The organism is Streptacidiphilus pinicola, from assembly GCF_003258295.1.
GTDB classification, from domain to species: Bacteria; Actinomycetota; Actinomycetes; order Streptomycetales; family Streptomycetaceae; genus Streptacidiphilus; species Streptacidiphilus pinicola.
The window spans coordinates 54,942-96,259 of record NZ_QKYN01000074.1 but is presented as its reverse complement, the minus strand read 5'-3'; the positions used below and the strand labels follow the sequence as shown (position 1 = coordinate 96,259).

General features: G+C 73.0%; 38 protein-coding genes and 3 pseudogenes (1 of these 41 only partly in view). 17 read left to right on the top strand and 24 right to left on the bottom strand.

Going from position 1 to position 41,318, the window contains the following annotated elements; all coding sequences use genetic code 11:
• Nucleotides 1-166, bottom strand: a pseudogene (locus DN069_RS41685) (aminoglycoside phosphotransferase family protein); the annotation flags it as partial.
• Here DN069_RS41685 and DN069_RS19765 point away from each other — a divergent pair.
• Nucleotides 159-512, top strand: a pseudogene (locus DN069_RS19765) (phosphotransferase); the annotation flags it as partial. The pseudogenes DN069_RS41685 and DN069_RS19765 sit on opposite strands and share 8 nt — an antisense overlap.
• A 92-nt stretch (nt 513-604) precedes the next feature.
• Nucleotides 605-1,408 carry a phytanoyl-CoA dioxygenase family protein gene (locus DN069_RS19760; protein WP_111502593.1) on the top strand — a complete coding sequence of 268 codons (804 nt, stop codon included), beginning with the start codon at nt 605-607 and terminating at the stop codon, nt 1,406-1,408.
• Nucleotides 1,409-1,414: 6 nt separating this feature from the next.
• On the opposite strand, the gene DN069_RS19755 is transcribed toward DN069_RS19760, so the two are convergent.
• The 7 genes and pseudogenes from DN069_RS19755 to DN069_RS19720 all read right to left on the bottom strand — a co-directional run bounded on the left by DN069_RS19755 (nt 1,415) and on the right by DN069_RS19720 (nt 8,053).
• Nucleotides 1,415-2,491: an acyl-CoA dehydrogenase family protein gene (locus DN069_RS19755; protein WP_111502591.1), complete on the bottom strand. Its 1,077-nt coding sequence runs from the start codon at nt 2,489-2,491 to the stop codon at nt 1,415-1,417.
• 20 nt (nt 2,492-2,511) lie between these two features.
• Nucleotides 2,512-3,006, bottom strand: a complete 495-nt coding sequence (locus tag DN069_RS19750) for a hypothetical protein (RefSeq protein ID WP_111502589.1) — start codon at nt 3,004-3,006, stop codon at nt 2,512-2,514.
• Between the two features lie 532 nt (nt 3,007-3,538).
• Nucleotides 3,539-3,781, bottom strand: a complete 243-nt coding sequence (locus DN069_RS19745; RefSeq protein ID WP_111502619.1) for a DUF397 domain-containing protein — start codon at nt 3,779-3,781, stop codon at nt 3,539-3,541.
• Between the two features lie 166 nt (nt 3,782-3,947).
• Nucleotides 3,948-5,114, bottom strand: coding sequence for a thiolase domain-containing protein (locus DN069_RS19740; protein WP_111502587.1), 1,167 nt, complete (start codon nt 5,112-5,114; stop codon nt 3,948-3,950).
• The gene (locus tag DN069_RS19735) at nt 5,111-6,190 is read right to left on the bottom strand and encodes a thiolase domain-containing protein (protein ID WP_111502617.1); all 1,080 of its coding nucleotides are present in this window, start codon (nt 6,188-6,190) and stop codon (nt 5,111-5,113) included. The genes DN069_RS19740 and DN069_RS19735 overlap by 4 nt, the downstream gene beginning before the upstream one ends.
• Nucleotides 6,191-6,222: 32 nt before the next feature.
• Nucleotides 6,223-7,235 (bottom strand): annotated as a pseudogene (locus DN069_RS41680) (Zn-ribbon domain-containing OB-fold protein).
• A 14-nt stretch (nt 7,236-7,249) separates the two neighbouring features.
• Nucleotides 7,250-8,053, bottom strand: a complete 804-nt coding sequence (locus DN069_RS19720) for a crotonase/enoyl-CoA hydratase family protein (RefSeq protein ID WP_111502581.1) — start codon at nt 8,051-8,053, stop codon at nt 7,250-7,252.
• Between the two features lie 150 nt (nt 8,054-8,203).
• Between DN069_RS19720 and DN069_RS19715 the strand changes: the two genes are divergently transcribed.
• From DN069_RS19715 to DN069_RS41675, 3 genes are all read left to right on the top strand, one after another.
• Nucleotides 8,204-9,823: an acyl-CoA synthetase gene (locus tag DN069_RS19715; RefSeq protein WP_111502579.1), complete on the top strand. Its 1,620-nt coding sequence runs from the start codon at nt 8,204-8,206 to the stop codon at nt 9,821-9,823.
• Between the two features lie 206 nt (nt 9,824-10,029).
• Entirely contained in the window at nt 10,030-10,656 is a 627-nt protein-coding gene (locus DN069_RS19710; RefSeq protein ID WP_133259978.1) for a hypothetical protein, read from the top strand.
• Nucleotides 10,657-10,700: 44 nt separating this feature from the next.
• On the top strand, nt 10,701-11,210 hold the full coding sequence (locus tag DN069_RS41675) for a DUF2087 domain-containing protein (RefSeq protein ID WP_243639458.1): 510 nt from the start codon (nt 10,701-10,703) through the stop codon (nt 11,208-11,210).
• A gap of 13 nt (nt 11,211-11,223) precedes the next feature.
• Here DN069_RS41675 and DN069_RS19700 read toward each other — a convergent pair whose 3' ends face one another.
• A complete protein-coding gene (locus tag DN069_RS19700) occupies nt 11,224-12,228 on the bottom strand; it encodes a ketopantoate reductase family protein (RefSeq protein WP_111502575.1) in 1,005 nt (334 codons plus the stop codon).
• 73 nt (nt 12,229-12,301) lie between these two features.
• The gene (locus DN069_RS19695) at nt 12,302-12,850 is read right to left on the bottom strand and encodes an NAD(P)H-dependent oxidoreductase (RefSeq protein ID WP_111502573.1); all 549 of its coding nucleotides are present in this window, start codon (nt 12,848-12,850) and stop codon (nt 12,302-12,304) included.
• A 142-nt stretch (nt 12,851-12,992) separates the two neighbouring features.
• Here DN069_RS19695 and DN069_RS19690 point away from each other — a divergent pair, with 142 nt between their 5' ends.
• Nucleotides 12,993-13,634, top strand: a complete 642-nt coding sequence (locus DN069_RS19690) for a TetR/AcrR family transcriptional regulator (RefSeq protein ID WP_111502571.1) — start codon at nt 12,993-12,995, stop codon at nt 13,632-13,634.
• A gap of 134 nt (nt 13,635-13,768) precedes the next feature.
• Complete coding sequence (locus DN069_RS19685) at nt 13,769-14,635, top strand: N-acetylmuramoyl-L-alanine amidase (protein WP_111502569.1); 867 nt, start codon at nt 13,769-13,771, stop codon at nt 14,633-14,635.
• A 3-nt stretch (nt 14,636-14,638) separates the two neighbouring features.
• On the opposite strand, the gene DN069_RS19680 is transcribed toward DN069_RS19685, so the two are convergent.
• Together DN069_RS19680 and DN069_RS19675 are read right to left on the bottom strand one after the other, a co-directional pair.
• A complete protein-coding gene (locus tag DN069_RS19680) occupies nt 14,639-15,253 on the bottom strand; it encodes a DUF2231 domain-containing protein (protein WP_111502567.1) in 615 nt (204 codons plus the stop codon).
• Nucleotides 15,254-15,262: 9 nt separating this feature from the next.
• Nucleotides 15,263-16,369, bottom strand: a complete 1,107-nt coding sequence (locus DN069_RS19675) for a YihY/virulence factor BrkB family protein (protein ID WP_165845554.1) — start codon at nt 16,367-16,369, stop codon at nt 15,263-15,265.
• Nucleotides 16,370-16,488: 119 nt separating this feature from the next.
• Between DN069_RS19675 and DN069_RS19670 the strand changes: the two genes are divergently transcribed.
• Nucleotides 16,489-16,749 carry a hypothetical protein gene (locus DN069_RS19670; protein ID WP_111502563.1) on the top strand — a complete coding sequence of 87 codons (261 nt, stop codon included), beginning with the start codon at nt 16,489-16,491 and terminating at the stop codon, nt 16,747-16,749.
• A 34-nt stretch (nt 16,750-16,783) separates the two neighbouring features.
• Here DN069_RS19670 and DN069_RS19665 read toward each other — a convergent pair whose 3' ends face one another.
• Nucleotides 16,784-18,283: a glycoside hydrolase family 47 protein gene (locus tag DN069_RS19665; protein WP_111502561.1), complete on the bottom strand. Its 1,500-nt coding sequence runs from the start codon at nt 18,281-18,283 to the stop codon at nt 16,784-16,786.
• A gap of 431 nt (nt 18,284-18,714) precedes the next feature.
• On the opposite strand from DN069_RS19665, the gene DN069_RS19660 reads away from it, so the two are divergent.
• Together DN069_RS19660 and DN069_RS40115 are read left to right on the top strand one after the other, a co-directional pair.
• Nucleotides 18,715-18,927, top strand: a complete 213-nt coding sequence (locus DN069_RS19660; RefSeq protein WP_111502559.1) for a hypothetical protein — start codon at nt 18,715-18,717, stop codon at nt 18,925-18,927.
• A 79-nt stretch (nt 18,928-19,006) separates the two neighbouring features.
• Entirely contained in the window at nt 19,007-19,153 is a 147-nt protein-coding gene (locus tag DN069_RS40115; protein WP_165845553.1) for a hypothetical protein, read from the top strand.
• A 30-nt stretch (nt 19,154-19,183) separates the two neighbouring features.
• Here the strand turns inward: DN069_RS40115 and DN069_RS19655 are convergent, their stop codons facing one another.
• The 6 genes from DN069_RS19655 to DN069_RS19630 all read right to left on the bottom strand — a co-directional run bounded on the left by DN069_RS19655 (nt 19,184) and on the right by DN069_RS19630 (nt 27,131).
• A complete protein-coding gene (locus DN069_RS19655) occupies nt 19,184-20,749 on the bottom strand; it encodes an acyl-CoA synthetase (protein WP_111502557.1) in 1,566 nt (521 codons plus the stop codon).
• Nucleotides 20,746-21,861: a nitronate monooxygenase gene (locus tag DN069_RS19650; protein ID WP_111502613.1), complete on the bottom strand. Its 1,116-nt coding sequence runs from the start codon at nt 21,859-21,861 to the stop codon at nt 20,746-20,748. Before DN069_RS19650 ends, DN069_RS19655 begins: the two co-directional genes overlap by 4 nt.
• Nucleotides 21,862-21,968: 107 nt before the next feature.
• Entirely contained in the window at nt 21,969-22,934 is a 966-nt protein-coding gene (locus DN069_RS19645) for a serine/threonine-protein kinase (protein WP_111502555.1), read from the bottom strand.
• 92 nt (nt 22,935-23,026) lie between these two features.
• Nucleotides 23,027-25,051, bottom strand: coding sequence for a glycosyl hydrolase family 8 (locus tag DN069_RS19640; protein ID WP_243639455.1), 2,025 nt, complete (start codon nt 25,049-25,051; stop codon nt 23,027-23,029).
• A gap of 133 nt (nt 25,052-25,184) precedes the next feature.
• The gene (locus DN069_RS19635) at nt 25,185-26,408 is read right to left on the bottom strand and encodes a Glu/Leu/Phe/Val dehydrogenase dimerization domain-containing protein (RefSeq protein ID WP_111502551.1); all 1,224 of its coding nucleotides are present in this window, start codon (nt 26,406-26,408) and stop codon (nt 25,185-25,187) included.
• Nucleotides 26,409-26,507: 99 nt separating this feature from the next.
• On the bottom strand, nt 26,508-27,131 hold the full coding sequence (locus DN069_RS19630) for a TetR/AcrR family transcriptional regulator (protein WP_111502549.1): 624 nt from the start codon (nt 27,129-27,131) through the stop codon (nt 26,508-26,510).
• A 145-nt stretch (nt 27,132-27,276) separates the two neighbouring features.
• On the opposite strand from DN069_RS19630, the gene DN069_RS19625 reads away from it, so the two are divergent.
• The 5 genes from DN069_RS19625 to DN069_RS19605 all read left to right on the top strand — a co-directional run bounded on the left by DN069_RS19625 (nt 27,277) and on the right by DN069_RS19605 (nt 34,733).
• Entirely contained in the window at nt 27,277-28,875 is a 1,599-nt protein-coding gene (locus tag DN069_RS19625) for an APC family permease (RefSeq protein WP_111502547.1), read from the top strand.
• Nucleotides 28,876-28,995: 120 nt separating this feature from the next.
• Nucleotides 28,996-31,107 carry an acetate--CoA ligase family protein gene (locus DN069_RS19620; protein ID WP_243639453.1) on the top strand — a complete coding sequence of 704 codons (2,112 nt, stop codon included), beginning with the start codon at nt 28,996-28,998 and terminating at the stop codon, nt 31,105-31,107.
• Nucleotides 31,104-31,925 carry an SDR family oxidoreductase gene (locus DN069_RS19615; protein WP_111502545.1) on the top strand — a complete coding sequence of 274 codons (822 nt, stop codon included), beginning with the start codon at nt 31,104-31,106 and terminating at the stop codon, nt 31,923-31,925. The genes DN069_RS19620 and DN069_RS19615 overlap by 4 nt, the downstream gene beginning before the upstream one ends.
• Nucleotides 31,922-33,532, top strand: a complete 1,611-nt coding sequence (locus DN069_RS19610) for a 5-guanidino-2-oxopentanoate decarboxylase (protein WP_243639451.1) — start codon at nt 31,922-31,924, stop codon at nt 33,530-33,532. Before DN069_RS19615 ends, DN069_RS19610 begins: the two co-directional genes overlap by 4 nt.
• Nucleotides 33,533-33,575: 43 nt before the next feature.
• A complete protein-coding gene (locus tag DN069_RS19605; RefSeq protein ID WP_111502543.1) occupies nt 33,576-34,733 on the top strand; it encodes an acyl-CoA dehydrogenase family protein in 1,158 nt (385 codons plus the stop codon).
• Nucleotides 34,734-34,790: 57 nt separating this feature from the next.
• Here the strand turns inward: DN069_RS19605 and DN069_RS19600 are convergent, their stop codons facing one another.
• From DN069_RS19600 to DN069_RS40110, 3 genes are all read right to left on the bottom strand, one after another.
• Nucleotides 34,791-36,470 (bottom strand): glycoside hydrolase family 99 protein, encoded by a 1,680-nt coding sequence (locus DN069_RS19600; protein WP_111502541.1) that lies wholly within the window; start codon nt 36,468-36,470, stop codon nt 34,791-34,793.
• A 191-nt stretch (nt 36,471-36,661) separates the two neighbouring features.
• A complete protein-coding gene (locus DN069_RS19595) occupies nt 36,662-37,075 on the bottom strand; it encodes a winged helix-turn-helix domain-containing protein (protein WP_111502539.1) in 414 nt (137 codons plus the stop codon).
• Between the two features lie 383 nt (nt 37,076-37,458).
• On the bottom strand, nt 37,459-37,620 hold the full coding sequence (locus tag DN069_RS40110; RefSeq protein ID WP_165845552.1) for a hypothetical protein: 162 nt from the start codon (nt 37,618-37,620) through the stop codon (nt 37,459-37,461).
• Between the two features lie 102 nt (nt 37,621-37,722).
• Between DN069_RS40110 and DN069_RS19590 the strand changes: the two genes are divergently transcribed.
• Nucleotides 37,723-38,595 (top strand): GNAT family N-acetyltransferase, encoded by an 873-nt coding sequence (locus DN069_RS19590; protein WP_111502537.1) that lies wholly within the window; start codon nt 37,723-37,725, stop codon nt 38,593-38,595.
• A gap of 22 nt (nt 38,596-38,617) precedes the next feature.
• Here the strand turns inward: DN069_RS19590 and DN069_RS19585 are convergent, their stop codons facing one another.
• The gene (locus DN069_RS19585; RefSeq protein ID WP_111502535.1) at nt 38,618-39,796 is read right to left on the bottom strand and encodes an acyl-CoA dehydrogenase family protein; all 1,179 of its coding nucleotides are present in this window, start codon (nt 39,794-39,796) and stop codon (nt 38,618-38,620) included.
• A gap of 146 nt (nt 39,797-39,942) precedes the next feature.
• On the opposite strand from DN069_RS19585, the gene DN069_RS19580 reads away from it, so the two are divergent.
• Nucleotides 39,943-40,962, top strand: coding sequence for a 2-dehydropantoate 2-reductase (locus DN069_RS19580; RefSeq protein WP_111502533.1), 1,020 nt, complete (start codon nt 39,943-39,945; stop codon nt 40,960-40,962).
• Between the two features lie 38 nt (nt 40,963-41,000).
• On the opposite strand, the gene DN069_RS19575 is transcribed toward DN069_RS19580, so the two are convergent.
• Nucleotides 41,001-41,318, bottom strand: the final stretch of a protein-coding gene (locus DN069_RS19575) for an MFS transporter (protein ID WP_111502531.1). The gene runs 972 nt beyond the window's last position; the window shows 318 of its 1,290 coding nt (coding positions 973-1,290); the start codon falls outside the window, past its right edge; the stop codon is at nt 41,001-41,003.

The following is a 41,318-nucleotide window of genomic DNA, read 5'->3' as shown; positions in this document are numbered from 1 at the left end:
AGTGGGACCGGCTGGCGGCGGGCGCCGGTGTCGCGGCCATGACGCTCCACAGCAGCGCGAGGTCGTAGCGCGGCAGGTGCCAGCCGGCCTGCTGCGAGTGGACCAGGACCGGACCGGAGGGCGCGAGCAGCACGTTGGTGAGCAGCGCGTCCCCGTGGCAGTTCTGCCACGGGGACGCGCTGCTCACCAACGTGCTGCTGGCGCCCTCCGGTCCGGTCCTGGTCGACTGGGAGCAGGCCGGCTGGTACCTGCCGGGCTACGACCTCGCGCTGCTGTGGAGCGTCATGGCCGGCGACACCGGCGCGCGCCGCCAGCTGAGCCAGATCGCGCAGGCCACCGGCACCCTCGGGCGCGACGCCTTCCTCGTCAACCTGATCCTGGTGCTGATGCGGGAGATCCGTCTCCACGACGTCCCGGGCGCGGGCGAGGAGCAGCGCATCCTGATCCGCCGCCTGCACGAGGACGCCGCCCTCGCCCGCCGCGCGGTCCGCGCCGCCGTCGGCACCCGCTGAGGCGGAGGCCGCTGGGACAGGGCGCGTTGGGACTGCCACGGGGCCGAGAAACTCGCTTGCCGCCGCTCTTCGGCGGTGCGGACAATCGGCCCATGGGTCAACCTCCACTCAGCGCCGACCAGGTCGAACAGTTCGTCACCGAGGGCTTCGTCCACCTCCCCGAAGCCTTCGACCGTGCCCTCGCCGACGAATGCCGCGCCTTCCTGTGGCGCGAGACCGGGCTCGACCCGGACGACCCGGCCACGTGGACCGAACCCGTGGTCCGGCTGGACGGCTACGGCTCCGAGCCGTTCCGCCGCGCGGCCACGACGGATCGCCTGCACGACGCCTTCGACCAGCTCGTCGGTCCCGGCCGCTGGGTACCGCGCGACGGCCTCGGCACCTTTCCCGTCCGGTTCCCGCATCCGGACGATCCGGGCGACGCCGGCTGGCACATGGACGGCAGCTTCACGCCCGAGGGTTCGTCGGGTTACTGGCTCAACCTCAGGTCCCGGGAGCGGGCCCTGCTGATGCTCTTCCTCTTCTCGGACGTGGACGCCGAGAACGCGCCGACCCGCATCAAGGTCGGCTCACACCTGGACGTCCCGGCGTTCCTGGAGCCCGCTGGGGACGCGGGCCTGAACCTCTTCGCTCTGTGCCGCACCATGGACGCGGCGGGCCGACTGGACGCGCCGGAGCGCCCGCTCGCGCTGGCCACCGGACAGGCGGGCGACGTGTACCTCTGCCACCCGTTCCTGATCCACGCCGCCCAGCCCCACCACGGCACAGTCCCGCGCTTCCTCGCCCAGCCCCCGCTGATGCCGACCGGCCCGCTCGAACTGCACCGCGCCGACGGCGCGTACTCCGCGGTCGAGCGCGCCGTACGCCTGGGTCTGGGGCTCGGCACGGACCGGTGAGCGGCGCTACTCCGCCTCCGCCGCCGCGCGCAGCAGTGGCGCGCCCGCCGGGAGCAGCGCGCGGGCGCTGAGGCCGTCGCGGAGATGGCGTTCCAGCGACACGGTGCGATGGAGACCGGCCGGTCCCGCGAGGGCGACGGAACGGTGCACCACGGCGAGCGCGAGATCGGCGACGCGGGGCGCGAGCAGACGGGCCCGCCGGTCCGCGCCGGGGCGCGCCGCGTCGACCGCGGCGGCCAGGCCGGTCAACAGCTCCTCGGCCGCCATGAGTTCGAGCTCCAGCGCGCCACGGTCCAGCTCGGACAGCTCCTTGACGTGCCGGGTCAGCCAGTCGCGGGCCGCGCGGCCGGTGCCGAGGCAGATGGCGGCCACGGCCAGCCGCCGGCCGGCCTCGTCCCGGGCGTCGGGCGGCGGCAGCCGGTGGGTGTCGTCGAGCAGCACCTGCTCGAAGTGCACGTCCTGGTGGGCGGCCGCGCGCAGGCCGAGCTGGTCCGAGCCGGGCTCGACGATCAGGCCGGGTGTGTCGCCGGGCAGCAGGAAGACGGCGGGGCCGGGCTCCTCCGCGGAGCCCTCCGCCGGATCGGTCCCGGCGGCGACCAGCAGCCAGGCCAACGCCTCCGCTCCCGGCACGCCGTGCTCGCGACCGTTCAACTGCCAGCCGTCGGGCGACTGCTGCGCGCGGACCTCGGCGCCTGCCTCGGCGCCGGGGCCGCCGGGCGGCAGCAGGCCGACGAGCGCCGGGCCGCGCCGGGAGTCGGTGAGCAGCGCCCGGTACGCGGCGGCGGGCCAGCGCCGGGTGCGGGCCTGGGCCTCGTGCGCGAGCAGGGTGTCCCCGGCCAGCAGCGCGACGGACGGGTCGCCGCTGCCGAGCGCGGCGAGCAGCCTGACGGTCTCGGTGAGCCCGGCGCCCGCGCCGCCGTGGTCGGCGGCGACGGTGAGGGTCAGCAGACCGGCCGCGTGGACCTCCTCGATCCCCTGGTAGGGGAACGCGCCCTCGCGGTCGTGCTCGTCGGCGCGGGCCGCGAGCAGGTCGACGACGCGCGGCAGTCGGTTCAGGGCCTCGTCGGCCTGGGGAAAGGACATCGTCGGCGTCGTCGCTCCGCTCAGGCCTGGAACATGTCCGCGGGCAGCGGCTTGAGGAGCTTGTAGAGGTCCTCGCTGACCGGGCGGTCCCAGGTGACCACGGTGACCAGCACGTCGTCGCTGCGACCGAACTGCACGCAGGCCAGCCGGCCCTCGCTGAGCTTGAACTTCTTCACGATCAGCAGCCCGTCGTCGAGCATGACGGGGAAGTCCTCGCTGTCGAGGACCTCGATGGGCTCCTCACTGCCGACCACGGCAAGCATCTGGTGGACCTCGAGCGGCACGCCGTCCTCGGGCTCGCGAGCGGCTGAGCCGGCCCGCAGATTGCCGATGATCATGGACGGGCCGCGGCCGCCCATGAGGTCGTAGCGCAGCAGCACGCCGTGGCAGCTGCCGTCCTCCGGATCACTGAGCAGCACGGCCCCGAAGTCGCCCGGCCAGTCACCGGGATCCATCGCGAGAATGTCGAAGTCCGGGCCTGCGGGGGTGCCGGAGCGGCGGCGAAGGAATGCCATGAGGCCATCGTACGTGCCCGCGCAGATGACGAACGCGTGACCGGCGGGTGGCGGGTCGTGGTCCGGACGGTCGGTAGACGCACCAGGTACCGAGATCAGGTTGACGAACGGATCACGTTCCGATTACGTTCGGCGACATGCAGAGACCGCCGCGACTGGTGAGCAGGGGTCATATCGACCTCATGCGCGTGGTGTCGGCTGCATGTCGCGTGTGCCGCCCGAGTCGCTGACGCCTCGGCGAGCCCGCAGTTCCCCGGCCGTTCGGTCGTCCTCTCCTTCCGCAAGCGGCATCGGCCCAGGTTCGGCCGTGCGCCTGCGGACGGTGTGCTCCTTCTGCCAGCCTGGAGCCCGGCGAGGAGGACCGGTGGGGACGGGACCGGCACTTCCACCAGAAATCTCGCCCACCTGGCCACTCGGCCACGGCGGGCGGGCCTGCTCGGCACCGCGTGGGGGCGTGTGCGAGCGGGCTGGGCGCCGCGTCGACCCCGTGGGGGTGGTCGACGCGGCGCTCTGTTCCTTCCAGCCTGCTGTCTCAGGTCAGATCGAACTCGCCGTCGCGCGCGCCGAGCACGAAGGCGTTCCACTCCGCCGGGGTGAAGATCAGCGACGGCCCCTCGGGGGCACGCCGATCGCGCATCGCGATGAATCCGTCGATGAAGGCGACCTGCACGTCGCCCACGCCTTGGCTGCTGGACAGCCACTCGGCTCCGTTGAGATCGAGCTGGGGTTTCCTCTCCTCAACGCCAACCCCGATCGGGCCCCGCTGAGAGAACATGCCGGTCTCCGCGGTCACGTCGAAGAATGCGTCGCTTGCCACGTCGAGCTCCTCCCGCCGTCAGTTGATCCCACTGTAATCTCCGCGACAGTTTGCGGTAGAGGGCTTCGACACGATCCGCCCGTGCGGGTGACAACGGGCGGATCGGCCTGGTAGGAGACCTGGTTCAGTGATCCGGCCGCTCGCTTCCCACCAGCCACATCGAGAAGAACTGCGCACCGCCGCCGTAGGCGTGGCCCAGCGCGCGGCGGGCGCCGTGGATCTGGTGCTCGCCCGCCAGGCCGCGGACCTGGAGGGCCGCCTCCGCGAAGCGGATCATGCCGGACGCGCCGATCGGGTTGGAGGAGAGCACGCCGCCCGAGGGGTTGACCGGCAGGTCGCCGTCCATCTCGGTCACACCCGCCTCGACCAGCTTCCATCCCTCGCCCTCGTCGGCGAAGCCGAGGTTCTCCAGCCACATCGGCTCGTACCAGGAGAACGGCACGTACATCTCCACCGCGTCGATCTGGCCGCGCGGATCGGTGACGCCCGCCTGGCGGTAGACGTCGGCGGCACAGTCCCGGCCCGCCTGCGGGCTGACGTAGTCCTTGCCCGCGAAGATCGTCGGTTCGCTGCGCATCGCCCCGCCGTGCACCCAGGCCGGCGGCCGGGGCGCACGGGCGGCGCCGCGCTCCCCCGTGAGCACCAACGCGCAGGCTCCGTCGGAGGACGGGCAGGTCTCCGAGTAGCGGATCGGGTCCCACAGCATGGGGGACGACTGCACCTTCTCCAGCGTCAGATCGTGCTCGTGCAGGTGGGCGTAGGGGTTCTTGAGCGCGTTGCGGCGGTCCTTGAAGGCCACCAGTGAGCCCACCGTGTCGGGCGCGCCGGTGCGGCGCATGTAGGCGCGCACGTGCGGAGCGAAGAAGCCGCCGGCCCCGGCGGTGAGCGGCTGCTGGAAGGGGATCGGCAGCGAGAGACCCCACATCGCGTTGGACTCGGACTGCTTCTCGAACGCGACGGTGAGCACCGTGCCGTGCACCCCGGCCGCCACCAGGTTCGAGGCGACGAGCGCCGTCGAGCCGCCGACGGAGCCCGCGGTGTGGACGCGCAGCATCGGTTTGCCCACCGCGCCGAGGGCCTCGGCGAGGTAGAGCTCGGGCATCATCACGCCCTCGAAGAAGTCCGGTGCCTTGCCGATGACCACGGCGTCGATGTCGGACCAGCCCAACTCGGCGTCCTCCAGCGCGCGGACGGCCGCCTCACGGACCAGCCCGGCGATGGAGACGTCCTGCCGGGCCGCCACGTGCCTGGTCTGGCCGACCCCGACGACGGCCACGGGCTGCTTGCTCATCGCGCACCTCCCTCGGTGCCGGCGGCGCCCTCGAGGACGGCCACCAGGTTCTGCTGCAGGCAGGGCCCGGAGGTGGCGTGGGCGAGCACCCGGCGCGCCTCGCCGCGGTGGATCAGCGCGGCGGCCTCGCCGATGCGGATCAGCCCGGCCGCCATGACCGGGTTGGCGGCCAGCGGGCCGCCGGAGGGGTTGACCGGGACACCGTCGCCCAGGTCCAGGGCGCGCCGCAGCACGATCTCCTGCGCGGTGAACGGGGCGTGCAGCTCGGCCGCGTCGAAGGGCGCGTCGAAGGCGCCGGCCGCGGTGGCGGCGAGACGCGTGGAGGGCGATTCGGTCAGGTCGCGGACGCCCGGCTGGTGGGCTTCGATCCGGTGGTCGATGCCGCGGATCCAGGCCGGGTTGACGTGCAGCGCGCGGGCGCTGTCGCCCGCGGCGAGGATCACCGCCGCCGCGCCGTCGCTGATCGGCGGGCAGTCGTGGCGGCGCAGCGGCTCGACCTCGTAGGGCTGTCGCAGCAGTTCCTCGACGTCGGCGCTGCCGCGCAGCTGGGCGTGCGGGTTGGCGGTGGCCGCGCGGCGGCTGCGCACCGCCGTCTCGGCGAGCCGCCGTTCGTCGGTGTGGCCCGCGTCGATCAGGGCCCGCGCCTGGAGCGCGGCCAGCGCGACGGAGTCGGGCCAGAGCGGCGCGAGCGTGTACGGGTCGAGCTGCCGGGTCAGCACGTCGCGGACGCTGCCGGGCGAGGACTTGCCGTAGGAGTAGACGAGCGCGGTGTCGGCCTCGCCGGTCTGCAGCTTGACCCACGCCTCGTACAGGGCCCAGGCCCCGTCCATCTCCACGTGCGACTCGGAGATCGGCGGCCAGGCGCCGACGCCGTCGAGGGCCATGGTGAAGGAGAAGGCACGGCCGGCGAGGTAGTCGCTGCTGCCGGAGCAGGTGAAGCCGATCCGGTTGGCCGTCAGTCCCGTCTGTTTGAGTACATCGTGGAGGACGGGCATGAGCAGCTCGACCTCGGAGAGCTGGTCGGTGCGCCGGGTGTGGCTGCTCTGGGCGAACGCGACGACGGCGACGTCGCGCAGGCCCGTGGGCGCGTCTAGGTGGTCGGTGCCGCTCACATCCACCTCCGGTAGCTCTCGGGGTCGGCGTCGGGCTCGCCGGTGGGGCGGAAGTGGCTGATGGAGGCGAGGCTCGGGCCGAGGCGCTGCTCGTTCCAGACGGCCTCGACGCGTTGGCCGATGCGGACGTCGGCGTAGGGGGTGTCACCGATGCGCGCGTGCAGCCCGACGTTGGCACCGTCGAGGAGCACGTAGGCGTAGCAGTACGGCACCTCGACGTCCAGGCCCTTGGCGGCGATGTTGACGATGCAGAAGGTGGTGACGGTGCCGGTGTGCGGCAGCTCCAGTTGCTCGGTGGCGGCGATGCCGCAGGTCGGGCAGGCGCCGCGGGGCGGCACGTAGACGCGGGTGCACCGCGGGCAGCGCTCGGCCAGCAGGCGCTTGTCGGGCAGCGCGGTGAGGAATCGGGTCTGCGCGCTGCCGGGCGAGTAGGTGTACTCCAGGCGGGCCGGGATGGTCACCCGGGTCACGGGCTCGACGCCCGCGAGTTCCGGGATGCCGGCGAGGAGTTCGGCGGCCGTGGTCATGCGGCGGAGCCCTCCGCTCGGTGGCTGTCGCCCGGGGCCCCGGCGTTCGGCGCGGGCTCGAAGCAGGCGATGTCGGTGATGGCGCCGCTGCGCTCGTCGGCCCAGCGGATGGCGACGCGCATGCCGGTGCGCACGGCGTGCCGCGGCGCGTCGAGTGCGTGCAGCAGCGCGGTGTCCGCGCCGTCGAGCCGGACCAGGACCCAGGCGAAAGGCGTGTCCAACGGCTGGTAGGGGCGCGGTCGTTCGTTCCACGCCCAGGTGGTGACGGTGCCGAGCTGCCCGAGCGGCACCAGCTCGGTCAGCTCCTCGGCGGTGACCGGGTCGTACTCGGCGGGCGGGCAGAGCACCCGTCCGTCGCTGCCGCGCGCCCCGAGCACCACGCGCTCACGCAGCCCGGTGAGGAAGGCGCCGAGCACAGGTCCGGTGGAACGGGTGAACGGGAACTCGACGATCAGCGGTGCGCTGAGCACCTCGGGGGGCATGGCGTTCGTTCCTCTCAGTGGCGGCGGAAGACGGGCGGGCGCTTCTCGGCGAAGGCGCGCGGGCCCTCCTTGGCGTCCTCGGTGGCGAAGACCGGCCAGCCGAGCTCGAGTTCGCGCTTGAGCCCGTCCGCCTCGGTCATGGCGGCCGTCTCGTAGACGGAGCGTTTGACAGCCTCGACGGCCAGCGGTGCGGCCTCGTTGACGGCCTCGGCGAGTTCCAGGGCGCGCTTGAGGGCGGTGCCGTCGGGGACCACGCTGCCGACGAGGCCGATGTCGCGCGCCTCGGCGGCGCTGTAGCGGCGCCCGGTGAGGAGCATCTCCAGCGCGTGGGTGTGCGGGATCTGCCGGGTGAGACGGACCGTGGAGCCGCCGATCGGGAAGAGCCCGCGGCGGACCTCGAACAGGCCGAAGCTCGCGGACTCGCCGGCGACGCGGATGTCCGTGCCCTGGAGCATCTCCGTTCCACCGGCCACACAGACGCCCTCGACGGCGGCGATGACGGGCTTGCGCGGGCGGTGGTGCCGCAGCATCGCCTTCCAGTGCAGCTCCGGATCGGCGGCGAGGCGCGCGCGGTAGGGGTCGTTCTCCGCGAATCCTCCGCCGGCCAACGCCTTGAGGTCCATTCCGGCGCAGAAAGCACCGCCCGCACCGGTCAGCACAATGGACCGGATGTCATCGTCCGCGTCGGCCTCGATCCACGCGTCGTGCAATCCCACGAGCATCGGTATCGAGAACGCGTTCTTGGCCTCGGCCCGGTTGAGCGTCAGGACGAGCGTGGCGCCCTCCCGCTCGACGATCAGATGTTCTGTGCCTGCCATGGGCCGCCTCCGCATGCCGCGCCGACCGAATCCCGCTCAGATCTAGAACAGGTTGCAGTCTTGCTGACGGCTTTTCAAGTGCCGCTCCAAGAACAAGTTCAAGACGTCGGAACCCTGGAGTTCTCCTGGAACCGCTCCTACGCTCCGGCCATGGAATTCAACCTGGCCGATCTGTTCGAGCAAGCGGTTGACCACTTCCCCGGGCGCGAGGCGATCAGCTGCGCCTCCGCCGACGGCACCACCGTCCAGCGGCGCACCTTCGCCGAGCTGGACGAGCGGGCCAACCGCCTGGCCCACCACCTGCAGGAGGCCGGTATCGGCCCCGGCGACCGCGTCGGCGTGTACGCGCTGAACAGCGCGGAGTGGGTCGAGTCCCTGCTCGCGATCTGCAAGATCCGCGCGGTCTGCGTGAACGTCAACTACCGTTACGTGACGGACGAGCTGACCTATCTGCTCGGCATGGCCGAGCCCGCCGCGCTGATCTACCAGGAGCGTTACGCCGACCGCGTGGCCCAGGTGCTGCCCCGCCTGCCCGGACTGCGGCACCTGATCGTGATGGACGACGGCGCGGCCGCCGCCGTGCCCGCCCTGCCGGCCGTCCCGTACGAGAAGGCGCTCGCCTCCGGCGGTCCGCAGCGCGACTTCGCGCCGCGCTCCCCCGACGATCACTACCTGCTCTTCACCGGCGGCACGACGGGCCTGCCCAAAGGCGTGGTCTGGCGGCAGGAGGACGTCTTCTTCGCGCTCGGCGGCGGCATCGACGTCACCAACGGGCACCGCATGGCCACCCCGGAGGAGATCGTCACCACCGGATTCGCCAACCAGGTCACCTTCTTCCCGATCGCCCCGCTGATGCACGGCGCCACCCAGTGGGGCCTGATGCAGCAGCTGTTCAAGGGCAACCGGGCGGTGCTGATCGACCGCTTCGTGCCGGAGCGGGTGTGGGAGCTGGTCGGCAGCGAGCAGGTCAACCTGGTGATGATCACCGGCGACGCGATGGGCCGCCCGCTGGTCGAGGCCCTGGACGCACCCGAGGCCGGGGGCTACAACGTGAGCTCCCTGTTCGGAGTGGTCAGCAGCGCGGCGCTGTTCTCCACGCCGGTCAAGCTGCGGTTCCTGGAGAGGTTCCCGAGCCTCTACCTGAGCGACGCCGTCGGCTCCTCCGAGGGCGGCGCGGGCGGCGTGGCCCACTGGAGCGCCGAGGAGAAGGGCGGCCAGGGAACGGTCACCACCAAGCCCATCGGCGACTCGGAGGTCGTCGACGACGACCTCAACCCGCTGCCCCCGGGTGTCGTCGGCAAGCTGGCGCGGCGCGGCAACATCCCGCTGCGCTACCTCGGCGACCCGGCCAAGAGCGCCGAGGTGTTCCGCACCGCCCCGGACGGCACCCGCTACGCCGTCCCCGGCGACTGGGCCAGGCGTGAGGAGGACGGCCGGATCACCCTGCTCGGCCGCGGCTCGTCGTGCATCAACACCGGGGGCGAGAAGGTCTTCCCCGAGGAGGTGGAGTCGGCGATCAAGTCCCACCCGGCCGTCTACGACACCGTGGTCGTCGGCGCGCCCGACGAGCGCTGGGGCGAGACGGTGGTGGCCCTGGTGCACCAGCGCGACGGCGCGACCGAGCTGACCCTGGAGGTGCTGCAGGCGCACTGCCGCGCCCACGTCGCGGGCTACAAGGTGCCGCGCCGCCTGCACCTGGTGCCCGGCATCGAGCGCACCCCCACCGGAAAGCCGGACATGCGCTGGGCCAGGCGCATCGCGACCGACTGAGCGGAGCGGAGCGGCCGCACCGAACTCGTCGGACTCAGGGTGAACTCAGGGTTCTCCCGCAAACGTCCCCGGAGTGATCCCTGATGTTGCCCGGTCTCGTCCCTCCGGACGAGCTCACCGTCGGATCCAGCGGCTACCGTGGAGTTCTCTGGTTCGGGCGGGAGCAAGGAGGCTGACCGGTGCTGGGTCCCGTGGTCCTCATCGTCATGCTACTGGTCCTCTGCGCGCTGATCTGCGGCTGCGCGCTCGTCGTCGTGGGCACGGTCAAGGCCGCCCGCGCGGTCGGCGTCAAGGCCGAGAACGTCGCGCTCAAGGCCCGCGCCTACACCAACCCCGGCGCACCGGGCCGGATCGCCTCGGTGCGGCTCCGGCTGCGCGGCGCGCTGGAGGGCACGCGCCAGGCCCTGGAGTCCGCCGCCTCGCAGGACGCGCAGGTCGGCGAGTCGCTGCAGTTGCTCAAGCGCCTGGAGGAGCTCGGCGCGGAGCTGGACGCGCAGTTGCGCGTCCTGGAGCGCGAGCCCGAGGTCGCCCGCGTCGACGCCAAGCTGCCGGAGCTGCGGGCCCGCGCCGAGCGGATCACGCACGCGGCGGAGGAGCTCCGCTGGGCGGTCCAGGACCGCCAGCACCGCTTCTCGGAGGACGAGCTGAACCGGCTGAGCGACGAGTGCACCCAGGAGGCGGACGCCCTCCGCCACTGGGCCGCCCCCTCGGCCAAGACGGAGGAGCCGCCCGGTCCGCAGCGCCTCACCACGGGCCGCTGGCCCACCGCCGACGAGGTTCTCGGCTTCGTCGACCGCATACGCCGCCCCAGCGGCGAGGCCAACCCGCGCTGAAAAGCGGTCGCCTCCGTCGGCCGCCGCTCCCTAGCCTGGGCGTCATGCCTGATATCGCATCGCTCGCGCCCCTCGCCTCCGCACTCGCCGACCAGGAGCGGCTCCGGGTCTTCGCCCAGGCCGTGCTCGCCGGGGCGGAGGGACTGGACGCCGGCGGGTTCGGAAAGGCTGCGAACCTGGAAAGGCATCTGGCGAGGCTCGCGCAGGCCGGGCTGGTCGAGGCGCTGGACGGTCGGGTGTACGCCCGCCCGGAGGCGTTCACCGAGGCGATGCGCTCGCCCGAGCGGTCCGAGGCGTCCGATGTGGCGCAGCTGTTCAAGGACGGTCGGCTGACCGAGATGCCGACCAGGCCGGCCCGCCGGCTCGCACTGCTCGCCCACCTGACCGACCGGGTCTTCGAGCGCGGCGTCTCGTACACCGAGCCCGAGGTCAACATCGCCCTCAAGCAGTACTGGGACGACTGCGCGGCCCTGCGCCGCTACCTCGTCGAGAACGGCTTCCTGACCCGTTCCGCCGACGGGACCTCCTACCGCGTCAGCGCGGCGGCGGAGTAACCCGCCTCTCCGGCTACAGCGCCGCCTTGGCGAGCTCCGCGCGCAGCTCGTCCGAGGTGGCACTGCCGGGCGGCAGACCCTCCGCGGCGAGGCGGATCACCTCGCGGCGCAGCAGGTCGTTGGCGGGGGTGGGCACGGCGTGCAGGCGGCCCAGCATGGAGATCTCGCCATTGAGGAAGTCCACCTCGACGCCGCCGCCACGCGTCAGGCTCTGCCAGGTCGAGCCGCCGGACCGGACCACGTCCGGGATCGGCACGACGCCCATCCGACTGCCCTGCACGGCCTGGCGCTCGTCCTCCGTGGAGTAGGCGATGCCCGCCGACTCCAGGACGGCGACGCCCTCACCGCGCACGGTCTGCCACAGGTCCGCCGCATCCGGGACGCCGTCGCGGCCCACCAGCGCCTCCAGGGCGTTGGCCAGGTTGTTGAGCAGCTTGCCGTACTTCCACCGCATCACGTCGGGGACGACGGGAGCGTCGAAGCTGCTGCCGTTGAGGTCGGCGGCGAGCAGCCGCGCGTACCGCTCCGCCGCGCCCGTGAATCCTCCCAGCGTCAGGATTCCGGACAGCGGCGCGCAGTGGGCGACGACGGTGCCGGGCTGCAGGTGGGTGGCGGGGAGCCAGACGCACATGCCGACCACGTCGGCGAAGTAGCGCAGCGCGGTGCGCTCGTTGGCCACGCCGTTCTGCGCGCAGACGACGGGCAGGATCTCACCCGCGGTGCCGCCGCCGGTGACGGCGGCGCGCGCCCAGTCGCTCAGCACGGCCTCCGTGTCCTGCGACTTGACGGCAAGGATGATCACGTCGTCGCGCCGCAGCGGGCCGATGTCCTCGTGGTGGGCGTAGGCGGGGATGCGCAGCCGTTCCGTCCCCTGCGGCGTGATCAGTCGCAGCCCGTCGGTGCGCAGCGCGTCGAGATGCGCGCCGCGGGCCACCAGGGCGACCTCCCGCCCGCTCTGAGCCAGCCGCCCACCGATCGCGCCTCCCACGGCGCCCGCCCCGACGATCACATAGCGCATGGCTCGAACCCTAACGCCGCTGCCCCGCCCCGGCACGCAGAACGCGCGCACCGACGCGGGGCGGACGCGGCGATCAGGCCGCGGCGGCCGCGATCTGGCCGAGGACGGCGACGAGCTGGGCGGCGACCTCGGCATCGTCGGCCGGGTGGGTCTCGGCGAAGCGGACGACCGAGCCCGGTATGGACAGCTTGGCGTCCTCGAGGACCTTGGCGCCGGCGACGCCGAGGGCCTTGCGGGCCTCGTCCTGGGCCCAGACGCCGCCGAACTGGCCGTAGGCGGTGCCGACGACGGCGACCGGCTTGCCGGTCAGCGTGCCGCCGCCGTACGGACGGGACAGCCAGTCGATCGCGTTCTTCAGCACGGCCGGGGTGGTGCCGTTGTACTCGGGCGAGAAGAGGATCAGGGCGTCGGCCGGGGCGCAGGCCTCGCGCAGCGCGATGGCGGCGGCCGGGACGGAGCCCTCGACGTCGATGTCCTCGTTGTAGAACGGGACGTCGGCCAGACCCTCGACGATGGCCACGTCGACGCCCTCCGGCGCCAGCTTGACGGCGGCCTCGGCCAGCTGGCGGTTGTGCGAACCGGCGCGGAGGCTGCCGACGAGGGCGACGATACGGACGGACATGGGATCTCCCGAGAGGTGGTTCAGCTCGAAGTCCGAGCGGTGGATCTGAGTGGTGAATCTGAGCGGACCGTAGTCCGGTTCAAGTTCTGACAGAGAAGCGGACCACGGTCCACTTCGTCTCACGGGCCGCTACGCTGACCCCATGACCCAGCCGTCCGAGCCGATCCCGCTCAGCCCCGAGGCGCGATCCGCCGCCCTCCCGCTCCACGACCAGGATCCGTCCGAGCGCGCCGACGCCGCGCGCAACCGCGTCAAACTGCTGGAGGCCGCCGCCGCGCTGATCCAGGAGCGGGGTGCCGAGCACCTCACCATGGACGCCGTCGCGGCGGCCGCCTGCGTCGGCAAGGGCACGGTGTTCCGGCGCTTCGGCGACCGCGCCGGCCTGCTGTTAGCCGTGCTGGACCGCACGGAACGGGAGTTCCAGGACGCCTTCATGTTCGGCCCGCCACCGCTCGGACCGGGCGCCGACCCGATCGCCAGACTGGACGCCTTCGGCATCGCGTCACTGCGGCACCTGCTCGACAACATGAACCTCTACCTGGAGTCCGACCGGCAGGCCGCGAGCCGTTACGCCGCGCCGCCGCGCAACGTCCGCGCGCGGCACCTGTCGCTCTTGCTGGGTCAGGCCGGCGTGGACGGCGACCTGGAGCTGCTCGCGCAGACCCTCCTCGGCACCCTCGACGCGACCTTCGTCCACCACATGCTGACCGGCCGCGGCAGCACGGCCCAGCAGCTCGAGGCCGGCTGGTCCGACGTGGTCGCCCGCATCACGCACCGCTGCTGACGGAGTCCCACGCCCGGCGTCCTGGCGGCGTGCCGCCGTCAGGGTGGTCCGGTCGCGACGCGCGGCCCGGTGACACGGCGCGCTCCTGGCGGTGTGCTGCCGTGTGGGGAACAGCGGCGGCGGAAGGAGCGGGAATGCGTGCAGGCAGCCTGACGGTGGTCTCCGTGGTCTCCGTGGTCTCGGCGGTCACCGCTCTCTCCGTCCTCACCGCGGCGTTCACCGCCCTGGCCGTCCTCGGGCCGAGCGCCCCGCGCGGCCAGGCGTCGGCGGCCGCGCCGCGCCGCGCACTCCCCCTCGCGGGGCGCACCGTCGTCCTCGACCCCGGCCACAACCCGGGCAACGCGAGCCATCCGGCCGAGATCAACCAGCTCGTCGACGTCGGCAACGGCCGCAAGGCCTGCAACACCACCGGCACCTCGACCGACGCGGGCTATACCGAGGCCGAGTTCACCCTCGACCTGGCCCGCCGGGTGCGTCTGCTGCTGGCCGCCGAGGGGGCGCGGGTGATCCTCACGCAGGACGGCGACCGCCCCTGGGGGCCGTGCGTCACCGAACGTGCGGCGATCGGCAACCAGGCGCACGCCGACGCCGTCGTCGCGCTCCACGCCGACGGGGCCACCCCCGAGGGCCACGGGTTCCACGTCATCCTGCCGGCCGAGGTCGTCGCGGGCGCGGCGGACACCCGCCCGATCGTGGGGCCCTCACGCCGCCTCGGGCTGAACCTGCGCGACGCCTACACGCTGGCCACGGGCGAGCCCTTCGCCACCTACCTGGGCGGCGGCACCGGTCTGATGGTCCGTTCCGACCTGGGCGGACTCAACCTGTCCCAGGTCCCGGCCGTCTTCATCGAGTGCGGCAACATGCGCAACGCGGCCGACGCCGCACGCCTCTCCACCCCGGCCTGGCGCGAGATGGCCGCCCACGGCGTCGCCCTGGGGATCACGCTCTTCCTGTCCGGAACCGAGACCGGAATCGGCGGCGACACCGGCTCCGAAGGCTGACCGCTACGCCCCGCGGTCCGTGCGGTCCCTGGGGTCCGTGTGATCCGTGTGATCCGTGTGATCCGCCCGGCCGTGCGCCAGGTGACCGCCGATCATGCCGCCGACCGTGGCCACCGTGAGGCCGGCGAAGCCCAGAGCGCGGCCACGGCCCGTCCGGCCGCGCACGCGGGCCAGCCAGGACAGGCCGTAGACGGTCGTCGCCGCGGCGCCGGTGACGGCGTGCACCAGGCCGGCACGTCGCTGCTCGTTCGTCGGCAGCTCGGCCCAGTCCACCCAGCCCGCCAACTCCGCAGGGAGCGCGCCGAGGAAGCCGAGCGCGACCATCAGGGTCGCGGCGCGCCGCTCGCCCGGGACGAGGTCCAGCACGGCGGCCGACGTCCAGAAACCGATCGGGAGCTGCACCAGGGCGGGATGCGATGGGTAGCCGAACCACTCCCCGCGCAGCCCCTCCCGGGCCGGACCCAAGGGGAGGGCGCGGATCACCGGGCGCACCCGCTCCGCCAGGGGATCGAGCCGTTCGAGCCGGTCCAGCCGGTCGATCCGGTGCACGACCTCGGCGAGGATCCGCCGCGCCGCCGCTGTCCCACCTCTGCTGTCCGCCGGACCGCTGATGTCCATGCTCTCTGGCTAACCACCCTGCGGATCGCTGAAACCGCTCCTGCGGCCGGGCGGGTGCCCGTTCTCACCCCCGCCGGCGGCGCCGTCCCCCTCAGCGGGCTCCCCCGCCGACGCCCCGTCCTTCGCCGCCGAGGGCTCCGCCGCCACCGGCGGCGGCTCGTCGGCGAAGCTGCTCTCCACGAGTTGCTCCGGCCGCCGGCGGTTCTGTCGGGCGATGGCGTCGAGGACCCGGCGGTCGGCCTCGGTCAGCGGCGGCTGCACGATGGCGCGCGGCCAGAGCCGCCGCGCGCGCACGACGTTGACCTCGGCCGCGTACATGGAGAGCTGCGCGCCGAGGAAGACCCATCCCATCAGGCCCAGCACCGTGCCGAACAGCCCGTAGATCTGCGTCGCGTGGCGCAGTTGGTGGGCCACCAGCGCGCCGCCGAACGCCTGCAGGGCGGTCCACACCGGGCCGGCGATCAAGCAGCCGGGGAGCAGCCGGTGCCAGTGGATGTCGGCCGGGGTCAGCACCCGGAAGCAGGCCAGGTAGAGCAGGGTGTTCAAGCAGGCGGACGCGAGCAGCCCGAGCACGAAGTCGAGCGGGCCGGTGGCCACCCCGGCCAGGACCGCGGTGGCGGCGGAGGAGAGCAGCAGGCCCAGGCCGAGCGCCAGGATCAGCAGCAGGGAGCGGGCCAGGCGCGGCCAGTAGCCGGGGCGCCGTACGCCCGGCACGTTCCAGATCTGCGCCATCGCGAACTGGAGCGACTGCGCGATCCCCAGCGAGCCGTAGAGCAGACCCAGGCAGCCGACCGCCACGGCCACCGCGTTGCCCTGCAGGGAGTGCACCTTGCCGCGCAGCTGGTCGCCGATGACCGGGAAGTCGGCCAGGGCGGAGTCGAGCACGTCGGCCTGCAGCCGCGGGTTGCCGTGCAGGGCGAAGCCCAGCGCCGTGGTCAGGAGCAGCAGCAGCGGGAACAGCGCCGCGAAGCCGTAGTAGGTGATGAGGGCGGCCAGCTGCCCGCCGTGGTCGTCGCCGAACTTCTTGACGACGCCGACCACGAAACCGGGCCTGCGTCGGGTCTGCTGCCAGCGGTCGAACCGCCGCAGCCCTCGTTCCAGGCGGTTCGCAGCCATACCTGGACCCTTCCCGCCCGCGCGAAGGGCACACCGCACCGCCGCCCGGGTGACGTCTTCGGCCCCGCCTCGAGTCCTTCCCGACCATCCGGGTGCAGGATGGGTACGAGGTGATACCCGTGATCTTCGAACTGAAGGCCGAGTACGGTTTCGCATCGGTGGACACCGAGATCCACCTGTGGCACCTGGTCCGCGAGGGCGGCAGCGTCGCCCTGTGCGAACGGACCATGACCGTGGACAGCCGCACGCGCTCCTCCGCCGACCTGCGCGACATCTTCCCCGAGCGCCTCTGCCCGGCCTGTCGCCAGCGCTACTGCGAGCTGCTGCCGAGCATGACGCACCCCGCGCCCGCGGCGCCGGTCGCGCACAGCAAGGGCTGAGCGGACCGCCGGCACACCCGGGAGCCGGCCTGCCTCAGACCCAGCCCGGCCGAAGGCCCACCAGCGCCTTCCCCTCGGTCGAGAGCAGGCCCGCGCGGTAGTCGAAGCGCGGCGTCGCCGAGAACATCAGCCACAGGTACTTGAGGTTCTCGGCGAACCAGTAGCCAGGGGTGAGGTCGTCGTGCGCCCGCGCGCTGCCCGTCGGCGCGGTCACGTCGCGCAGCGTCGTGTAGCCGCCGGGCACGCGCTGGCGCTCGCGCATCGCGGCGAACCAGCGGTAGCCGGCCGTCCGGTAGCGCTCCTGACCGGTGGCCCGCCACAGGTCGAAGGCGGCGTTGGCGTACTCCGGCCGCAGCCGGCCGCTGCGGTCCACGGGCGCGAGCGTGGCGCAGTCGACGGACTCGGGCAGCACGGGACAGCGGTCCAGCACGGCGGTCCAGGAGTCGAAGTAGTCGGCCCCCTGCTGCGGCGCGCCGCCCTTGGCGAGCAGCCCGGCATAGAAGGCCCCGAGCTCCTGCTGGTGCAGCGCGCCGCTCGCCCGACCGGTCCGGAAGTCGACCGCCTGGAACCAGAGCCGCCCGCCGACGCGCACCGCCTGGTGGCGCAGGATCGCGGCGGTCAGCGTGCGGTACCAGCCGGTGAGCGAACGGTCGCCGAGCTGGCCCCCGGCCGTGCACAGGTACTCGTAGAACGAGTCGACGGGCGCGTTCGGGGCGACGGAGGTGGTGTCGGCCCAGCGTCCGGTCTCGACGTGGAGCGCGGTGCCGAGCAGGTCCAGCGCGCTGCGCCGCGCGAACGCGGCCCGGTAGGCGCGGAGGCTGGCCTCGTAGTAGCGGGCGTCGCCGGTGAGTCTGCTGAGCAGCCCGAACTCCATGGCGTTGCTGCCGATCTCCGCCAGCGTGGCGACGTCGCCGCTGACCGCGCCGGTGCGCAGGTTCACGTGCGTGTAGGGCAGGCCGGTGGGCGAGCCGGTGAAGGCGGGCAGCAGCCGGTCCGCGAGTTCGCGGGCCCGTTGCAGCAGGGCGCGGCGCCCGGTGGCCTGATATCCCGCCAGCACCCCGCCGACCAGGCGGATGACGGCCTCGAAGACCTGGACGCTCGCGTCCTGGACGGGGTCCAGGTGCTGCTCGATCCAGTCGCAGCAGCGCGCCGCCTCCCGATTCTCCCCCATCAGGAAGAGCGTGTCGAGCGCCTCGACGATGGACAGCCCGAAGGTGCGGCCGCGCGCGAAGAAGTCGTTACGGGTGCCGCTGACCGGCCGGACCTCGTCGTAGCCCCAGGCCGCGGCCTGGTAGCCGCGCCAGCCGTGCAGGAACTCCGTGCGCACCTCGCCCGCGATCCTGGCGCTCGCGGACGCGGCCTGCCGTCCGCTCGCCGCGACCCCGAGCACGAGCGTGGAGGCGGCGACCCCGGCGCCGGCCAGCACCCGGCGCCGGGTCGCCCCGTCCCGCGCGCCCGGGGCGTCCTCCGGGACGTCCTCCGGGACGTCCTCCGGAATGGCGGGGAGCGGCAGTGGGAGGGAGGGGGCCGTCATGGATCGAGGAGGCCACAGCGTCCGTTCATCCGATGATCTCCACGCCGTGTGGCTCGCCCGATCGGGTTCGCCGGGTGCGGCCGATCGCCGCAGCGGCCAGCAGCACCCCGAAGCGGCCCCAGCAGCACGGGAGACGGCGCGTCAGAAACGGTCGTGGGCACGGCGTCGGCAGGATTCGACCCCATGCCGGCTGGGCATCAAGATCGCGACGAGAGACGTTCGGTGTACGTCGATCCGCCGTCGGCGGAAGGCCCGCCGCTGCGCGGGGACCCACGGGGGAAGGACAGGAAAGCCATGGCTCAGCTGCTGCTCGAGGAGAACTTCCAGCACCTCGACGGTGTGGACGTGGAGGAGCTGATCGAGGCGTTCGGCGAGCTCGGAATGAGCGTCGAGCCGACCCAGCCGCGCAGCGCGGCGGGCACCGCGGCTGGGTGCTGCTGCTGCACTGGCTCCGCGACGACACCGCGCCGCTGGACGCGACCCTGCGCGACGGCTCGCTCGCCGCCGCGGTCCGCGGCGCGCTCGGCCACCCGCACCCGGTGGGCGAGGACGGCACCCGGGTCCGCGACCGCACCCTCCCCCGCCGCATCGAGATCCGCGACCGCAACAACCAGGTCCTCGCGAACGTCGAGCTGGCCGCCTGACCCGCGGCCGTACCGCGCGTTAGCGGGGCCCGATCGCGGGTAGGCGACCGGGTACGTCGAGCACGACGGGAGGTCCGCGATGACCACTGCCACTCCACCGACGGAGTCCCCACCCGACGACGCCGACCAGGACGCCACGTCGGAGCAGAACGCCCACGCCTCCGACCACCCCAAGGCCGAGGGTGACCCGGAGACCGAGAACCAGGAGGCGGACGACCAGCGCTGAGTCCGAGCCGGTGGCGCCCGCCGCCCGCCCTCACACCTGACGGGTGCGCCCCTCCCAGTACGGGTCACGGAGGCGACGCTTGTAGAGCTTGCCGTTGGGGTCGCGCGGCAGCTCGGTCACGAAGTCGACCGAGCGCGGGCGCTTGTAGCCGGCGAGGACACGTTCGCAGTGGGCGAGGATGTCCGCGGCGAGGTCCGGACCGGCGGTGAAGCCGGGGGCGGGCTCGACGACGGCCTTGACCTCCTCACCCCAGTCGTCGTGCGGGATGCCAAACGCGGCCGCGTCCGCGACGGCCGGGTGACGCAGCAGCGCGGACTCGATCTCGGCGGGGTAGATGTTGACCCCACCCGAGATGATCATGTCGATCTTCCGGTCCCGCAGGAACAGGTAGCCGTCCGCGTCGAGCAGGCCCAGGTCCCCGACGGTGAAGAAGTCGCCGACCCGGTTGGCCCGGGTCTTCGCCTCGTCCTTGTGGTACGAGAAGCCGCCGGTGTTCATCTTGATGTAGACCGTGCCGAGCTCACCGGTCGGCACCGCCTCGCCCTGCTCGTCGAGGACGGCGATCTCGCTGATCGGCCAGGCCTTGCCGACCGTGCCGGGACGGTCCAGCCACTCGCGCGCGGTGGCGTGGGTGCCGCCGCCCTCGCTCGCCGCGTAGTACTCCTCGACGCACTCGCCCCACCAGTCGATCATGGCGCGCTTGACGTGGTCGGGGCAGGGCGCGGCGCCGTGGATGGCGTGGCGCATGGAGGAGACGTCGTAGCGGGCGCGCACCTCCTCGGGCAGCGCGAGCAGGCGGTGGAACTGGGTGGGGACCATGTGCGTGTGCGTGGCCCGGTGCGTGTCGATCAGCCGCAGCATCTCCTCCGGCGTCCAGCGGTCCATCAGCACCACCTGGTGGCCCAGGTGCAGGGAAGCGGCGGCGAACTGGAGCACGGCCGTGTGGTAGAGCGGCGAGCAGACCAGGTGGACGTCGTCATGTCCGCCGCGGATGCCGAAGATGCCGAGGAAGCCGCCGAGCGGCGTCTGCTCCGGCGGCTTGCCGATCAGCGGGCGACGGATGCCGCGCGGGCGGCCGGTGGTGCCGGAGGTGTAGTTCATCACCCAGCCGGTCGTGCGCTCCTGCGGCGGCGTGGCGTCGCGGCCCTCGAGCAGCTCGGCGTAGGGACGGAAGCCGGGCAACTCGCCGACGGCGTAACGGCGTTCCTTCGGCAGGCCGGCCTCGTCCGCGGCGGCGGTGGCCGCGTCGGCGAAGCGCTCGTGGGCGATCAGCGCCTTGGCGCCGCTGTCGGAGACGATCCAGGCGATCTCGGGCCCGACCAGGTGGTGGTTGACCGGCACCAGGTAGAAGCCGGCCTGGGAGGCGGCCAGGTAGGCGGTGAACAGCTCGACGCCGTTGGGCAGCACGACGGCGAAGGAGTCGCCGACGCCGAGGCCCGCCTCGCGCAGCCCGTGCACCAGTTGGTTGGCGGCGGCGTGCAGCCGCCCCGCGCTCCACGCGGTGCCGTCCGGCGCGTGCATCACGACGCGCTCGGGCTCGGCCTGGGCCTGGGCCCAGAACCCGACGGGCAGGGCCGCGGCTGCTGACTGGTTCATGCCTGATCACCCTCCTTCGACGCGATGCGGTTCAGCCGGGCGACGGCGCGCTCGAAGCCGCCGGTCAGCTCGTCCATCACCGCCGCCACCGGACGCTCCTCGTTCATCTGGCCGACGATCTGGCCCACGGGCGTGCCGATCAGCTCCGGCGTCTCGTAGCTCTGGATGCGGCTGAGCGCGTCGGCGACCAGCAGACCCTGCAGCGGCATCGGCAGCGTGCCGGGGCTGTCCTCGCCCTCCCAGGCATCCGTCCACTGCGTGCGCAGCTGCCGTGCGGGCTTGCCGGTGAGCGCGCGGGAGCGGACGGTGTCGCCGCTGCCGGCGGCGAGCAGCTTGGCGCGCAGCACCGGCGAGGCGAGTTCGGACTCGGTGACGGTCAGCCAGACCGATCCGAGCCACACGCCCTGCGCACCGAGTGCCAGCCCCGCGGCGGCCTGGGCGCCGGTACCGATGCCGCCTGCCGCGAGCACGGGCAGCGGGTCGACGGCCGCGGCGATCTCGGGGACCAGCACCATCGTCCCGATCTCGCCGGTGTGCCCGCCGGCCTCGTGGCCCTGGGCGACGACGACGTCGATCCCGGCCTCGGCGTGCCGTCGGGCGTGCCGGGCGCTGCCCGCGAGCGCGGCCACCAGCACGCCCGCCGCGTGGGCGCGTTCGATGACGTCGGGCGGCGGTGAGCCGAGCGCGCTGGCGAGGAGCTTGATCGGGTGCCCGAGCGCGACGTCGACGTGGGAGCGGGCGACCTCCTCCATCCACCCGGTGATCCGCCAGCCACCGCGCTCGCCCTCGGGCAGCTCGGGCACGCCGTGCTTGGCCAACTGCTGCCGCACGAAGGCCCGATGGCCCTCCGGGATCATCGCCTCGACCTGTTCGACGGTGACGCCCTCGACCTTCTTGGCGGGCATCACCACGTCGACGCCGTACGGCCTGCCGTCGGAGTGGGCGTCCATCCAGTCGAGGTCCTTGGCCAGCTCCTCGGCGGCGCCGTAGCGGACGGCCCCGAGCACCCCCAGCCCGCCGGCCCGCGAGATCGCGGCCGCCACGGCGGGGAACGGCGTGAAGCCGAACACCGCGTGCTCGATGCCGAGTCGGTCGCTGAGGGGGGTTCTCATCGCGGCTCCCATGGCTTGGGTCCAGGCTGCTGGAGGCAGCATGGCGCACGCCGCGGAAGAGCGGAAGAGATTTTCTGACGTGGCGTCAGATTACGGGGCCGGCCGTGTCACGCCGTCCATCTCCGGGTCAGCGCGGTCAGCGCGGGCGGCTCGGGGGTCAGCCGCACCAGGGAGACCGGGACGGGGCCGATCCCGCGGGCCCAGGGCGGGAGCGTGCCGCGCGGCGGGGGCGCCGCCTGCGCGGACTCGTCGAGGCGGTGCAGCACCTCGCGCGCCGAGGAGGGGCGCTTGTCCGGGTCCTTGGCGAGCAGGTCCAGCACCAGGCGCTCCAGCGCCTCGGGGATCTCCGGCCGCTCGGCGCGGAGCGGTGGCGGCTCCGCGTCCCGGTGGTCGAGCAGGACGACCAGCGGGTCGCCCTTGTAGAACGGCGGATGGCCCAGCAGCAGCTCGTACAGGACGCAGCCGAAGGAGTAGAGGTCGGCGCGCTCGTCCAGACCGGCGCCCTCGATCTGCTCGGGCGACATGTAGTAGGGCGTGCCGACGGCGAAGGTGTTGCCGCCGAGGCGGGCGGTGACGTTCTGGTCGCTGCCGAGCCGGGCGATGCCGAAGTCGCAGATCTTGACGGTGCCGTCGACCGTGCGGATCAGGTTGCCCGGCTTCAGGTCACGGTGGATGACGCCGCGTTGGTGCGTGTAGACGAGGGCCTCGGCTATCTGACGGCTGATGCCGATCGCCTCGGCGGGGCGCAGCCGACGGTCGCGCGCTGCGTCGAGGAGGCGACCCAGGTCCTCTCCGGACAACAGCTCCATGACCAGGAAGAGCACCCCGGAGGACTCGCCGAAGTCGTGCACGACGGTGATGCCGGGGTGCTGCAGGCCGGCGGCGAGGCGGGCCTCGCGCCGGAACCGCTCGCGGACCAGCTGCCCGTCGTTCGGACCGTCCGGGACCAGGCACTTCACGGCGACCTGACGGCCCAGCGCCTCGTCCTCGGCCTGCCAGACCTCCCCCGCGCCGCCGCGCCCGATCCGGCGCTGCAGCCGGTATCTCCCCTGGACCAGCGTGTTCTCCTCCACCCGAACAGTATGCGGGGCCCGCCACCGGGAGTGGTGGCGGGCCCGCACCCTGTTGTCCGAGGGTTACCTCGCCGTGCCCGGCGAGGGACGCCTCACTGGGTGTTCAGCGCCAGGTCGTCGATGACGAAGTCCGTCGTCCCGCCGCTGGTGTCGGTCTCGGAGCCGATGTACTTGAGCGTCACCGTCTGCCCGGCCCAGCTGGACAGGTTCGCGGTCTGCTGGGTGTAGCCGCTCGCCGCGTTCAGGTTGGAGAAGGAGCCGACGGTGCCCAGCACCGTGCCGCCGGAGTTCAGCACCTGCACGGTGAAGGTGTCCGGCTTGGCGGTGGTGGTGTTCTCGGTGCTGTCGACGTGCAGCCAGTAGGTCAGCGTGGCCGCACAGCCGGAGGGGATGGTCACCGACTGGGCGATCGTGTCGGTGTCCTTGGTGGCGTTGCCGTTGAACCAGGCGATGTAGCTGCCCGAGTGCGCCGGCTCGGCGCTGGTGGCCGTGGTGATCGGGGTGAAACCGAGCGTGGAGGACTGGGTCCAGCCCGTCGCGCCGGATTCGAAGCCCGGGTTGGTGAGCAGCTGCGCGGGGGTGCAGCTGCCGCCCGACGCGGTCACGGTCACGGTGAACGTGGCCGTGTGCGAGCCGGAGGCCGCGCTCCCGGTGACGGTGACCGGGTAGCTGCCGGCCGGGGTGGTGGCCGCCGTGGTGACGGTCAGGGTGCTGCTGCCGCCGGCCGTGACCGACGCCGGGCTGAACGCGGCCGTGGCGCCGCTCGGCAGACCGGCGGCGGCCAGCGTGACGCTCTCCGCGGAGCCGGAGGTGACGGCGGTGGAGACGGTCGCGGTGGCCGAGGCGCCCGCGACGACCGACGCCGTGGCGGGCGTGTCGGAGACGGAGAAGTCGTTGGCGGGCGCACTGCTCGCCGCCGGGCTCCAGTAGTCGCCGGCCATGACGATCATGACCAGGGTCTTGATCGTCTCGCCGTAGTAGCCGTCACCGTAGGGGTTGGTCTGGAGGAAGTTCCAGATCTTGTCGGTCCACGCCTGGTCGCCGGCGGCCATCGCGGACGGACCGATCGAGTCGCCCGCCTCCTCCGCGACGTCGGAGGTGTTGTAGCCGGTGCAGTTGAGGTTCAGGTGCGGATAGACGTTGGCCGGGTTGTCGCCCGAGACCTTCTTGGCGCAGGCCGACCACTTCTGCGCCTCGCTCAGCTCGAAGGCCGAGGTGGTGGCGCCGTTCAGGAGCGCGTCGGTGCCCATGTGCCACGGCACCCGGATGGAGTTGTAGCCGACGATGTTGTCCGGCTGGTTCTCCTGGTAGTTGGCGGGCGCCGGCGCGGGGCTGGAGCCGTTGGCCCCGACGACGAAGTCGGAGAGCAGGCCGTAGGACGAGGAGTAGGTGCTCACCAGCGAGGAGTCGACGGCCTCGGTGCGCTGGACGACCTTGTTCCAGTCGTGCGAGGTGTCGTAGGCGGCGAAGGCCCGCAGGTGGTCGATCATGTGGTCGGACGGCCGGGTGTCGGTGTTCGGTCCGTCGTCCTCGCACTTGAGGTGGCCGTCCGGAGCCACGTCGTGGTTCCAGAAGTTGGTCAGCCACGTCTTGGCGTCGCTGCTGTAGCCGCCCCACTGCTGGTCGGCCAGGATCAGGCCGTAGCCGATGTCCAGGTCGCCGTCGGTGGCTCCGTCGGGGGTGCCGCCGCTGTAGTAGTTGCAGGACTTGCCGTCCAACTGCCACTGCATCAGGCCGTACTGGTCCTCGTGGTCCTTGACCAGCTGCCACAGACCGTTGAACTCGGTCTGCGCGTTGGCGTCGTAACCGGCCATCAGCGGCACGATGTTCATGCCGTAGCCCTGGCCCTCGGAGACCGGACCGTTGTTGGTCGCGTCGCCGTCGCCCTTGGTGGAGACGTAGTACTCGTTGCTCGCGCACCCGTGGACGAGGTAGTTGGCCTTCCACGAGTCGTACTGCTTCTCCACGGCGGCGTCACGCGTCGCCTCGGAGGCGGACGGCATGACGCCGACCTGGTAGGTCTGGTGCGACGGGAACGCGTGTGTGGGGGACGCGGCCTGGGCCGGCACGGCGGCGGCGAAGGCCACCACACCGGTGGTCAGGGTGGACAGCGCCACCCCCACCCCCACACTGCGCCTTAGCCAAGCGTGCGCGATGCGCTCTCTCACGGGGTTTTCTCTCCCTCTCTCGTAAGGAAAGTTTCCTAACTAACGCCCCAGCGCGCACCGTAGTGAGTGGGCATTCAAGCCGTCAAGACTCCTCACAGAAACGAAGGCTGATCTCCTCGCTCTTGCGCTCGACCACGCGCAGCGCCGCCTGACGCGGCGTCATGCCGGAGCGGTCCGCCTCGGTCAGCAGGTCGGTGACGATGCTCCGCATGGAGGAGCGCACCTTGGCCTCGGCCTGGCCGGCGTCGGCCTCGACATCGCCGAAGAGGGTCCACCACCACCAGGCGTTGGTGGCCGAGTTGGCCACGAAGTCGGGAATCACCCGGACGTCGCGGGCGGCCAGCGCCGCCTCCGCCTCCGGCAGCGTCGGCATGTTGGCGGCCTCGACGACGTAGCGGGCCGTGATCCGGGCCTGGTCCTCGGCGCCGATGCAGTAGGAGACGGCCGCGGGGACCAGGATCTCGCAGTCCACGTCCAGCCATGCATCCGACGGCAACTGCCGGTCCTGCGAACTCAGTTGGCTGCGGTCCAGGCCGCCGAGCGGATCGCGGGTGCGCAGCAGGCGCTCGACGTCGAGCCCGGCCTCGTTGACCACCAGGCCGCGCGCGTCGGCGATCCCGACGATCCTGACGCCGGCCCGGGCGAGGTAGCGCGCCGTCGCGCCGCCCATCGAGCCGAAGCCCTGGACGACGGCGCGGGCCGAGCCGGGCGCGAGGCCGTCGTGGTCCAGCGCGGTCAGCGCCGCCTCCGCGACGCCCAGGCCGCCGACCAGCTCCGGCAGCGCGACGCCGTCGACCTCGATCGCGAAGGCGTCGGCCAGGCGGCGGCGCGCCTTCTCCTCGTCGTCGAGCAGCGGGTAGATCGCCTGGATCGAACTGTCCAGGCCGAGTTCGGCGATCACCCCGTCGATGGTGTCCTGCCGCAGGCCCAGGTCCTCGCCGGTGGTCCAGTGGCGTTCCAGTACGCAGCGCACGCCGTCGAGGAAGCGGGCCAGCATGCCGCGGGCGTCCGGGTCGTCCGGGCTGCAGTCGATGCCGCCCTTGGCGCCACCCAGCGGGACGTAGCGGTTGGCCGGGTCGTAGTGCAGGGCCTCCTTGCGGGTCATGCCCGCGGCCAGTCCGCGCACCTCGTCGAGGGTGCAGCCGGCCCGCATCCGCAGCCCGCCGCTGGCCACGCCGCGGATCAAACGGTCGATGACGACGTAGCCGTTGCGGCCGGTGACCGGATCGGTCCAGACGACCTGCAGCCGGGGCGCGGGGGCCGCGCCGGCGGCGGTGACGGAAGGGGCGACAGCGGAGGTGGTCATGGCGGCATCCCGTCGTGGTCCGGTGACTTTACTGAATCACCATGCAGTAACAGACCAGGACCCGTCAACGCCCCCGGCAACGCCTCCGCCAGCGCCCTCTCACGCCCCGGCCGGGCGCTCCAGCACGGCCGGGTCGACGCCCACCTCGCGGCCGACGATCTGGCGTGCCCACTCGTCCATCCGCTCCCTGCTCTGCACGCCCTGGTGCACCAGCGCCTGGACGGCCAGCCCGTCCAGCACGGCGGTGATCCGCCAGGCCGCGCCGCGCGCGTCCGCGCAGGTGAACTCGCCCGTCCCCACCCCGTCCTGGATCACCGCGGTGAGCGACTCCTTCCAGCGCAGGTCCACCTCGCGGCCCACCTGGCGCAGCGTGGGCTCCCGGAGAGCGGCCGCCCACCCCTCGATCCACAGCTTCCAGCCCTTGGCCTGGCCGGTCGGCGCATACCAGGCGAGCGCGGTGCCGAGCCGCCCGACCGCGCTGGGCGCGGCCGCGGTGAGCTTCTCCAGCCGGTCGAGGTCGCGCTGCGCGGCCCAGGTGAAGGCCTCCGCGATCAGCTCCTCCTTGGTGCGGAAGTGGTAGACCACGAGCGCCGGGCTGACCTGCAGGGACTGCGCCACGTCCGAGATCCGCAGGGCCTGGATGCCCTCCTTCTCGATCAGCGCGGTGGTGGCGCGAAGGATCTCTTCGCGGCGGAGGCTGGCGTCCTTGCGACTGCGGGTCATGGAGGGAGCGTAGGGCAACTTCGGCACGCCGCCACCCGACCGATCCGGAAAGCCTTCGTCCGACCCATTGACACCCCGCCCGGCCCCCGCCACGCTTACCGAACTAACTGCACCGTCAGTCAGTAGAGCGCCCGAGGAGCCAACGATGGACCTGGCGGCAAGATCCCCTCACGAGCAGAACTCCCCCGATCCGGACGCCTCCGGCGACTGGAGCAGTCAACGCCGACTGCTGCGCAAGAGCCTGCGCCGGGTCGACGTCTTCTTCTTCCTGATCTGCACGCTCGTCGGACTCGACACCATCGGGTCCGTCGCCGCCAGCGGCCTCCAGGGGCTCACCTGGCTGGCGATCCTGGGCGTGGTGTTCTTCCTCCCCTACGGTCTGCTGGTGGCCGAGCTCGGCTCGGCCTTCCCGCTGGAGGGCGGCCCTTACATCTGGACCAAGCTGGCCTTCGGCCGCACCGTCGCCGCCGTCAACCAGGTGCTGTACTGGGCCTCCAACCCGCTCTGGGTCGGCGGCACCCTCTGCGTCCTGTCCCTGACGACGTTCCAGAAGTTCTTCCACCCGCTGCACGGGTTCTGGCTCTACGCGGCCGGGCTGATCTTCGTCTGGGCCGGCACCGGGGCGGTGCTGCTGTCGCTGCGCGTGGGCAAGTGGATCCCGACGATCGGCGCGGCGCTGCGCATCCTGCTGCTGACCTTCTTCACCGTCTCGGTCGTCATCCACGCCGTGCGCAAGGGCGTCACCCCACTCCAAGCGAGCGACGCCGTGCCGACCTACGCCGGGTTCATCAGCCTGGTGCCGTTCCTGATCTTCAACTACGTCGGCTTCGAACTCCCCTCCACCGCCGCCGAGGAGATGGAGGATCCGCGCCGGGACGTCCCGTTCTCGGTGCTGCGCTCCGGCATCGCCACCGTCTTCCTCTACGGCGCGCCGATCCTCGGCATCCTGCTGGTCGTGCCGGCCAAGCAGGTCAGCAACCTCGGCGGCTTCATCGACGCCTGCAAGTCCGTGTTCACGGTCTACGGCGGCTCCGTCGCCACCGACGGCACGGTGACGCTGACCGGCGCGGGCGCCGTGCTCGGCAAGCTGGCCGCCGTCGGCCTCATCGTCGCGCTGCTGACCAGCGGCGTCACCTGGGCCATGGGCGGCGACCGCGGCCAGGCCGTCGCCTGCGCGGACGGCGGCGGGCCCGCCTGGTTGGGGAAGATCTCACCGCGCTTCGGCACGCCGGTCCGAGTCAACATGCTCTCCGGCGTCGTCGCCAGCCTGGTCATGGTCGCCGCGCTGCAACTGACCAGCGGCGACGTGGCGAAGTACTTCAGCGCGGGCCTGGGCCTCGCGATCTCCACGACCTTCATCTCCTACGTCGTCACCTTCCCGGCGCTGTCGGTGCTGCGGCGCAAGCAGCCGGAGACGGTGCGCCCGTACCGGGTGCCCGGCGGAGCGGCGGGCGTGCGGGTGGTCACCTGGATCACCACGGGCCTGGTGGCGTTCACGGTCGTCGTGCTGGTCTGGCCCGGCTTCGGCGTCGACTGGTTCGGCACGAGCGGCGACGCCGACGCGTCGTTGCCTGCGGGCTTCGCGGGCCAGCGCCTCGGCTACACGCTCAGCCAGGTCGTCCCGCTGGCGCTGCTGATCCTGCTCGGCGCGGGCTTCGCCCTGATCGGCCACCGCCGGCTCCGACGCACGGGCGAGACCCCCGACCACCCCCGCGAAGTCCCGGCCGCCGCGCAGCAGGGCTGACCCACCGCCCCTGGCGGGTCCCCATCACCGAGCGCGCGGCGAAGCCGCAGCCGGCCCGGTCCGGGGTGGCGCTCGGGCGGGCCCCCGTTTCCTTCCCTTCTCCACCCGGAGGTCACCACCGTGTACGCCACCGACAGCCCGGACGTCGATCCCGACGGCGCCGCCGGTCCGGACGGGCTCGACGTGTTCCGTGATCCCGCGTCCGTCGCCGTCGTGGGGGCGTCGGAGAACCCTGCCAAATGGGGCTACTGGCTGGCGCGGGGCGCGCTGGAGGGACGGGGGCGGCGCCGGGTCCATCTCGTCAACCGGGGCGGCGGCGAGGTCCTCGGCGTGCGGGCGGTGGCCCGGCTCGGCGAGCTGGGCGAGGCGCCGGAGCTGGTCGCCGTCTGCGTGCCGGCGGCGCAGGTGCCGGGCGTGGTCGACGAGGCGCTCGCCGCGGGCGCCCGGGGGCTGTTGGTGATCACGGCGGATCTGGAGGACCCGGCGGCCCTCGCCGCGCGCGTCGCCGCCGCCGGGGCGCGGCTGATCGGGCCGACCAGCCTCGGGCTGGTCGACACCGCGACCCGGCTGCAACTGGCCTGGGGTGGCTTCCGGCCCGGTGCGCTCGCCGTCGTCTCGCAGAGCGGCCAGGTCGGCACCGAGATCGCCGCCCTCGCCGAACGTTCCGGGCTCGGGATCTCCCGCTTCGTCTCCGTCGGCGCCCAGGTGGACGTGACGGCGGGCGAGTTGCTGGAGGACCTGACCGACCACGCGCGGACCCGCGCGGTCGCCCTCTATCTGGAGGGTTTCCGCGACGCCGCCCGCGTCTTCGCCGCGGTGCGCGCCCTGCGCGCGGCGGGCAAGCCGGTGCTGCTGCTGACCGTCGGCGACAGCGAGGCGGGCGGGCGCGCCGCGCGTTCCCACACCGGTGCGCTCACGCCGCCCGCCGAGGCCGTCGACGCGGTCTGCCGCGCGGCGGGAGCGGTGCGCGTCCGCACACCCAACGAGCTGGTGGCGCTGGCCGGTTACCTCGTGGCCACGCACCCGCCGCGCGGACCGCGCGTCGCGGTGCTCAGCGACAGCGGCGGCCAGGGCGCCATCGCCGCCGACTGCCTGAGTCGGCTCGGCCTCCATGTCCCTTCCCTCGGACCGGAGTCGGCCGACGCGCTGGCCCGACTGCTGCCGCCCGGAGCAGCGACGGCCAACCCGGTGGACCTCGCCGGAGCCGGAGAACGGGACCTGACGGTCTATCGGCGTACCGCCACCGCCCTGCTGCGCTCGGGTGAGGCCGACGCGGTCCTGCTCACCGGCTACTTCGGCAGCTACGCCGTCGACAGCCCCGCCCTCGCCGACGCCGAACGCGCCGTCGCCGAGGACCTCGCCGCCGACGCGGAGACCGCCGGCGTGCCGCTGCTGCTGCACTCCATGGCCCCGGACGGTCCCACCGCGGACGCGCTGCGGGACGCGGGCGTCCCGGTGTTCGCCACGGTCGAGACGGCGACGCGGGCCCTGGCCGACGCCCTGCGGTTGGCCCGCTCCCCCGGGCGCGCCGTCCCGCGTGTGCCGGTGCACCCCGAACTGCGCTCCGCTTCCGGTTACCTGGCCGCGCGCGGGGCGCTGGCGGCGGCGGGGGTCGCGTTCCCCGCGCTGCGCGAGGTGCGTGACGCCGCCGATCTCGCGGCGGCCGCCGCCGCGCTGACCGCTCCCTATGTGCTCAAGGCCGCGTGGCTGGAGCACAAGACGGAGCACGGCGGGGTCCGCGTCGGCCTCGCGGACCCCGCCGCCCTGAGCGCGGCCTTCGCCGAGATGCGTCCACGCCTCGGCGAAGGCCGCTACGTGGTCGAGGAACAGGACGTCCGCCCGGACGTCGTGGAGCTGATCGTCGGCGGACGGCACCACCCCGAGCTCGGACCGCTGGTCGTGGTGGGCGCGGGCGGCGTCCACGCCGAACTGCACCGCGACACGGTGACCGAGTGCGCGCCCGTCGACGCGGAGCAGGCGCTCGCGATGGTGCGCGGCCTGCGCTGCGCGCCGCTGCTGGCCGGGTGGCGCGGGCGTGCACCCGTCGACGAGAAGGCGCTGGCCTCGACGGTCGCGGCGGTCTCCCGGCTGGTCGCCGGGCTCCCGCGGGGTGCCGAGCTGGAGATCAACCCGCTACGGGTCGGGCCGGACGGCGCCCTCGCCGTCGACGCGCTGATCGTCACCCCCGCGACCCACACCCACGAACACCCGACAGCAGGAGGAGCGCAGTGACGCCTCACGCCCAACCCGACGAGTTCGCCGGACAGGTGGCCCTCGTCACCGGCGGCGGCTCGGGCATCGGCCGCGCGGTCGCCCGGCGGCTCGCCGCCGGCGGCGCGCACGTGGCCGTCCTCGGCCGCCGCCCCGAGCCGCTGGCGGAGACCGTCGCACTGATCGGCCAGGACGGCGGCACGGCCGAGGCCGTGACCTGCGACGTGCGCGACGTGGCGGCCGTCGACGCCGCCGTGGACGGCGTCGCCGCGCGGCACGGCCGGCTCGACCTGCTGGTCAACAACGCGGCGGGCAACTTCGTGGTGCCCGGCGAGGAGTTGTCGGCCAACGGCTGGAAGGCCGTCATCGACATCGTGCTGAACGGCAGCTTCCACCTCACTCGCGCCGCGGCCCGCCACATGCTGCCCGCCCGGCGCGGTTCGGTGCTGAACGTCATCGCCGGCTACGCCTGGCACGGCCACCCGGGCACCGTGCACAGTGCCGCCGCCAAAGCGGGTGTGCTGGCCATGTCGCGCACCCTTGCCGTCGAGTGGGCCGCGCGCGGGGTGCGGGTCAACTGCATCGCCCCCGGTCCGACCGAGACCGAGGGGGCCTCGGCGGCGCTGTGGCCGACGGACGCCGCCCGGCAGCGCGTGCTCGCCAGCGTCCCGGCGGCGCGCTTCGCGACGCCGGAGGAGGTGGCCGAGTCGGCGGTGTTCCTGCTCAGCGACCGCGCAGGCTACGTCACCGGTGAGGTGCTCGTCGTCGACGGCGGGCAGTGGCTGGGCAAGTCCGTCTACACGACGGCCGTGTCGTCGGACGAGGCGGCGGGGGCGTGAGCAACGTGAGCGAGAAGATGACGGGTGGTCAGGCGCTGGTCGCCGCGCTGGAGGCGCACGGGACCACGACCGTCTTCGGCATCCCGGGCACCCACAACCTGCCCGTCTACTCGGCCTTGGCGCACTCCGGCATCCGGCACGTGCTGACCCGGCACGAGCAGGGCGCGGGCTTCGCCGCCGACGGCTGGGCGCGGGCGGGCGGATCCCCCGGCGTCTGCCTCACCACCACCGGCCCTGCCGTGCTCAACGCGGCCACGGCCGTCGCGCAGGCCTACTCCGACTCCGTCCCGGTGCTACTGGTCTCGCCCGGCATGCCGCTGCGCCACCCCGCCGCCGGCAACGGCTTCCTGCACGAGGTGAAGGACCAACGCGCCGCCCTGGCAGCCGTCGTGGCGCGCAGCGACCGCGTCACGAGCGTCGAGGAGATCCCCCTGGCCGTGGCGCACGCCTTCGCCACGATGACGGGTGGGCGGCCGCGGCCGGTGCACCTGGAGATCCCGCTCGACCTGCTCGACGAGACGGCGCCCGTCCGCATCGCGGCACCCCTTGCGATGCCGGTCTCCCTGCCCGATCCGGCCGCACTGGCGGCGGCCGCCCGGCTGCTGACGCAGGCTCAGCGGCCGCTGATCGTCGCGGGCGGCGGGGCCGCCGGTGCGGCGGCGGAGCTGCGGCAGCTCGCCGAACGCCTGGGCGCGCCCGTGGTCACCACGGCGAACGGCAAGGGCGTGCTGCCCGACGCCCACCCGCTCGCCATCGGCGCGGGCCTGCACCACGCCGCCGTCCGCGCCCTGGCCGCCGGGAGCGACGTGATCCTGGCCGTCGGCACCGAGCTCGCGCCCGCCGACCTCTGGTACGGCCCGCTGGAGCCGGGCGGACCGCTGATCCGCATCGACGTCGACGCGAAGGCGACGACCGCGAACGCCGTTCCCGACGTGGCGGTCGTCGCCGACGCCGCCGCCGCGCTCTCCGTACTGCTCGGCCAACTCCGGCCGCTGCCACCGGGACCGGCGCGCGCCGCGACGGAGCGGGCCGCCACCGCGCGCGCCGGTCTGCAGGCCGACGCGCGCACCGAGGGCAACCGCTGGCTCGGGCTGACCGCCGCGCTGGCCGGGGCACTCGGGCCGGAGGGCGTGTTCGCCGGCGACTCGACGATGGCCTGCTACTACGGGGCCCTGTCCAACCTGCCCGCGCACCGGCCGCGTTCCTTCCTCTACCCCACCGGCCTGGGCACCCTCGGCTACGGTCTGCCGGCCGCGATCGGCGCCAAACTGGCCCGCCCCGACGCGCCGGTCGTCGCCCTGCACGGCGACGGCGGCCTGATGTTCACCGTGGCCGAGCTGGCCGCGGCCGCCGCGCTGCGGCTGCCGCTGCCGGTGGTGGTCGTCGACAACGGCGGCTACGGCGAGATCCGCGCCGAGATGGCCGACCGCGACGACCCCGTGCACGCCGTCGAGCTGCCCGCACCCGACTTCGTCACGCTGGCGCGGTCCCTGGGCTGCCACGGCGTCCGGGCCGCGGACGCGGCGGCCGTCGCCGCCGCGCTGCCGGCCGCGCTCGCCACCGACCGGCCCACCCTCATCCACGTCCCCGAGTCCGGCGCGCACTGAGCCCGCCCCTCACCGACCACAGGCCCTGCCTCAGGAGGTTCCGTTGACCGCGCTCCCCGACCCCTGGCCGCTCACCGACGAGCAGCGCGCGATCGTGGCGCTGTGCCGCGAGTTCGCCCGCGACGAGATCCGCCCGCGCGGGCGCGAGGTCGACGAGGCGGACACCGAGATCCCGCTCGACCTGTGGCGCAAGGCCGGGCAGATCGGCATCACCGACTTCATGCTCCCGGCCGAGCTGGGTGGCGGCGGTTTCACCGACGTGTTCACCCAGTGCCTGGTCCAGGAGGAGCTCTGCTTCGGTGATCCGGGCATCGGCAACCTGCTCTGCTCGAACGGGTTCTTCGCCGATCCGGTGCTGGAGCTCGGCACCGAGGAGCAGCGCAAGCGCTGGCTGACCCCGCTGACCGGCCCGGACAGCCCGCTCACGGCGCTGGCCACCACCGAGCCCGGGGCCGGCTCGGATGCCGCCTCGATCACCACCACGGCCCGCCGCGTCGAGGGCGGCTACCGGATCAGCGGCCAGAAGGCATGGATCTCCAACGCGGGCGCGGCCCGGCAGTACGTGGTGTTCGCCAAGACCGATCCCGCCGAGCGGTCGCGCGGCGTGACCGCGTTCCTGCTCGGTCGGGACGCGGCAGGGCTGCGCTTCGGCGAGCCGATGAAGAAGATGGGCCAACGGGCCATCGTCTGCCGGGAGATGTTCTTCGACGACGTGTTCGTGCCCGAGTCGGACCGGCTGGGTGCGGAGGGCCAGGGCTTCCACGGCCTGATGCGCACCTTCGACATCTCCCGCACCGTGCTGGGCGCGGCCGCGGTCGGCGCCGCCCGCGCGGCCTACACGTACGCGCGCGACTACGCGCGCACCCGCGTCCAGTTCGGCAAGCCGATCATCGAGCACCAGGCGGTGGCGTTCCGGCTGGCCGACATGGCCTCCCGGATCGAGGCCGCCCGCCTGCTGGTGCTGCGCACGGCGCGGGCGCTGGACGCGGGCGCGGACGTCACCGGCCTGGCCGCGATCACCAAGCTCACCGCCTCGGAGACGGCCATGTTCTGCACCTGGGCGGCGGTGCAGACCCTCGGCGGCTGGGGCTACTCGCGCGAGTACCCGGTCGAGCAGTGGATGCGCGACGCGAAGCTGGAGGAGATCGAGGAGGGCACCTCGGACATCATGCGCCTGGTGATCTCCCGCAACCTGCCCTGATCCGGTCCGGGTTGCCGGCACGGGCCAGGGCCCGCGCCGGCAACCCGTGCTTCGAGCTCAGGTCGCGTAGACCGAGAATCCGGAAGCCTGACCGGCCGGCCACCCGGTGTTGGCGGTGAAGAAGAGCCGGACGTAGCGGGCCGTGGCTCCGCCCGGGTAGGCGATCGTGGCCGTGTTGCCGGTGGCCGGGTCGAACGTGTAGCCCGCCGAGCCGACCACCGTGCTGAAGTTCGTGCCGTCGGTGCTGCCGAGCACCGTGATGGTCTGGGTGCGGGCACCCCACGCCGTGGACGGTGGCAGGGTGAGCACGATCCTGCTGGTGGTGACCGCCGAGCCGAGGTCGACCTGGAGCCACTGGGGGAACGCGTTGTCCACGCTCTCCCAGTAGGTGTTGGGATCGCCGTCGACCGCGTTGGCGGAGACGTACACCTGGGTGTGGCCGCTGTCCGCCGTCGGCTGGTGCAGTGCCAGGTCGGGGTTCGAGCCGCCGCCCGAGCCGACGACCGGCTGGGTGGGGCGCGTGGCGGTGAGCGCGGTCTGCCCCTTGAGCATCTTCCCCCCGTCGGCGGTCAGGCGCAGGTAGTAGTCGGAGGAGCAGGCGGTGCCGTCCTCGTCGAGGGCCAACAGCCCGGAGCCAGCGGGCACCTGGCCCTGGTTCTCGGCGGTCTTGGCGATCTGGTTGCCCTCGCCGAACTCGTCGAACATGGAGATGTAGAGGCTCTGCACGCCGGCCCGGGTCATGTCGTAGAACTGCCGCCACATGAAGTCGCCGTGGGCCCGCTGGCGCGCCGAGAGGTCGCCGGGCAGCACGCACGGCTGGTAGTCGATGCCGTGGGCGTTGCAGTCGGCGAGGTCCGGAACGGTGGCGTTGGTATAGAAGTTGTCGACGTCGGCGACGGTGCCGATCCGACCGACCATCCAGGGCGAGAGCATGTCGAAGGCGTGGTAGACGTCCAGGTAACCGGCCCGGGAGTCGTTGGTGCCGAGGCGCCACCAGGTCGGCACGCCCCCCATGACGTAGCACCCTTGGGACGTGAACCAGCTGATGACGTCGGCGCAGGCGGCCGGGTCCCAAGGGTGGTTGGCGTCGTTGAAGCCGAACCCCCAGATGCCGACCACGGGTCGGCCGTTCTGCCGCGCGTAGGCGGAGGAGGCCGTGTGGGCGGACATCTTGTTCGTCCAGTCCGTCTTGATCTCGGACTGCATGTTCGTCCAGCCGCTGACGTCGTACATCACATAGAACTTGACGCCGTGCGACTCGGCGGAGCTGCGGACCCGCGACGTGATCGCGTCGCGGGTGGGGCCCTCGCTGCCGTTGGGGTCGAAGCGCTGCAGCGCGGCGGTGTCGCAGCCGTTCTGCTGCATCCACTGGAAGTGGGTGTCGATGGTCTGCTGGTCGTAGGAGGAGAACAGGGTCGCCGGGCCGCCGTCGCCGAGGTTCGCGTAGGCGGTCTGGTAGGTGGCACTGAACTCGCGCGAGTCGGGCCAGGCCTTGATGACGTTGTTGCCGGGCGAGGGCGCCTGGGACCAGTTCTGGCTCCAGTGCCACCACGCGTCGATCGGCGCTCCGTCACCGGGGCAGGCGAACCAGCCCTGGTAGCCGACGGTCACCTTGCCGACGACGTCGCCGGCGGGACTCGCGGCGCGCGCCGAGCCGGGCAGCGTCAGCCCGCCGAGGGCGACGCCGGCGGCTCCGGCGGAGAGGGTGGACAGGAAGGTGCGACGAGAGACTGCCATGGACCATCCCGAGGACAGGGCGGCCGGAACGGACGGGGTGGGCCTCGGCCGCGCTCTGGGCGGGAGCGTATTGACCGGATGAGGTCAAGGCAAGAGTCGAAGCACATTGCGCAAGAACTGACGTGATGCACGCAAGAACTGCTCTTTCGTCACCGGATCCCGTCACCGATTCCCGTCCCGCCGCGTGTTGGTCACGGCCGGGCGGCCGGGGTCGCGGCCGCGCCGGGGTCGAACTTGTACCCGACGCCACGCACCGTCCTCAGCAGGTGCCGGTGGACCGTGCCGAGCTTGGTGCGCAGCCGGGCGACGTGCACGTCGACGGTGCGGCAGTCGCCCACGGCAGGCTGCTGCCACACCGCCCGCAGGATCTGACCGCGGGTGAAGACCAGGCGCGGATGGGCGACCAGATGGGCCAGCAGGTCGAACTCACGCCGCGTCAGTTCCAGTCGGCGGCCGTCGACGGCGACGGTACGCCGGTCCTGGTCGACGACGAGGCCGTCGCTCGGCCGCGGCTCGTCGCGGAGCGGGCGGGTCGACGCGGATCGACGGCCTGTCAGCTGGCGGGTGGTGGGCTGGAGTCGGGCGCGCAGGTAGGTGACGGTCATGGTGAAGAGGCTCCTTGGGCAGGCGCGAGCGCGCCGCCGCGCTCCGGAACCTGGACGGTTCACGGGCAGGGCGTGCGGCGTGAATGCGCGAGACGGCGCGCCGGGATCACGACGCGCGAGGTGAGGTGAGATCAGGTGAGACGTGCGGTCAGCGCACGGCGGGGCGGACCGGACCGGGAGCGGCGCTCTGGCCGGGCAGGGTACGGCCCGTTCTGGAACTGCAGTCGTCCATGGCGCTCGCCTCCCTCCGGTCGTGGGCCCACATGGGTGTCCTCTTCGTAGAACACGTTCACCATAGACCATTCACAGGTCGCACTCACGGCACCCGCAGCTTTCCGGCCGGCGGTTGCTCGGCGTACCCACGAAGCCCGAACGGCCGCGTCTCAGGGGGCGACGGTGAGCGTCAGCTCCCAGTGCTCGGTCGCCGCCCCGCCGGGGTCGCCCAGTGGCCATGTCGTCGCGGAGAGGGTCGCTCCGGCCGTCAGCAACGACCGCGAGGGCGGCGAGACGGGAGCAGGGAGGAACGGGGTGCGGCGTGGGTGCATCGGGACTCCCGGGGCAGGACAGGTCGGCGCGGGTCGCTGCGCCCCCACGAGAGGTTGGTGTCCGCCCTCCGGTTCCGCGCCGAGCACGGGTAGGGTGCGGCCATGGAGCTCTCGTGGGACTGGCTGCGGCCTGTGATGCGTGTTCCGTACGTCCCTACGCTGGGGCCCGTCCACCCCGACGCGCTCGGTCCGGAGCTGATCGCCGACGTGCTGGCGGTGGCCGGGACCACCCGGCTCCTGCCGTACGACGCGGAGCACCGCTGGTCGGCGATGAAGGACGAGAGCGTGATGCCGGGCGACATCGAGCACGGCCCCGGTCGGACGGTGATTCCGACGATCAGCATCTGGGGACGCGGCCTGGTCAAGGTCCACTGGTTCGGTGACGGCGACGCCCCCGTCGAGGAGCTGCTCCAGCTCGCCCGCCGGCTCGCCGCCCGCGAGGACGTCGAGCGGGCGCGCGTCGTCTGGTGTGAGCCCGACCGGTCGAGCCCCCAGCCCGGCGTGTCCGTGACCCGCGTGCAGCTGAAGACGTTCCGGCCCGGCGAGGACGGGGCCGTCGACGGCGTCGAGGACCTCCGGCAGGTGCCCGAACCGGTACGGGCGCGCTTCGGGGTGTTCGCCGAGCAGATGGCGGCACACGGCTTCGCGTTCCTGTGGCGCCGGTTCCAGTCCGACGCGCTCGCGGGGCCGATCCTCACCCAGGTGTCCGGCGGCCGGTTCGTGGGCGCGATCGGCCCGATGGAGACGATGAAGGACCCGGTCGGCGCGGTGCGCCTGCTGCCGCCGTACTTCGGCGTCCTGCCCGAGCAGCGCGGCCACGGCTACGGACGGCAGCTGTGGCGGGCGGCGATGCACTGGGGTCAGGCCAACGGCGCCGACTACCAGCTGCTGCAGACCGAGCTCGGCGGGGCCGCGGACGCCCTCTGCCAGGCCGAGGGCCTCACCACGCTCGGCTACGTCCACACCGCCGCCTGACCCACCATCCCCGGGCCGAGCCTCAGCGGCGCACGCGGGGCATGCCGAGGCCGATCCAGCTGATGATCTCGCGCTGGATCTCGTTGTTGCCGCCGCCGAAGGTGAAGATGACCGCGCTGCGGTAGCCGCGTTCGAGGTTGCCGCGCAGGACCTCGCCGGAGGAGCCCTCCTTGAGGGGGCCGGCCGCGCCGACGACCTCCATGAGCCAGGCGTAGGCGTCGCGGCGGGCCTCGCTGCCGTAGACCTTGACGGCGGAGGCGTCCTGCGGGGTGAGCGCGTTGCGTTCGACGGCGTCGACCATCTGCCAGTTGAGCAGCTTGACCGCGTCGAGACGGCTGTGGGCGCGGGACAGGCGCTGGCGCACCCACGGGAGGTCGATGACGCGCTTGCCGTGGGCGAGTTCGGTCTCCCGGGCCCAGGCCTGGACCTCGGCGAGGGCGCGGTTGGCCATGGTGGCGTGGGCCGCGAGGGTGACCCGCTCGTGGTTGAGCTGATTGGTGATGAGCCGCCAGCCGGCGTTCTCCTCCCCGACCCGCATGGTGACCGGGACGCGGACGTCCTGGTAGTAGCTGGCGGTGGTGTCGTGGCCGGCCAGGGTGCGGATGAGGGTGGTGGAGTAGCCGGGGTCGGTGGTGTCGACCATCAGCATGGTGATGCCCTTGTGCGGCGGGGCGTCCGGGTCGGTGCGGGTGGCCAGCCAGACCCAGTCGGCGGTGTCGCCGTTGGTGGTCCAGATCTTCTGGCCGTTGACGACGTAGTGGTCGCCGTCGCGCACCGCGCGGGTCTTCAGCGCGGCGAGGTCGGTGCCCGCCTCCGGCTCGGAGTAGCCGATGGCGATGTCGATCTCCCCGGCGAGGATCTTGGGGAGGAAGAAGGCCTTCTGCTCCGGCGTGCCGAACTTCATGATCGACGGCCCGACGGTGTTGAGCGCCATGATCGGCAGCGGCACGCCCGCCTGGGCGGCCTCGTCGAAGAAGATGAACTGCTCGAAGGCCTCCATGCCGCGCCCGCCGTACTCGGCCGGCCAGCCCACCCCGAGCCAGCCGTCCGCGCCCAGGCGGCGGTTGACGGCGCGGTAGAACTTCTTCTGCTCGCGCGGGTCGTTCAGGCGGCCGTGCGCCTCGGGCGGCATCAGCTCGGCGAAGTAGGCGCGCAGTTCGGCGCGGAGCCGCTGCTGCTCCAGGGTGTAGTCCAGGTGCACGACGCCTCCAGGTGCGATCGCTCTGCTGTCGCTGCGCAGATTAGAACGTGTTCCAAAAATCTGGAAGGGGCACGCCGCGCAACCCACCGGTAGGGTGCAGCCACTCGAACGTCACCCGACGCCGTCGCTCAGAGAGGTTCACCGGCATGCGCATCGCGGTCATGGGCGCGGGCAGCATCGGCTGCCACCTGGGCGGGCACCTCGCCGGGCAGGGCGACGTCGAGGTGACGCTGATCGGCCGCCCCGCGGCCATGGCCGTCGTCGCCGAGCAGGGTCTGACGCTGACCAGTGGCCGCCGCGAGCCGCTGCACGTCTCCCCCGGCGCTCTCACCGTCGCCGCCGACGCCTCGGCCGCCGCCGGCGCGGACGTCGTGCTGGTCACGGTCAAGTCCGACGGCACCCGCGCCGCCGCGCGCGAACTCGCCCCGCACCTGGCGCCCGGCACGGTCGTGGTCAGCTTCCAGAACGGCCTGCACAACGCCGCGGTCCTGCGCGAGGAGCTGCCGCGGCAGACCGTGCTCACCGGGATGGTCCCCTACAACGTGCTGCAGACCGAGCCCGGCCGCTTCCACCAAGGCACCGGCGGCGCGCTGATGCTGGACGACGACGTCCTGGGCGCGCCGCTCGTCGCCGCGCTCGCGGCGTCGGGCCTGCGCGTCCAGGCCCGCGCCGACATGCGCGAGGTCCAGTACGCCAAGCTGCTGATGAACCTCAACAACGCCGTCAACGCGCTCTCCGGTGTCCCCCTGCGCGCGCAGCTCGGCGACCGCTCCTACCGCAGCTGTCTGGCGCTGTGCCAGCGCGAGGCGCTGACCGCGTTCCACGCGGAGGGCATTCGTCCCGCCCAACTCGGCGCGGTGAAACCCGCCCTGATGCCGCCTCTGCTCCGGCTCCCGGACGCCGTGTTCACCCGCGCGGCCAAGGCGATGCTGGCGATCGACGCCACCGCGCGCTCCTCGATGTGGGAGGACCTGCAGCGCGGCCGGCTCACCGAGGTCGACTCGCTGCAGGGCGAGATCGTCGCCCTGGCCGGGCGGCACGGCCTGACCGCCCCGGCCAACGCCCGGCTGGCCGCCCTCGTCCACGAGGCCGAGCAGGCACCGGCCGGCACCGCCCGTGCCTGGTCCGGCCCGGACCTGCTGGCCGCACTGCGCGCGCACGGGTGAGCGGACCGGGCCGGACGGGACCGGACCGGGCACGGCACTCAGGCCGGTTGGCGCTCGCCGTCATCAACACCCTTGGCATGCACGGCCGGTAGCGTGGCGACCAGCGCGGCCGCGGCGAGCAGCCACACCACGCCGAGGGCCAGCTCGCGGCGCGCCCCGACGACCGCCGCGACCGGTCCGGCGGCCACCAGCCCCAGCGGGCCGAGGCCGAAGGAGCCCACTGAGCCGTAGGCGGAGAGGCGGCCACGCAGCGCGGGTGGGATGCGGCGCTGGTTGACGGCCGCGAAGAGCGTCCCGCAGGCGGACGACGCGACGCCGGACACGACCGCGCCGCCGCAGACCGCCACGAGCGGCAG

What these genes read in the sequence shown, in the direction of transcription:
- DN069_RS19760 (WP_111502593.1), top strand. Translation starts at nt 605, where the DNA reads ATGGGTCAACCTCCACTCAGCGCCGACCAGGTCGAACAGTTCGTCACC.
- DN069_RS19755 (WP_111502591.1), bottom strand. Translation starts at nt 2,491, where the DNA reads ATGTCCTTTCCCCAGGCCGACGAGGCCCTGAACCGACTGCCGCGCGTC.
- DN069_RS19750 (WP_111502589.1), bottom strand. Translation starts at nt 3,006, where the DNA reads ATGGCATTCCTTCGCCGCCGCTCCGGCACCCCCGCAGGCCCGGACTTC.
- DN069_RS19745 (WP_111502619.1), bottom strand. Translation starts at nt 3,781, where the DNA reads ATGTTCTCTCAGCGGGGCCCGATCGGGGTTGGCGTTGAGGAGAGGAAA.
- DN069_RS19740 (WP_111502587.1), bottom strand. Translation starts at nt 5,114, where the DNA reads ATGAGCAAGCAGCCCGTGGCCGTCGTCGGGGTCGGCCAGACCAGGCAC.
- DN069_RS19720 (WP_111502581.1), bottom strand. Translation starts at nt 8,053, where the DNA reads ATGGCAGGCACAGAACATCTGATCGTCGAGCGGGAGGGCGCCACGCTC.
- DN069_RS19715 (WP_111502579.1), top strand. Translation starts at nt 8,204, where the DNA reads ATGGAATTCAACCTGGCCGATCTGTTCGAGCAAGCGGTTGACCACTTC.
- DN069_RS19710 (WP_133259978.1), top strand. Translation starts at nt 10,030, where the DNA reads ATGCTACTGGTCCTCTGCGCGCTGATCTGCGGCTGCGCGCTCGTCGTC.
- DN069_RS41675 (WP_243639458.1), top strand. Translation starts at nt 10,701, where the DNA reads ATGCCTGATATCGCATCGCTCGCGCCCCTCGCCTCCGCACTCGCCGAC.
- DN069_RS19700 (WP_111502575.1), bottom strand. Translation starts at nt 12,228, where the DNA reads ATGCGCTATGTGATCGTCGGGGCGGGCGCCGTGGGAGGCGCGATCGGT.
- DN069_RS19695 (WP_111502573.1), bottom strand. Translation starts at nt 12,850, where the DNA reads ATGTCCGTCCGTATCGTCGCCCTCGTCGGCAGCCTCCGCGCCGGTTCG.
- DN069_RS19690 (WP_111502571.1), top strand. Translation starts at nt 12,993, where the DNA reads ATGACCCAGCCGTCCGAGCCGATCCCGCTCAGCCCCGAGGCGCGATCC.
- DN069_RS19685 (WP_111502569.1), top strand. Translation starts at nt 13,769, where the DNA reads ATGCGTGCAGGCAGCCTGACGGTGGTCTCCGTGGTCTCCGTGGTCTCG.
- DN069_RS19680 (WP_111502567.1), bottom strand. Translation starts at nt 15,253, where the DNA reads ATGGACATCAGCGGTCCGGCGGACAGCAGAGGTGGGACAGCGGCGGCG.
- DN069_RS19675 (WP_165845554.1), bottom strand. Translation starts at nt 16,369, where the DNA reads ATGGCTGCGAACCGCCTGGAACGAGGGCTGCGGCGGTTCGACCGCTGG.
- DN069_RS19665 (WP_111502561.1), bottom strand. Translation starts at nt 18,283, where the DNA reads ATGACGGCCCCCTCCCTCCCACTGCCGCTCCCCGCCATTCCGGAGGAC.
- DN069_RS40115 (WP_165845553.1), top strand. Translation starts at nt 19,007, where the DNA reads ATGACCACTGCCACTCCACCGACGGAGTCCCCACCCGACGACGCCGAC.
- DN069_RS19655 (WP_111502557.1), bottom strand. Translation starts at nt 20,749, where the DNA reads ATGAACCAGTCAGCAGCCGCGGCCCTGCCCGTCGGGTTCTGGGCCCAG.
- DN069_RS19650 (WP_111502613.1), bottom strand. Translation starts at nt 21,861, where the DNA reads ATGAGAACCCCCCTCAGCGACCGACTCGGCATCGAGCACGCGGTGTTC.
- DN069_RS19635 (WP_111502551.1), bottom strand. Translation starts at nt 26,408, where the DNA reads ATGACCACCTCCGCTGTCGCCCCTTCCGTCACCGCCGCCGGCGCGGCC.
- DN069_RS19630 (WP_111502549.1), bottom strand. Translation starts at nt 27,131, where the DNA reads ATGACCCGCAGTCGCAAGGACGCCAGCCTCCGCCGCGAAGAGATCCTT.
- DN069_RS19625 (WP_111502547.1), top strand. Translation starts at nt 27,277, where the DNA reads ATGGACCTGGCGGCAAGATCCCCTCACGAGCAGAACTCCCCCGATCCG.
- DN069_RS19600 (WP_111502541.1), bottom strand. Translation starts at nt 36,470, where the DNA reads ATGGCAGTCTCTCGTCGCACCTTCCTGTCCACCCTCTCCGCCGGAGCC.
- DN069_RS19595 (WP_111502539.1), bottom strand. Translation starts at nt 37,075, where the DNA reads ATGACCGTCACCTACCTGCGCGCCCGACTCCAGCCCACCACCCGCCAG.
- DN069_RS40110 (WP_165845552.1), bottom strand. Translation starts at nt 37,620, where the DNA reads ATGCACCCACGCCGCACCCCGTTCCTCCCTGCTCCCGTCTCGCCGCCC.
- DN069_RS19590 (WP_111502537.1), top strand. Translation starts at nt 37,723, where the DNA reads ATGGAGCTCTCGTGGGACTGGCTGCGGCCTGTGATGCGTGTTCCGTAC.
- DN069_RS19580 (WP_111502533.1), top strand. Translation starts at nt 39,943, where the DNA reads ATGCGCATCGCGGTCATGGGCGCGGGCAGCATCGGCTGCCACCTGGGC.